This window comes from Stenotrophomonas lactitubi (assembly GCF_002803515.1).
Classification (GTDB): Bacteria; Pseudomonadota; Gammaproteobacteria; order Xanthomonadales; family Xanthomonadaceae; genus Stenotrophomonas; species Stenotrophomonas lactitubi.
The window spans coordinates 397535-452843 of sequence record NZ_PHQX01000001.1; the positions used below are offsets into that span (position 1 = coordinate 397535).

Annotated in this window: 55 protein-coding genes and 1 tRNA gene (2 of these 56 cut by a window edge); 38 read left to right on the plus strand and 18 right to left on the minus strand. The window is 66.5% G+C overall.

Annotated elements, in window-relative coordinates:
- The 10 genes from fabD to CR156_RS01875 all read left to right on the plus strand — a co-directional run.
- On the plus strand, window positions 1-476 hold the 3' portion of the coding sequence (gene fabD / locus CR156_RS01830; RefSeq protein ID WP_089239160.1) for an ACP S-malonyltransferase. Its footprint begins 469 nt before the window's first position; only the last 476 of its 945 coding nucleotides appear in the window; its start codon lies off the left edge, out of view; its stop codon occupies window positions 474-476.
- A gap of 82 nt (window positions 477-558) precedes the next feature.
- On the plus strand, window positions 559-1302 hold the full coding sequence (gene fabG / locus CR156_RS01835) for a 3-oxoacyl-ACP reductase FabG (protein ID WP_025874078.1): 744 nt from the start codon (window positions 559-561) through the stop codon (window positions 1300-1302).
- A gap of 153 nt (window positions 1303-1455) precedes the next feature.
- Window positions 1456-1695, plus strand: coding sequence for an acyl carrier protein (gene acpP / locus CR156_RS01840; protein WP_025874077.1), 240 nt, complete (start codon window positions 1456-1458; stop codon window positions 1693-1695).
- Between the two features lie 145 nt (window positions 1696-1840).
- A complete protein-coding gene (gene fabF / locus CR156_RS01845; RefSeq protein ID WP_100551697.1) occupies window positions 1841-3103 on the plus strand; it encodes a beta-ketoacyl-ACP synthase II in 1263 nt (420 codons plus the stop codon).
- 93 nt (window positions 3104-3196) lie between these two features.
- Window positions 3197-4561: an aminodeoxychorismate synthase component I gene (locus CR156_RS01850; RefSeq protein WP_100551698.1), complete on the plus strand. Its 1365-nt coding sequence runs from the start codon at window positions 3197-3199 to the stop codon at window positions 4559-4561.
- A gap of 224 nt (window positions 4562-4785) precedes the next feature.
- The gene (gene mltG / locus CR156_RS01855; RefSeq protein ID WP_100551699.1) at window positions 4786-5847 is read left to right on the plus strand and encodes an endolytic transglycosylase MltG; all 1062 of its coding nucleotides are present in this window, start codon (window positions 4786-4788) and stop codon (window positions 5845-5847) included.
- Window positions 5844-6509, plus strand: coding sequence for a dTMP kinase (tmk, locus tag CR156_RS01860; RefSeq protein WP_049467276.1), 666 nt, complete (start codon window positions 5844-5846; stop codon window positions 6507-6509). Before mltG ends, tmk begins: the two co-directional genes overlap by 4 nt.
- Window positions 6506-7462: a DNA polymerase III subunit delta' gene (locus CR156_RS01865; RefSeq protein WP_099819206.1), complete on the plus strand. Its 957-nt coding sequence runs from the start codon at window positions 6506-6508 to the stop codon at window positions 7460-7462. Before tmk ends, CR156_RS01865 begins: the two co-directional genes overlap by 4 nt.
- Window positions 7459-7812: a PilZ domain-containing protein gene (locus CR156_RS01870; protein ID WP_025874071.1), complete on the plus strand. Its 354-nt coding sequence runs from the start codon at window positions 7459-7461 to the stop codon at window positions 7810-7812. Before CR156_RS01865 ends, CR156_RS01870 begins: the two co-directional genes overlap by 4 nt.
- A gap of 133 nt (window positions 7813-7945) precedes the next feature.
- A tRNA-Val gene (locus CR156_RS01875) sits at window positions 7946-8020 on the plus strand.
- Window positions 8021-8074: 54 nt separating this feature from the next.
- Here CR156_RS01875 and CR156_RS01880 read toward each other — a convergent pair.
- A complete protein-coding gene (locus tag CR156_RS01880; protein ID WP_100551700.1) occupies window positions 8075-8503 on the minus strand; it encodes a hypothetical protein in 429 nt (142 codons plus the stop codon).
- Between the two features lie 566 nt (window positions 8504-9069).
- Between CR156_RS01880 and CR156_RS01885 the strand changes: the two genes are divergently transcribed.
- The 5 genes from CR156_RS01885 (at window position 9070) to CR156_RS01905 (ending at window position 15280) form a co-directional block, all read left to right on the plus strand.
- Window positions 9070-9450, plus strand: coding sequence for a tautomerase family protein (locus CR156_RS01885; RefSeq protein WP_100551701.1), 381 nt, complete (start codon window positions 9070-9072; stop codon window positions 9448-9450).
- A 207-nt stretch (window positions 9451-9657) separates the two neighbouring features.
- Window positions 9658-10044 carry a DUF2946 family protein gene (locus tag CR156_RS01890; RefSeq protein ID WP_100551702.1) on the plus strand — a complete coding sequence of 129 codons (387 nt, stop codon included), beginning with the start codon at window positions 9658-9660 and terminating at the stop codon, window positions 10042-10044.
- A 129-nt stretch (window positions 10045-10173) separates the two neighbouring features.
- Entirely contained in the window at window positions 10174-12312 is a 2139-nt protein-coding gene (locus CR156_RS01895) for a TonB-dependent receptor (protein WP_100551703.1), read from the plus strand.
- A gap of 11 nt (window positions 12313-12323) precedes the next feature.
- The gene (locus tag CR156_RS01900; protein ID WP_100551704.1) at window positions 12324-13829 is read left to right on the plus strand and encodes a PepSY-associated TM helix domain-containing protein; all 1506 of its coding nucleotides are present in this window, start codon (window positions 12324-12326) and stop codon (window positions 13827-13829) included.
- A gap of 170 nt (window positions 13830-13999) precedes the next feature.
- Window positions 14000-15280 carry an RICIN domain-containing protein gene (locus CR156_RS01905; protein ID WP_100551705.1) on the plus strand — a complete coding sequence of 427 codons (1281 nt, stop codon included), beginning with the start codon at window positions 14000-14002 and terminating at the stop codon, window positions 15278-15280.
- A gap of 85 nt (window positions 15281-15365) precedes the next feature.
- On the opposite strand, the gene CR156_RS01910 is transcribed toward CR156_RS01905, so the two are convergent.
- Together CR156_RS01910 and CR156_RS01915 are read right to left on the minus strand one after the other, a co-directional pair.
- Window positions 15366-16499, minus strand: coding sequence for an MFS transporter (locus CR156_RS01910; RefSeq protein WP_100551706.1), 1134 nt, complete (start codon window positions 16497-16499; stop codon window positions 15366-15368).
- 11 nt (window positions 16500-16510) lie between these two features.
- Window positions 16511-17284, minus strand: a complete 774-nt coding sequence (locus CR156_RS01915; RefSeq protein WP_100551707.1) for a DeoR/GlpR family DNA-binding transcription regulator — start codon at window positions 17282-17284, stop codon at window positions 16511-16513.
- Window positions 17285-17458: 174 nt separating this feature from the next.
- Between CR156_RS01915 and smqnr the strand changes: the two genes are divergently transcribed.
- Window positions 17459-18106 (plus strand): SmQnr family pentapeptide repeat protein, encoded by a 648-nt coding sequence (gene smqnr / locus CR156_RS01920; protein ID WP_100551708.1) that lies wholly within the window; start codon window positions 17459-17461, stop codon window positions 18104-18106.
- 15 nt (window positions 18107-18121) lie between these two features.
- Here smqnr and CR156_RS01925 read toward each other — a convergent pair whose 3' ends face one another.
- Window positions 18122-18808 (minus strand): class I SAM-dependent methyltransferase, encoded by a 687-nt coding sequence (locus CR156_RS01925; protein WP_100551709.1) that lies wholly within the window; start codon window positions 18806-18808, stop codon window positions 18122-18124.
- A gap of 137 nt (window positions 18809-18945) precedes the next feature.
- On the opposite strand from CR156_RS01925, the gene CR156_RS01930 reads away from it, so the two are divergent.
- Window positions 18946-19413: a macro domain-containing protein gene (locus CR156_RS01930; protein ID WP_100551710.1), complete on the plus strand. Its 468-nt coding sequence runs from the start codon at window positions 18946-18948 to the stop codon at window positions 19411-19413.
- A 23-nt stretch (window positions 19414-19436) separates the two neighbouring features.
- Here CR156_RS01930 and CR156_RS01935 read toward each other — a convergent pair whose 3' ends face one another.
- On the minus strand, window positions 19437-20816 hold the full coding sequence (locus tag CR156_RS01935; protein WP_100551711.1) for an aminotransferase-like domain-containing protein: 1380 nt from the start codon (window positions 20814-20816) through the stop codon (window positions 19437-19439).
- A gap of 133 nt (window positions 20817-20949) precedes the next feature.
- Here CR156_RS01935 and CR156_RS01940 point away from each other — a divergent pair, with 133 nt between their 5' ends.
- From CR156_RS01940 to CR156_RS01950, 3 genes are all read left to right on the plus strand, one after another.
- The gene (locus CR156_RS01940; protein ID WP_100551712.1) at window positions 20950-21813 is read left to right on the plus strand and encodes a DMT family transporter; all 864 of its coding nucleotides are present in this window, start codon (window positions 20950-20952) and stop codon (window positions 21811-21813) included.
- A gap of 96 nt (window positions 21814-21909) precedes the next feature.
- A complete protein-coding gene (locus tag CR156_RS01945; protein ID WP_100554055.1) occupies window positions 21910-22791 on the plus strand; it encodes an SDR family NAD(P)-dependent oxidoreductase in 882 nt (293 codons plus the stop codon).
- A gap of 39 nt (window positions 22792-22830) precedes the next feature.
- Window positions 22831-23718: a LysR family transcriptional regulator gene (locus tag CR156_RS01950; RefSeq protein ID WP_100551713.1), complete on the plus strand. Its 888-nt coding sequence runs from the start codon at window positions 22831-22833 to the stop codon at window positions 23716-23718.
- 464 nt (window positions 23719-24182) lie between these two features.
- Here the strand turns inward: CR156_RS01950 and CR156_RS01955 are convergent, their stop codons facing one another.
- Entirely contained in the window at window positions 24183-25079 is an 897-nt protein-coding gene (locus CR156_RS01955; RefSeq protein WP_100463469.1) for a LysR substrate-binding domain-containing protein, read from the minus strand.
- Window positions 25080-25184: 105 nt separating this feature from the next.
- Between CR156_RS01955 and CR156_RS01960 the strand changes: the two genes are divergently transcribed.
- On the plus strand, window positions 25185-26699 hold the full coding sequence (locus CR156_RS01960) for an MFS transporter (RefSeq protein WP_243381674.1): 1515 nt from the start codon (window positions 25185-25187) through the stop codon (window positions 26697-26699).
- Between the two features lie 17 nt (window positions 26700-26716).
- On the opposite strand, the gene CR156_RS01965 is transcribed toward CR156_RS01960, so the two are convergent.
- Entirely contained in the window at window positions 26717-28102 is a 1386-nt protein-coding gene (locus CR156_RS01965; RefSeq protein WP_100551714.1) for a sensor histidine kinase, read from the minus strand.
- A complete protein-coding gene (locus tag CR156_RS01970) occupies window positions 28080-28763 on the minus strand; it encodes a response regulator transcription factor (protein WP_100551715.1) in 684 nt (227 codons plus the stop codon). Before CR156_RS01970 ends, CR156_RS01965 begins: the two co-directional genes overlap by 23 nt.
- Window positions 28764-28916: 153 nt before the next feature.
- Here CR156_RS01970 and CR156_RS01975 point away from each other — a divergent pair, with 153 nt between their 5' ends.
- The 3 genes from CR156_RS01975 (at window position 28917) to CR156_RS22840 (ending at window position 33487) form a co-directional block, all read left to right on the plus strand.
- The gene (locus CR156_RS01975) at window positions 28917-30101 is read left to right on the plus strand and encodes an efflux RND transporter periplasmic adaptor subunit (RefSeq protein ID WP_100551716.1); all 1185 of its coding nucleotides are present in this window, start codon (window positions 28917-28919) and stop codon (window positions 30099-30101) included.
- 4 nt (window positions 30102-30105) lie between these two features.
- Window positions 30106-33207, plus strand: a complete 3102-nt coding sequence (locus CR156_RS01980; protein ID WP_100551717.1) for an efflux RND transporter permease subunit — start codon at window positions 30106-30108, stop codon at window positions 33205-33207.
- Window positions 33208-33310: 103 nt separating this feature from the next.
- The gene (locus CR156_RS22840; protein WP_165780954.1) at window positions 33311-33487 is read left to right on the plus strand and encodes a hypothetical protein; all 177 of its coding nucleotides are present in this window, start codon (window positions 33311-33313) and stop codon (window positions 33485-33487) included.
- Here CR156_RS22840 and CR156_RS01985 read toward each other — a convergent pair.
- Window positions 33484-33888: a GFA family protein gene (locus tag CR156_RS01985; protein ID WP_089239261.1), complete on the minus strand. Its 405-nt coding sequence runs from the start codon at window positions 33886-33888 to the stop codon at window positions 33484-33486. The two genes, CR156_RS22840 and CR156_RS01985, sit on opposite strands and share 4 nt — an antisense overlap.
- Window positions 33889-34054: 166 nt before the next feature.
- On the opposite strand from CR156_RS01985, the gene CR156_RS01990 reads away from it, so the two are divergent.
- Both CR156_RS01990 and CR156_RS01995 read left to right on the plus strand, forming a co-directional pair.
- Entirely contained in the window at window positions 34055-35032 is a 978-nt protein-coding gene (locus CR156_RS01990) for an Lnb N-terminal periplasmic domain-containing protein (RefSeq protein WP_100551718.1), read from the plus strand.
- Window positions 35033-35061: 29 nt separating this feature from the next.
- Entirely contained in the window at window positions 35062-37071 is a 2010-nt protein-coding gene (locus tag CR156_RS01995; RefSeq protein WP_409349562.1) for an esterase/lipase family protein, read from the plus strand.
- A 44-nt stretch (window positions 37072-37115) separates the two neighbouring features.
- On the opposite strand, the gene CR156_RS02000 is transcribed toward CR156_RS01995, so the two are convergent.
- Window positions 37116-38537, minus strand: a complete 1422-nt coding sequence (locus CR156_RS02000; RefSeq protein ID WP_100551720.1) for an MFS transporter — start codon at window positions 38535-38537, stop codon at window positions 37116-37118.
- Window positions 38538-38566: 29 nt separating this feature from the next.
- Here CR156_RS02000 and soxR point away from each other — a divergent pair, with 29 nt between their 5' ends.
- Entirely contained in the window at window positions 38567-39001 is a 435-nt protein-coding gene (gene soxR, locus CR156_RS02005; protein ID WP_032951587.1) for a redox-sensitive transcriptional activator SoxR, read from the plus strand.
- Window positions 39002-39038: 37 nt separating this feature from the next.
- On the opposite strand, the gene CR156_RS02010 is transcribed toward soxR, so the two are convergent.
- Entirely contained in the window at window positions 39039-39641 is a 603-nt protein-coding gene (locus CR156_RS02010) for a short chain dehydrogenase (protein ID WP_100551721.1), read from the minus strand.
- Window positions 39642-39739: 98 nt separating this feature from the next.
- Between CR156_RS02010 and CR156_RS02015 the strand changes: the two genes are divergently transcribed.
- Window positions 39740-40615, plus strand: a complete 876-nt coding sequence (locus CR156_RS02015) for a LysR family transcriptional regulator (RefSeq protein WP_100551722.1) — start codon at window positions 39740-39742, stop codon at window positions 40613-40615.
- A gap of 121 nt (window positions 40616-40736) precedes the next feature.
- Here CR156_RS02015 and proC read toward each other — a convergent pair whose 3' ends face one another.
- Both proC and CR156_RS02025 read right to left on the minus strand, forming a co-directional pair.
- The gene (gene proC / locus CR156_RS02020) at window positions 40737-41558 is read right to left on the minus strand and encodes a pyrroline-5-carboxylate reductase (RefSeq protein WP_100551723.1); all 822 of its coding nucleotides are present in this window, start codon (window positions 41556-41558) and stop codon (window positions 40737-40739) included.
- A gap of 16 nt (window positions 41559-41574) precedes the next feature.
- Window positions 41575-42252, minus strand: a complete 678-nt coding sequence (locus tag CR156_RS02025) for a YggS family pyridoxal phosphate-dependent enzyme (RefSeq protein ID WP_100551724.1) — start codon at window positions 42250-42252, stop codon at window positions 41575-41577.
- A gap of 87 nt (window positions 42253-42339) precedes the next feature.
- On the opposite strand from CR156_RS02025, the gene CR156_RS02030 reads away from it, so the two are divergent.
- The 4 genes from CR156_RS02030 (at window position 42340) to CR156_RS02045 (ending at window position 46460) form a co-directional block, all read left to right on the plus strand.
- Window positions 42340-43377 (plus strand): type IV pilus twitching motility protein PilT, encoded by a 1038-nt coding sequence (locus tag CR156_RS02030; RefSeq protein WP_004147099.1) that lies wholly within the window; start codon window positions 42340-42342, stop codon window positions 43375-43377.
- A gap of 79 nt (window positions 43378-43456) precedes the next feature.
- Window positions 43457-44620 carry a PilT/PilU family type 4a pilus ATPase gene (locus CR156_RS02035; RefSeq protein WP_049467229.1) on the plus strand — a complete coding sequence of 388 codons (1164 nt, stop codon included), beginning with the start codon at window positions 43457-43459 and terminating at the stop codon, window positions 44618-44620.
- 26 nt (window positions 44621-44646) lie between these two features.
- Window positions 44647-45336 carry a PIN domain-containing protein gene (locus tag CR156_RS02040; protein ID WP_100551725.1) on the plus strand — a complete coding sequence of 230 codons (690 nt, stop codon included), beginning with the start codon at window positions 44647-44649 and terminating at the stop codon, window positions 45334-45336.
- Between the two features lie 140 nt (window positions 45337-45476).
- Window positions 45477-46460: an aldo/keto reductase gene (locus CR156_RS02045; protein WP_100551726.1), complete on the plus strand. Its 984-nt coding sequence runs from the start codon at window positions 45477-45479 to the stop codon at window positions 46458-46460.
- Between the two features lie 73 nt (window positions 46461-46533).
- Here CR156_RS02045 and CR156_RS02050 read toward each other — a convergent pair whose 3' ends face one another.
- The gene (locus CR156_RS02050; RefSeq protein WP_100551727.1) at window positions 46534-47433 is read right to left on the minus strand and encodes a LysR family transcriptional regulator; all 900 of its coding nucleotides are present in this window, start codon (window positions 47431-47433) and stop codon (window positions 46534-46536) included.
- Between the two features lie 427 nt (window positions 47434-47860).
- Between CR156_RS02050 and CR156_RS02055 the strand changes: the two genes are divergently transcribed.
- Together CR156_RS02055 and CR156_RS02060 are read left to right on the plus strand one after the other, a co-directional pair.
- Entirely contained in the window at window positions 47861-48073 is a 213-nt protein-coding gene (locus tag CR156_RS02055; protein WP_025874036.1) for a DUF4287 domain-containing protein, read from the plus strand.
- Window positions 48074-48402: 329 nt separating this feature from the next.
- Entirely contained in the window at window positions 48403-49110 is a 708-nt protein-coding gene (locus CR156_RS02060; RefSeq protein WP_165780962.1) for a YitT family protein, read from the plus strand.
- Window positions 49111-49143: 33 nt separating this feature from the next.
- Here CR156_RS02060 and CR156_RS02065 read toward each other — a convergent pair whose 3' ends face one another.
- Together CR156_RS02065 and CR156_RS02070 are read right to left on the minus strand one after the other, a co-directional pair.
- Complete coding sequence (locus CR156_RS02065; RefSeq protein WP_100463504.1) at window positions 49144-49689, minus strand: DNA-3-methyladenine glycosylase I; 546 nt, start codon at window positions 49687-49689, stop codon at window positions 49144-49146.
- Window positions 49686-51497: a DUF4153 domain-containing protein gene (locus tag CR156_RS02070; protein WP_100551728.1), complete on the minus strand. Its 1812-nt coding sequence runs from the start codon at window positions 51495-51497 to the stop codon at window positions 49686-49688. The genes CR156_RS02065 and CR156_RS02070 overlap by 4 nt, the downstream gene beginning before the upstream one ends.
- Before the next feature lie 81 nt (window positions 51498-51578).
- Here CR156_RS02070 and CR156_RS02075 point away from each other — a divergent pair, with 81 nt between their 5' ends.
- From CR156_RS02075 to CR156_RS02090, 4 genes are all read left to right on the plus strand, one after another.
- Window positions 51579-52145, plus strand: coding sequence for a YqgE/AlgH family protein (locus CR156_RS02075; RefSeq protein ID WP_099819255.1), 567 nt, complete (start codon window positions 51579-51581; stop codon window positions 52143-52145).
- Complete coding sequence (gene ruvX, locus CR156_RS02080) at window positions 52138-52605, plus strand: Holliday junction resolvase RuvX (RefSeq protein WP_025874031.1); 468 nt, start codon at window positions 52138-52140, stop codon at window positions 52603-52605. Before CR156_RS02075 ends, ruvX begins: the two co-directional genes overlap by 8 nt.
- A gap of 16 nt (window positions 52606-52621) precedes the next feature.
- Window positions 52622-53572 carry an aspartate carbamoyltransferase catalytic subunit gene (locus CR156_RS02085; RefSeq protein WP_099819257.1) on the plus strand — a complete coding sequence of 317 codons (951 nt, stop codon included), beginning with the start codon at window positions 52622-52624 and terminating at the stop codon, window positions 53570-53572.
- A gap of 207 nt (window positions 53573-53779) precedes the next feature.
- Complete coding sequence (locus CR156_RS02090; RefSeq protein WP_100551729.1) at window positions 53780-54271, plus strand: REP-associated tyrosine transposase; 492 nt, start codon at window positions 53780-53782, stop codon at window positions 54269-54271.
- Between the two features lie 53 nt (window positions 54272-54324).
- Here the strand turns inward: CR156_RS02090 and CR156_RS02095 are convergent, their stop codons facing one another.
- Both CR156_RS02095 and CR156_RS02100 read right to left on the minus strand, forming a co-directional pair.
- Window positions 54325-55122 carry a carboxylesterase family protein gene (locus CR156_RS02095; protein ID WP_100554057.1) on the minus strand — a complete coding sequence of 266 codons (798 nt, stop codon included), beginning with the start codon at window positions 55120-55122 and terminating at the stop codon, window positions 54325-54327.
- A gap of 70 nt (window positions 55123-55192) precedes the next feature.
- Window positions 55193-55309, minus strand: the 3' end of a protein-coding gene (locus CR156_RS02100; RefSeq protein WP_100551730.1) for a hypothetical protein. 150 nt of this gene lie beyond the right edge of the window; only the last 117 of its 267 coding nucleotides appear in the window; its start codon lies beyond the right edge, outside the window; its stop codon occupies window positions 55193-55195.

The window sequence follows — 55309 nt, forward strand, 5'->3', positions numbered from 1 at the left end:
TGGTCGTTCCGGCCAACTTCAACTCGCCGGGCCAGATCGTGATCGGCGGCGACGCTGCCGCGGTCGACCGTGCGCTGGCGCTGCTGGCCGAGAAGGGCGTGCGCAAGGCGGTCAAGCTGGCCGTCAGCGTGCCCTCGCATACCCCGCTGATGCGCGAAGCCGCCAACCGTCTGGCCGAAGTGATGGCGGGCCTGTCCTGGCAGCTGCCGCAGCTGCCGGTGGTGCAGAACGTCGACGCCAAGGTGCACGACGGCGTGGACGCGATCCGCACCGCGCTGGTGCAGCAGCTGTACCAGCCCGTGCAGTGGACCGGCTGCGTGCAGGCGCTGGCCGCGCGTGGCGTCACCCAGATCGCCGAGTGCGGTCCGGGCAAGGTGCTGACCGGCCTGGTCAAGCGCATCGACAAGGCCATCGACGGCCGTTCCCTGGCCACCCCGGGCGACTTCGAAACCGCCCGCGAGACGTGGTCGGCCTGATTGCCCCTGTTCCTGCCGACCGTGCCGGTGGCCGCTGCAAGCGGCACGGGTGCGGCGGCCGCCCCAGCCTGAGGAAAACATCATGAGCAAGCCCCTGCAGGGTGAAATCGCACTGGTCACCGGTGCCAGCCGTGGCATTGGTGCCGCCATCGCCGATCTGCTGGCCGCCCAGGGCGCCACCGTCATCGGCACCGCCACCACCGATTCCGGCGCCGCCGCGATCGGCGAGCGCCTGGCCGCCCACGGCGGTCACGGCCGTGCGCTGAACGTCACCGACGCTGCCGCGCTCGACGCCGTGCTTGACGGTATCGCCAAGGAATTCGGCCCGATCTCGATCCTGGTCAACAACGCCGGCATCACCCGCGACAACCTGCTGATGCGCATGAAGGAAGACGATTGGGCGTCGATCATCGACACCAACCTGACCAGCGTGTTCCGCACCAGCAAGGCCGTCATGCGCGGGATGATGAAGGCGCGCAAGGGCCGCATCATCAACATCGCCTCGGTGGTGGGCGTGACCGGCAACGCCGGCCAGGCCAACTATGCCGCCGCCAAGGCCGGCATCATCGGTTTCTCCAAGTCGCTGGCCAAGGAAATCGGCTCGCGCGGCGTCACCGTCAACGTGGTCGCGCCGGGGTTCATCGACACCGACATGACCAAGGCGCTGCCGGAAGAAGCGCGTACCGCGCTGATCGGCGACATCGCCCTCGAACGCCTGGGTTCGCCGGAGGACATCGCCCATGCGGTGGCCTTCCTGGCCAGCCCGGCTGCCGGCTACATCACCGGCGAAACTCTCCATGTGAACGGCGGCATGTACATGCCGTAAGCAAGGGGCGCAGGGATCGCGCCGCAAGTGATTGATCTGCGAGGATTTTTGCTGCAATGCAAGGTCACGCCGGTTTCCACTACACTATCCCACGGCCATCGCCTTTGATGGCGACCACTTTTTGAACCACTACTCCATCTGGAGCGATATCCCATGAGCACCATCGAAGAACGCGTCAAGAAAATCGTCATCGAACAGCTTGGCGTCAAGGAAGAAGAAGTCACCAACAGCGCATCGTTCGTCGATGACCTGGGCGCTGACTCGCTGGACACCGTCGAGCTGGTGATGGCGCTGGAAGAAGAATTCGAGTGCGAGATCCCGGACGAAGAAGCCGAGAAGATCAGCACCGTGCAGGCTGCGATCACCTACATCACGGCCCACGTCAAGGCCTGATGCAGGACGTCAGTGCGCGCGCGGGCGTTGAGCTCGCCGCGCACGACACCCCATGGGGCCGCTGTTTGCGGCCCCGTGTGTTTGCGTACCACACCGAAGTAAACCGCGTTACCCGCAAAGAACGTTCGGGTCAGGAGAATCAGCAATGAAGCGTCGCGTCGTCGTAACCGGCCTGGGTATGGTCTCGCCGTTGGGCAATGATCTGGCCAGCAGCTGGGAAGGCATCACCCACGGTCGTTCGGGCATCGGTCCGCTGACCAACGTTTCTGATGCCTACCTGGAACGGTTCACCACCAAGATCGCAGGTGAGGTCAAAGGCTTTGACATCACCGCCGACAACGAACTGTTCGGCAAGTACCGGGTCAGCGGCAAGGATGCCAAGAAGATGGACCCGTTCATCCATTACGGCCTCGGTGCCGCCTTCATGGCCCTGCATGATTCGGGCCTGGAGATCACCGACGCCAACGCCGACCGCATTGGCGCCATCGTTGGCGCCGGCATCGGCGGCCTGCTCGGCATCGAAGAGCAGACCATCGAGTTCCACGAAGGGAAGAAGATCTCTCCCTTCTACGTGCCCAAGACCATCATCAACATGCTGCCGGGCCAGTTGAGCATCATCAGCGGCCTGAAGGGCCCGTCGTTCTCGGCGGTCTCGGCGTGCGCCACCTCCAACCATTCCATCGGCACCGCCATGCGCATGATCCAGTACGGCGATGCGGACGTGATGGTGGCCGGCGGTGCCGAACGCGGTTCCTCGCCGACGGCGCTGGGCGGCTTCTGCGCGATGAAGGCGATGAGCACCCGCAACGACGCTCCGGAACAGGCCTCGCGCCCGTGGGACAAGGACCGTGACGGCTTCGTGCTGGGCGATGGCGCCGGCATCCTGATCCTGGAAGAGTACGAGCACGCCAAGGCACGTGGCGCGAAGATCTACTGCGAGCTGGCCGGTTTCGGCGCCAGCTCCGACGCGTACCACATGACCGCGCCGAGCGAGAACGGCGAAGGCGCTGCGCGCTGCATGACCATGGCCCTGAAGGACGCGGGTGTCACCCCGGAACAGGTCGGCTACCTCAACGCACATGGCACCTCGACCCCGCTGGGCGACCTCGGTGAGACCATGGCGATGAAGACCGCCTTCGGCGACCACGCCTACAAGATGATGGTCAGCTCCACCAAGTCGATGACCGGCCACCTGCTCGGCGCTGCCGGCGGCGTGGAAGCGATCTTCTCGGTGCTGGCAATGCGCGACAACGTGATTCCGCCGACCATCAACCTGCAGCAGCCGGGCGAAGGCTGCGACCTGGACTACGTGCCCAACGAAGCACGCCAGGCCAAGGTCGACGTGGTGATGTCCAATGGCTTCGGCTTCGGCGGCACCAACGGCACGCTGATCTTCAAGCGCGTCTGATCGCACCGGTAGCGTCGAGCCGGGCTCGACTCCGCCAACCACGAGGCCGCCGCAAGGCGGCTTCCGTGTATCCGTCTCCCAGAACTGGCCGCCATGACCCACGCCCCGCTGATCCACCCGCTGCTGCACCCGATCGACCTGCTGGCCCTGCAGCAGCGCGACCCGGCGCGTTTCCCGCTGCTGATGGAGTCCACCGCCTCGGGTACCGCGCAGGGCCGCTGGAGCCTGCTGCTGGCCGCGCAGGGCGACACCCTGCAGCTGGACGCCGATGGCCAGGTGCGCGACCAGCACGGTGCGGTGCAGCCCGGCAGTTTCCTGCAGGCGCTGGACCGCGCATGGCACGCGCAGCGCCTGCCGCACGACGGCGGCCACGCGCTGCCGTTCCGCGGTGGCTGGGCGCTGATGCTGGACTACGAAGTGGCCAGCCAGGTCGAGCCGGTGCTGCCGGCGCGCGCGCGCGATGACGGTCACCCGACCGCACTCGCCCTGCGTTGCCCGGCCGCCGTGCTGCATGACCACCAGGCCGACACCAGCTTCCTCATTGCCGAGGCGGGCGAGCAGGCGCTGCTGGACACGCTGGTCGCCTTGCTGGCCGGCGAACTGCCGCAGGCCGGGCAGGGCTGGCAACCGCCGCAGTCGGTCAGCGAAGACGAGCCGCAGCGCTTCACTGATGGCGTGCGCCGTGTGATCGAGTACCTGCGTGCCGGTGATGTGTTCCAGGTGAACCTGTCACGGCGCTGGAGCGCGCAGTTCGCAGCACCGGTCAGTCCGCAGGCGCTGTACGCGCAGCTGCGGCGCGCCAATCCGGCGCCGTTTGCCGGCCTGTTCAGTGCGCACGGCCGGCATGTGGTCAGCTCGTCGCCGGAACGGCTGGTATCGGTGCATGGCGGCCACGCGCAGACGCGCCCGATCGCCGGCACCCGCCCGCGCTTCGAGGGCGACGACGATGCCGCGCGCATCCAGGAGCTGGTCGGCCATCCCAAGGAGCGCGCCGAGCACGTGATGCTGATCGACCTGGAGCGCAACGATCTGGGCCGCATCTGCCTGCCCGGCACGGTCGTCGTGGACGAACTGATGACCGTGGAAAGCTACGCCCACGTGCACCACATCGTCAGCAATGTCAGTGGCCACCTGCGTGCGGACGTGACCCCGGGCGAGGTGATCGCCGCCACCTTCCCCGGCGGCACCATCACCGGCTGTCCAAAGGTGCGCTGCATGCAGATCATCAGCGAGCTGGAGCAGGTGCCGCGCGGCGCGTACACCGGTGCATTCGGTTGGCTGAACCGCGATGGCGACCTGGACCTGAACATCCTGATCCGCACCGCCGAAGTGGATGGCAACGAGGTCAGCTTCCGTACCGGTGCCGGCATCGTGGTCGACTCGGACCCGGACAAGGAACTGGACGAAACCCGGGCCAAGGCCCGCGGCCTGCTGCGGGCGCTGGGGCAGCAGGGTTGATCGATTGCCGCCGCCGGGCATGGCCCGGCGCTGCCGGTCCTGGTGGGTGCCGACCGTTGGTCGGCACGGATGCTTCCATGGTCGTTCATCCACGCATGGCGTGGATCTACTGGAGATGGTGGGTGGGTGCCGACCGTTGGTCGGCACGGACGCGTGGCTTCGGTCATGACCCTACACCGGCGGCACGGTATCCTGCACGACGGAATCGAGTTCAGAGGTAGTCCATGGCGGGAGCCAAGCGCGGGTGTCTGTGGGTGGTAACACTGCTGCTGGTGCTGGCCGCCATCGTGGCCGGCGCGGGCGCGTGGTTCTTCTACAAGCAGACCCAGTTTGCCGACGTGCCGCTGACCCCCAGTGCGGACAGCGTGGTCATCGCCAGCGGCGATGGCATGAACAGCGTGCTGCGCAAGCTGCGCGAGGCCGGCGTGGACGAGGGCCAGGACACCCAGTGGCAGCTGCTGGCGCGCCAGCTCGATGCCGCCGGCAAGCTGAAGGTGGGCGAGTACGCACTGAGCAGGGATCTGACCCCGCGCGAACTGCTGCTGCGCATGCGCGCCGGCAAGGTGCTGCAGCACCGCGTCACCATCATCGAAGGCTGGAACATCCGCCAGCTGCGCGCCGCGCTCAAGCGTGCCGATCCGCTGCTGCACACCACCGACACCCTCGATGACGCAGCGCTGATGGACCGCCTCGGTTTCGCCGGCCAGCATCCGGAAGGCCGCTTCCTGCCGGAGACCTACGTCTACCAGCGCGGCGACAGCGACCTGGACGTGCTCAAGCGTGCCCACGGCGCGATGGAGAAGGCGCTGGACGAAGCCTGGGAAAGCCGCGCGCCGGATCTGCCGATCAATACGCCGTACGAGCTGCTGACGATGGCGTCGATCATCGAAAAGGAAACCGCGCTGGCCAGCGAGCGACCGCAGATTGCGGGCGTGTTCATGCGCCGCCTGAAGATCGGCATGCGCCTGCAGACCGACCCGACCGTGATCTACGGCATCGGTGCGGCGTATGACGGCAACATCCGCCGCCGCGACCTGACCACCGATACGCCCTACAACACCTACACCCGGTCTGGCCTGACCCCGACCCCGATCGCCATGCCCAGCCGCGATGCGCTGATGGCCGCTGCGCAACCGGCACCGGGCGATGCGCTGTACTTCGTCGCCGTGGGCGATGGCAGCGGCGCACACGTGTTCTCGCCCAGCCTGGACAAACACAACGCCGCCGTAGCCCGCTACCTGCAGCAGCTGCGCCAGCAACGCACCAAGGAGACCCCGGCGCAATGAGTTCCGCGCTGCTTCGCCATCCCCGTTTCGTCAGCCTGGAAGGCGGCGAAGGCGCGGGCAAGACCACGGCCATCAACGCCATCCGTGAGTGCCTGCGCCGCCACGGCCATGAGGTCGTACTGACCCGCGAACCCGGTGGTACGCCGCTGGCCGAGCGCATCCGCGGGCTGGTGCTGAAGCCCGATGCCGAGATCGCTGCCGAGCCGCTCAGTGCCGAGGCCGAACTGCTGCTGGTGTTCGCCGCACGTGCGCAGCATGTGCGCCAGGTGATCCAGCCGGCGCTGCAGCGCGGCGCCTACGTGCTCAGCGATCGCTTCACCGATTCCAGCTACGCCTACCAGGGCGGTGGCCGCGGCCTGGACCCGCAGTGGATTGCCGACCTGGAGCGCCGCGCCGTTGGCCTGCTGCCCGGTTTGACCCTGCTGCTGGACGTGGACGTGGCCGTTGGCCGCGCGCGTGCCAATGGCCGCGATCTGTGGCCGGACCGCATCGAAAGCGAGCAGGACGATTTCTTCCAGCGCGTGCGCGAGGTGTTCCGCAGCCGCGCACAGCAGGACCCGCAGCGCTTCGCGCTGGTCGATGCCGGCCAGGTGCAGGAGCGCGTGGCTGCTGATGTGGTCGCGCGTGTCGAACGCTGGCTGCAGCAAGGGGAGGGCGCATGAGTACGTTCTCGCCCTGGCAGCAGCGCGCGTTCGACCAGACCGTGGCCGCGTTGGATGCTGATCGGCTGGGCCACGGCCTGCTGATCTGCGGCCCGGCCGGGCTGGGCAAGCGTGAAGTGGCGCTCGCGCTGGCCGACCATGTGCTGGCACGCGGCGATGCTGCGCACGCCACCCGCACCCGGCAGCTGATTGCCGCCGGCACGCATCCCGACCTGCAGCTGATCAGCTTCATTCCGAACAAGAGCGGCGACAAGCTGCGCACCGAGATCGTGATCGAGCAGGTGCGCGAGATCACCAACAAGCTGGCGCTGACCCCGCAGTACGGCGTGGCGCAGGTGGTGATCGTCGACCCGGCTGATGCCATCAACCGTTCGGCCGCCAATGCGTTGCTGAAGACTCTGGAAGAACCGCAGCCCGGACGCTACCTGTGGTTGATCAGCAGTGACCCGGCGCGCCTGCCGCAGACCGTGCGCAGCCGCTGCCAGCGCCTGGAATTCAAGCTGCCGCCGCGCGAGGAAGCGCTGGCCTGGCTGCAGCAGCAGGGCCACAGCGAGGCGGCCGCGCGCGAGGCGCTGGATGCAGCACGCGGCCATCCTGGGCAGGCCGATAACTGGCTGCGCGAAGATGGCTTGAGCCTGCGTCGCGACGTCGGCCGCGAGCTGGAACAGTTGGCCGCTGGCAAGACCGGTGCGGTGGAACTGGCGCAGAAGTGGTGCGCCGATGACAACGCGGCGCTGCGCCTGCGCTTCGCCGCCGACCTGGCGCTGGCGCAGGCCAGCACCGATGCCTTGACCACGCCGGAGCGATTGCACAAGCTTGCAGCCTGGTTCGATGCGGCCAACCGCACCCGCGACCTGCTGCGCACCACCGTGCGCGCAGACCTTGCGGTGGTCGAGTTGCTGCTGGCCTGGAACAAGGTGAACGAGCGGCCTGCCGCAAGGGGAAATCGATGAGTGCCAGCAACGCCCGCCAGGGCATCCTGTCCCTGGCCGTGAAGGACAAGGCCGCGCTGTACAGCGCGTACATGCCGTTCGTGAAGAATGGCGGCATCTTCGTGCCCACGCCCAAGCGTTACTTCCTGGGCGATGAGGTGTTCCTGCTGCTGACCCTGCCTGATTCCAGCGAGCGCCTGCCGGTGGCCGGCAAGGTGATCTGGGTGACCCCGGCCGGCGCGCAGGGCAACCGCACGGCCGGCATCGGCGTGCAGCTGGCGGACGGCCAGGAAGGCGAGACGGTGCGGCACAAGATCGAGACGATCCTGGCCGGCCTGACCGGTTCGGACAAGCCGACGCATACGATGTGATGTGGGCGGATCGCGCTTCCCAGTAGAGCCAGGCCATGCCTGGCTGATGGGGGAAATGGGCCGGCAAACACGATGTGAAAAGGTGTTGACGCCCTGAAAAACCGCCCTATAATGAGCGGCTCAGCAACACACCGGGCGGTTAGCTCAGCGGTAGAGCATTGCCTTCACACGGCAAGGGTCACAGGTTCGATCCCTGTACCGCCCACCATGTTGCAGAACGAAAAAAGCCTCCAGCAATGGGGGCTTTTTTGTTGCCCGTGATTCAACCGGGCTCCTTTCCCCCGGCTGTGATCGCATCGCCGAGGCCGGTCTGCGCGGCACGCGCGATCTGGCGTGCGGCCAGCAGCAGACCGTTTCGATGGAAGTCGCCGATCTGCTCGTCGGTGCCGCCGACCACGCGCGTGTGCTCTGCCGCGTGCAGAAGATCGAGCATGGTGTTCAGTGCGGACAGTGAACGGCCGAGGGAGGCAATGGTCTGCGCGTTGAGTGTCTGCGTGGTGCACGGCTGGCCGTCTTCGCCATCTCCCTTGCGTACCGCATCAAGGAAGGTGAAGAACATCGGCTGCGATGACGGGATCTGCTGCTCCTTCAGTGCGCACTCGATCTCGCGCGCGAGGTCTTCAGGCACGTCGCTGGCGATGTCGCCGATCAAGGCAAGCAGGCGAGGATGGAGGACGGTTTTGTTGGTCATGGCGGAACCCTCACTGGCGTAGGACCACCTTCCGTAGTGAAGGTGGCGGACGGTGCGGGTTGGCGTACCGGGGCAAACACAACGGAGTGAGAAAACACCCGGCGGATCGAGTGATCCCCACGCACCGCCCGCCATTGAGGGCCGTCGGTGCATTCTTGCGGCTACGCACTGCTGCGCAACCAATCCGTCAGGTTTGCTTTTTCGAGACGCCAATCCCGGCCAAGGCAACTTGCCTCGGCCCGGCGATCATCAAGTCGAACAATCACGTCGGTCTGCAAGGAAAGTTCTCAACTACCCCTAAGCAGGCCAAGCGTTTTCTGTTCTGTGCCGTCGAGCACCAGCCCGCTGTGCAGCCCGTCACTGATGGCACAAATCGCCGCCCCTGCCGGGCGTGCATATGACGACTCCGCAGGAACGCCACCATGGCGATCGCGTCACCTCGCGCGGTGCTTGCGGGAACATGTCACGGATGGAGGCAGAGGGTTCCATCCATGCGCTGTTCCGGCGCCCTTGGCGGGCGTAATCTCGGCCCATTGTTGTGCCCCTCCCATCCTTGGAATGCCACCATGCCGCTCGCCCGCATCGATCTTCGCAAAGGTAAAACCGTGGAGTACCGCCAGCGTGTCGGCGAGGCGATCTACCAGGCCATGCGCGCGGTCGGCGTGCCGGAAAACGATCGCTTCCAGATCTTCCAGGAGCACGACGGCGGCACGCTCGTGTTCGACCCGGGTTACCTCGGCATCGCCCGCAGCGATGACTTCATCTGCATCCAGATCACCTGGAACGAAGGGCGCACGCTGGAGCAGAAAAAGGCGTTGTACCTGGGCATTGCCGATGGCCTGCATGCGGCAGTGGGTATCCGCCGCGAGGATGTGTTCATCAATCTGGTGGAAGTGAAGAAGGAGAACTGGTCGTTCGGTAACGGCCAGGCGCAGTACGTGAGTTGATGCGCGAAGCGCATCCACGCATGGCGTGGATCTACTGGATCCGTCGCGAAGACGTGTTCATCGATGTTGTCGGTGCCAGAGCCCTGCGTCACAGTGTCGCAGCAGGTAAACCCTGAACGCGGTCCAGGGTTGGCCCTGGGCCCGTAGAATGGCCGCGTGCGCCGCTCTGCTCTCCACCGCCGGTTCCAGACCCTGGCATGGCTTGCCATGCTGCTGGTGCTGCTTGCCCCGCTGGTGAGCCGCTGGCTGGCAGATGCGCACGTTGCTGTTGCTGCACCGGTGGCGGTCATGGACCACACCCTGCACGCACAGCACGCGATGGAAGGGCACCACGACCACCACGCGATGGCAATGCAGCATGGCGAAGCCGCACCGAAGCCGCCGGCCGATCCACACGCCGACCACGAGATGGGCGTGGACTGCGACTACTGCCTGATTGCCGCACGACTGATCACCCTGCTGGTGGCGGCGCTGCTGTTGATGATGCCGCTGGCACCGGTGTGCCGCGCGCTGCGTGGTGCGGTGCAGACGTTGCCGCAGCGGATCAGCGGCACGTTGGGAGCGCGTGGGCCACCGGTACTGCTGGCCGCTTGAGCCCTGCGCGTGCGCCCTTGGATTGATTCTCCCGAGCTGCCAGGCATGGCCTGGCACTACTGCGTGCGCGTTTCCCGAACTCCTTGAGCTTCCCTGCGACTGCGGGGTGGCCTTGCATGCCGTGAAACAATGAAAACAAACCCCAACTCCGTGCGCCTGCGTCGGGCGGCGCTGTCTGTCGCTTGTGCGCTGCTGCTGCACTCCGCTTCTGCCCTTGCTGCCGACGCGGCACCACCGACCACCCTGGATACCGTCCGCGTGGTGGATACCCGCAGCGGTGCGCTGTCCTCCACCGCCAGCACCGGCTCGGCCCTCGGCCTGAGCGTGCTGCAGACCCCGGCCAGCCTGACCGTGATTTCGCGCGAGCAGTTGGAGCAGCGCGGTGATTCCAATCTCAACGACGCGATCACCCGCGCCGGCGCGATCAGCGCACTTCCCCATCCGGGCAACGGCCTGAGTGCGCTGTCCAGCCGTGGCTTTACCGATGGCGCCTCGGTGATGCGCCTGTACGACGGCCTGCGCCAGTACGGCGGTGTGGGCATCACCTTCCCGTTCGATACCTGGTCGATCGAGCGCATCGAAGTGCTGCGTGGGCCGGCCTCGGTCATCCATGGTGATGGCGCCATCGGCGGCGTGGTCAACATCGTGCCGAAGAAGCCTTCGCGCGGTGCCATCGAGAACGAGGTAAGCGTCACCCTGGGCAGCGAAGACACCGCGCGACTCGGATTCGGCAGTGGCGGTGCGCTCACGCCGGCGCTGGCTTACCGCGTGGACGTCAGCGGCAACTACAGCAGCGGGTGGGTCGACCGCGGCCACAACGGCGATGCCACGTTTTCCGGTGCGTTGCTGTGGCAGCCACGGGCGGATCTGCAGTTCACGCTGACCCATGCGCAGGGCTACCAGAAGCCGATGCGCTACTTCGGTACGCCGTTGATCGATGGGCGGCAGCTGGATGCACTGCGCCACGAGAACTACAACGTGGCCGACAGCGTGATTCGTTTCCGCGACCGCTGGACCCAGCTTGATGCGCTGTGGACGCCGAACGAGAACGTGGAGTGGCGCACGCGCGTCTACCAGATCGACAGCCAGCGCGATTGGCGCAACGCCGAGGCCTATGTCTCCAACGAGCGCACCGGCCTGATCGACCGCTCCGGCAACACCCAGATCACCCACAACCAGGACCAGACAGGGCTGACCTCCACGCTGCGCCTGCTGGGGAATGCGGGCGGACTGCCCAACAGTTTCGCCGTTGGCTTCGATGCCAACCGTGCGCATTTCAAGCACACCAACAACACCTATGCGGGCAGCTCGGGACCGGTGGATCCCTTCAACCCGGTGCCCGGCGGGTTCGTCAGCGATGCACCCAACCTGCCGCGCTACCGCAACAGCGCCGAGCAGGTCGCGCTGTTCGTGGAAGACCGGCTGGAACTGAGCGAGCGTTGGTCGGTGCTTGCTGGCGTGCGTCACGATCGCGCCACGATCGATCGCAACGACCTGGTCAGCGGCCAGCGGGCGTTCTCGAAGACCTACAACAGCACCGGCTGGCGCGCGGGCACGGTGTTCGCGGTACAACCGTCGATGACCCTCTATGCGCAGTACTCGCAGGCGGCGGACCCGGTCAGTGGGCTGTTGATGATCAGTCCGGCCAACGGCGTGTTCGATCTGGCCAAGGGCAAGCAGATCGAGATCGGCATGAAGCAGGCCTTCGATGGGGGCGAGTGGACGCTGGCAGCCTATCGCATCCGCAAGACCGGGCTGCTCAGCCGTGACCCGCTGCAACCGGACCGTCGCGTGCAGGTGGGTGCACAGACCTCAAAGGGAATCGAAGCCTCGTTGAACTGGGCCTTCGCGCCGCAGTGGTCGCTGGATGCCAACGCGACCGTGCTCAAGGCCGAGTTCGAGGATTTCCTGGAAGCCACCGGCACGCCGGCGGTGATCGTCTCGCGTGATGGCAACGTGCCGCCGAACGTGGCTGAGCGCCTGGCCAACGCCTGGTTGAGCTGGCAGTTCCTGCCCGACTGGAGCGTGGCCAGTGGCGTGCGCTACGTGGGCAAGCGCTATGCCGACAACGCCAACACGCTGCAGCTGCCGGGTTACACCACCACCGATCTGGCCCTGACCTGGCAGGCAGCCCCACGTACACGGGTGACCGCGCGCGTGTTCAACGTGTTCGACAAGGCGTACTACGCCACGGCGTACTACACCAGCACGCAGTGGCTGCTGGGCGCCGACCGGCGCGTCGAATTCACCTTCGACCAGCGCTTCTGAGGACGGCTGCCATGTCGCTGCGATCCACTGCCAAGCGCTGGACCTACCTGGTGCACCGTTGGCTGGGCATTGGTGGGTGCCTGCTGATGTTGCTGTGGTTCGTCAGCGGCATGGTGATGCTGTTCATCGGTTACCCGAAGCTGACGCCGGGAGAACGCTTGGCCGCGCTGCCCGCACTGGCAGATGCGCGCGGCTGGCAGGCACTTTCCGTGCTGCCGGACGCCGTGCGACAGGAGCCTGAGCGGGTCGTGTTGACGACGCTGCGTGGCGAGCCCGCCTACGTGGTGCGCTCCGGGACGCACATGGGCGCGTGGTCGGCGCTTACCGGACAGGCATTGCCGCCTGTATCGGCGCAGCTGGCCGAAGTCTCCGCCGCGCAGTTCGCCGGTGGGCCGGCTTTCGTTGGCGCGATGCCGCTGGACGAGGATCGCTGGACGCATTCGCGCGGCCTTGATCCGCACCGGCCGCTGTACCGCGTCGGCGTGGGTGGCGCAGAGCCTGGTGATGTCTACGTGTCCTCGCGCACCGGCGAAGTGGTGCTGGATGCACCGCGCCTGCAGCAGCGGTGGAACTATGTGGGGGCGTGGCTGCACTGGCTGTACTTCCTGCGTATGCAGTCGGTGGACCCGGTGTGGACGTGGACGGTGATTGTGCTTTCAGCGCTGTGTACGGTGGCCGCGATCAGCGGGGTCGTGGTCGGCATCTGGCGCTGGCGGTTTCGCGGGCAGTACCGCTCAGGGTCGAAGACGCCGTACCAGGAACCGTGGATGCGCTGGCATCACCTGATCGGGTTGATGGCGAGCGCATTCGTGTTCACCTGGATCTTCAGTGGCCTGATGTCGATGAATCCGCTGGGTGTTTTCAGCAGCTCACGCGCCTCGCTCAACGCTGCGCGCTATCAGGGTGAGGTTCGGGCGGATGCAGGCGTCATCGCACAGCCGGCTGCGGTACTGGCTGCAGTGCACACGCCGCAGTTCGTGCCGGTCGAGATCCAGTGGCGACGCATCGGCGGTGAACTGTTCGCTGTGGCGCTGGACGGCAACGCCGATTCACGGGTGGTCACGGAGCGTGGCGGCGCACTGCAGGTATCCACTGCATTCGGTGCAGACTGGCTGCAGGGCAGGGTAGCGGCGATGTCCGATGCGCGCCTGCGTGAGTTCACCATTCTGCAGACGCCCGATGCTTACTTCTATCCGCGCGCTGCAGAGGCGATGAATGGCGCCGCGGTACGTCGCTTTCCGGTGGCGATGGCTGACTTCGATGATGCTGAGGCAACCCGCGTCTATGTGGACCTGGCCACCGGCGATCCGCTGTTGACGATGGGCAAGCGCGAGCGCGCAGGTCGCTGGCTGTTTTCCTTCCTGCACAGCTGGGATCTACCCGCGCTGCTGCGACAGCCGAACAGCCGCTTGGTCGTGCTGCTGTTGCTCAGCCTGGCAGGTACCGCGCTGTGCGCGACGGCCACGGTGATCGGCTATCGGCGGTTGCGGATGACATTCTCGCGGCGGAAACGGTAACGCCAATACCTCTGGGTGGAAGGCTGTGAGACTATCCGGAGTTCCTGGGCAACGAGGGGCTGCGGTCCGTAGCCGATGTCTGCGGCCAGGAAAGTGCAGGGGCTCAATGCTTGCAGTGCTTCGATGGTAGTCCCTGGATAGGATTTCCACACAACGTAGATGGAGCAAGGATGAATTACGTTTCGATGGGTGTTCTCGCAATTGGAATTGCAGCTGCGTCTTCAGGCGCACAGGCCAAATCGTTGCCGCGTCTGTACAACTTCCCGACCACCACAACTGCCTCTGTTTCCAACGCACTTCCGGCGCCGGGACAGGTTATCCAGCTTTCCGCGCAGGTCGATGGCCAGGCGCTGGGGCTGTATCACATTCCGGGCAACGATCAGATCGGTGGGACGGTCGAGTTCAAGGTCAATGGCCAGGCGGTGGGCAAGGTGCAGGTCAGTACGGTCAACACGCCGTTCCTCGGTACGGTTTCCGACCTGGACAAGGGGTGCTGGGCTGCCATCCGTGACGTCCAGGTCTGTACGCACAAGTACGCCTACGGCCGTCCGGCCAAGGTCGCGATCAACTACACCGTTCCGGCAGGTTTCACTACCGCATCGATCACCGCGACGTTCAGTGGCGATGGTCAGTTCTCGCAAGGGTCTGTGTCGGCGCCAGTCAACCTGCGCAACATTCCCACCTTTGGTGAGATCCGCGGCATGGGCAACAAGTGCCTGGATGCCGAGGGCGCCAACACCGCGCCGGGCACCGCCATCCAGGTGTGGGATTGCACGCCGGGCACCGCACAGCAGCTTTGGACGGTGAAGCCCAATACCTCGACCATCACGGGGGTGCCCAGCAATCGCGTGCTCGATATCGTGGGCTATGGCACCAGCAACGGAAGCCGGATCCAGCTCTACGACGCGCATGGTGACTGGAACCAATCGTGGAAGTTCACCAACACGTCCATCGTCGGTGTGGCCAACAAGGTGCTGGATGCTACCGGTGCGTCAAGCGCCAACGGCACCAAGATCCAGCTGTACAGCAATGCGCTGACCAGCAACCAGAAGTGGGAGTTCAATCCCGCCAACGGCTCGATTGTCGGTGTCGGTGGCAAGTGCCTGGATGTTGAGGGTGCGAATTCCGCGGATGGCACCCGCGTGCAGTTGTGGGATTGCACGGGCGTGCCGCAGCAGCGCTTCGAACTGGGCGCGGACGGGTCTATCCGTGGGCTGGGCGGCAAATGCCTGGAAGCGGCTGACGGTGCGAGCCATGACGGGAATCCGATCCGCATGTGGTCCTGCAATGGTGGCGCGCACCAGTCCTGGCGGCTGGTAGGCGAGATCCGCAACCCGCAGACCAACATGTGCCTGGATGACCCGGGCATGGGTAACACCAATGGCTCGAAGGTGCACATGTGGATGTGCCAGGGCACAGAGAATCAGCGCTGGGAATTCTCCTCCTACTGACTTTTCGGCCCGATGCAGTGTGGAACCGTGCGCCTTCGCGCGCACGGTTCTTTGCAGGGACAGGTCAACCGCCTGCCATGCAGGTTTACATCCGCAGCCACCGCGTCGACACCGCCACCAGCAGCAGCGCCATCGCCACGCCGACGAAGGCGGCGATGAGGCCGAAGTGATTGGCGGCGAAGCCGATCAGCGCCGGGCCGGCAAGAATGCCGGCAAATCCAAGCGTGGAGACCGCAGTGATGGCGATCGCCTGCGGCATCCGGTTCTGGCTGCCAGCCAGCGAGAACAGCGCCGGTGCGATGTTGGCGCAGCCCAGCCCGACCAGCACGTAGCCGCCCAGTGACGCCTGCCACGGCGTGACCAGGGTGAGCACCAGCACGCCGGCGCAGGCCAGCAGCGCACCGGCCACGATGGCCTTCTGCCGGCCGATGCGCTCCACCAGGCGGTCGCCGAACAGGCGCGCCACGGTCATGGTCAGGGTGAAGGTGACGTAGCCGATGCCGGCATGGCTGGCATCGACCTGGCGGATGTCGGTGAGGAACACCGCACTCCAGTCCAGCATCGCGCCTTCCGCCAGGAACGCGATGAAGGCAAGCACGCCGATGAACATGACGATGCCGCGCGGCCACGCCAGCAGCAGTGTATCGTGTGCGACGCGCTCGCCACGCCAGTAGCGCGCCGACAGCAGTGCGACCACACCCATCATCAATACGCCGAGCAGCACCGCCGAGATCGGCGCCATGCGCGCGCTCAGCAACAGGGTCATCGTCGCCGCGCCGAGGAATCCACCGATGCTGAAGAACGCGTGGAAGCCGGACATCATCACCCGCTGTGCTTCGCGTTCCACCACCACGGCCTGTACGTTCATGGTGCAGTCCATCGCACCCACGCCGGCACCGAAGACGAACAGCACCAGGCCCAGCATCCACACCGACTCGGCCAGCGCCAGGCCGGGTACCGTTGCGCAGATGATCAGCGTGGTGGCGACCATCACCCGGCGGCAGCCCAGCCGTGCGGCGAACAGGCCCGACAACGGCATGGCCAGCAGCGAGCCGGCGCCCAGGCAGAGCAGCACCAGACCCAGCGTGGCGTCGTTGATGTCGGTGCGCGCCTTGGCGAAGGGCACCAGCGTGGCCCACAGCGCAGTAGCGAAGCCGGGAATGAAGAATGCAGCGCGGGTCGCGTGCTGTTCGGCACGCGGTCGGTTGGCGAGGGACATGGGCGGTACGGTCAGGGAGGTGTCGGATGTACGGCGATACCGGCGGCACGGAAACGGGCGGCCAGCGCAGGTGGTGCCGAGGTGGTCAGTACCAGATCGTCGATGTCGTCCAGGCCGGCGATCTGCCAGTTGCCGCGTGCGCCCAGTTTTTCGGTGGTGGCGGCGACGATGATGCGGCTGCTGCAGGCGACCATCGCGCGCTTGAGCGTGGCTTCCTCGGCGTCCATCGCCCACACGCCGGTATCGACGTCGACGGCGCAGGGGCCGGGCAGAAAGACATCCGCCCGCAGGTGCTGCACCTGGGCCAGCGCCTCGGCACCGACCGCGCCGCCGCCTGCGGCCAGGCGCCCACCGATCAGCTGCACGGTGGTGCCGTCCTGCCACGCCGCGGCGGTGGCGATCTGTGGCGCGTTGGTGATCACCGTCAGCCCCAGCGCACCCGGCAGCTGCTGGGCGATGGCCAGGTTGGTCGAGCCGGCATCGATCAGCAGGACCTGGCCGGGCTGCAGCAACGTGCAGACACGGGCGGCCAGCTCATCCTTGCCGGTGCGGTCCTGGGTCATCCGTTCGCGCAGCGGTACCGCCTTCGGGGCCGGCAGCACCGCGCCACCATAGACGCGCTGGCACAGGCCCTGGGCGGCCAGTTCACGCAGATCGCGGCGGATCGAATCTTCGGATATGCCATAGCGGCGGGCCAGTTCGGCGGCCACTACGCGCCCCTGCTGGCGCAGCTCCTGCAGGATCAGCTGGGTACGTTCGGCGGGGAGGGCGGGGTCGGAGTTCATGCTTCAATTGTGCATAAACGTGCATGAACGTGCAACATCGAGTGCCCGGCCAGAAGTTGGCGAGACGGGCTGTACACACTCCAACTGCAGCGATGGTGAATCGCGCGGGCGCTGGCGCTGCTCATTCCCTTTCCCGCGCGGCATCATGGCGAGGCACCCGGCACGGAACCCTGCATGTCCTCCACCGTTCATCACAAGCTGCGCATCGGCGCTGATCAATTCACCGGCCAGAAGGTGGTCGACCAGCAGTTCCACGAGTGCGATTTCTCCGGCGCGGACCTCACCGCCACCGAGTTCGTGAACTGCGGTTTCTACGACGCCGACACGCGCACCGGGTGCCGTTTCAGTGGTGCCACGTTGAAAGAAGCCAGCTTCCGCCAGTGCGACATCAGCATGTGCAACTTCAACTTCATCAAGGCGCTGGGGCTGGAAATCAGCGAGTGCCGCGCGCAGGGCGCCGATTTCAGCAACGCCAGTTTCATGAACCAGATCACCACGCGCAGCTGGTTCTGCAGCGCCTTCATCAAGAAGACCAACCTGCGCTATGCCAACTTCTCGCGGGTGACGCTGGAGAAGTGCGAGCTGTGGGAAAACCGCTGGGAAGGGGCCAACGTCAGCGGTGCCAGTTTTGCAGGGTCGGACCTGTCCGGTGGCCAGTTCGATGGCATCGACTGGAACACGGCCAACTTCACCGATTGCGACCTGACCAACTCCGAACTGGGTGAGCTGGACGTGCGCAGCACCAACCTGCGTGGCGCCACGCTGGATGTGCAGCAGGTGGCGCTGCTGATGCAGCGGATCGGCATCACCGTGGTGCCTTGAGCGTGCGTGGCGGCGCTATGCCGGCGCGGTCGGCGCATGGGCCACCCAGCCCTTGAAGCTGAAGCCGGCGTAGAACAGTTCCACGTTGTCGAAGCCAGCCTCCTGCAGCAGCGCCACTTCCTGCTCGGGCGACAACAGCGGTAGACGCTCGGCGATCGCGGCGGCTGCGCGCTGCGCATCGGCACGTGGAATGCCGGAGGCCTCGCCGAACGCAGCATAGCGCTGCAGCCAGCGATGCTTGCCGGCCGCGTCCTGCGGCACGCTGTGGTGGGCGACCACCAGCGGCGCACCCGGACGCAGTCGTTGCCGCAGTTCGCGCAGGGTGTGCAGTCGTTGCTCAACGGTGAGGAAATGCAGGGTGAGCAGGCAGGTGGCGCCGTCGAAGACGGTGGGCGGGGCATCGTCGACGTAGCCTTCCAGCAGCGTGACCTGCGCCATCAATGGCCCCAGGGTCTGTTCGGCCAGCGCGAGCATTGGCGCGGCCGGATCGATACCGAGCATCTGCCACTGCGGGTGCGCTTCGGTGAAGGCCTTGAGCTCCAGGCCGCCACCTGCGCCGAGCACCAGCACCTGGCCATCGTCGGGCACATGTTCGGCCAGCAGCAGGTGGGTCATCTGCTGCAGTCCTAGGAAACCCGGCACCTGCCGCAGCGGGCCGTCGGCGTAGCGGGCGACGGCGTGGGGATCGGAGAAGGAAGGCATGCTCATTCCTGGCGGGTAGATTCCGAGGTCATGGTGCTTGCGGCGCGGCGTATCAAGTGCTTCGCATACCATTCTGGTCTCAGGAGTTGAGACACCTGGGCTGGACACTATTGCATCCGCAGCAGAGGATCACACGCATGCCCGTCAGTTTCGAAACCGGCGACATCTTCGCTACACCGGGGTTGAGCAGCTACGCCCACGGATGCAACTGCGCAGGGGCAATGGGCAAGGGCATCGCGGTGGCGTTCCGTCAGCACTGGCCGGCGATGTATGAAGCCTACCGACGCCTTTGCATGGCTGGTGAATTCGCCCCGGGAGATGTCTTTGTATGGGAGGAGGGGGCTGTCACTGTGTTCAATCTGGGCACACAGCTCAGCTGGCGCACGAAGGCTGAGTTCAGTGCGGTAGAGCGAGCGCTGTCGGAGATGCTGCGCGAAGCCGAGGTACGCGAGGTACCCGAGATTGCGCTGCCGAGTATCGGTGCCGGGTTGGGGGGGCTCGAGTGGCCGCGGGTTCGCGCGCTCCTCGAGGCGTTCGGTGCTGCGACGCCGATTCGCCTGCGAGTTTGCGAGACGTTTGTCGAAGGTGTGCCGCTGGCGGCGTGACTGCGGATGCCCCGGTTGAGGCGCTAGTCCAACGCCTTCCCAAGCACCTGCCAGATCTTCGGGTCCCGGCACTGCGACACATTGAAGCGCACGTAGTCGGCAGCCCGCTGCGACTGGCTGAAGGCATTGCCGGGCGCCACCACCACGCCTTCGCGCAGGCACTGCCGTGCCACGGCCGATGCATCGCGGCCATCGGGCAGCTGGCACCACAGGAACAGCCCTGCTTCCGGTTGCAGCCATGGCGTGATGCCCAGCTTCTGCACCTGCCGCAGGGTGTGCTTGCGCGCATCGGCCAGGCGCGTGCGCACCGCCTGCATGTGCCGGCGGTAGCCGCTGTCGGTCAGCGCGATCTGCATCAGGTGTGCGGCCAGGTGCCCGCCGCCGAAGCTGGTGGCCAGCTTCAGATCGGTCAGTGCCTCGATCCAGTCCGGGCGCGCGGCGATGTAGCCGCAGCGCGATGCCGCGGAGATGGTCTTGGAGAAACTGCCGACATGGATTACCCGCGACAATCCATCCAGCGCTGCCAGCCGCGGCGCCGGACGCAGCTCGAAGTCGGCGAAGATGTCATCCTCGATGATGATCAGTTCGCTGCGTTCGGCCAGGCCCAGCAGGCGATGGGCCGTGGTCGCCGACAGCACCGCGCCGGTCGGGTTGTGCAGTCCGGAATTGGTGATGTACAGGCGCGGCGCATGTTCCTGCAATGCGCTGGCGAACACTTCCAGATCCGGGCCGGTGTGCGTGTAGGGCACGCCGATGGCCTGCACCTGATGCGCCTTCAACAGTGCGTGGTAGTTGAAGTAGCTCGGATCATCGACCAGCACGCAGTCGCCGGGCTTCAGCAGGAAGCGGCAGATCAGGTCGACCGCATGCGTTCCCGATTCGGCCAGCAGCAGCTGCTCCATCGACGCTTCGATGCCCAGCGTGGCCGCGCGTCGCTGCAGCGTCTGCCGCAGTGCCGGCAGGCCGAGTGGCCCGGCGTAGTCAACCAGGTGTGCGGCGTCGGCGCGGGCCATGCGGCGCAGGCCACGGCGCAGGCCATCGTGGTACAGCCAGTCGCTGGGCATCCAGCCGCAGCCGGGCTTGAGGTGGCCGGGTGGGGTTTCCAGTGATTGCCGCGATACCCACAGCGGGTCCACCGCGCGATCAAGGCGCGGTTCCATCTCGGCCAGCGCCAGCGGTGCTGCCGGGCCAGTCACATAGAAGCCGGAGCCGGCGCGCGCGGCGATCACGCCCTCGGCCGCCAATCGTTCGTAGGCCTCGACCACGGTGGACACGGAAACGGCCATCGCCACCGCCTGCGCGCGCACCGAGGGCAGGCGGCTGCCCGGGCCATCCAGGCGCGAGCTGATGCGTGAGCGGACGGCGTGGATGACGCTGTCGATGCGGCTGGGTGGTCGGGTCATGAGGGCGACTGTAGGGGAATTGTGAGCAGTACAGTTACTTGTGACTGTACTGGATTGTAGCTGTGTATCGCCGGCGCCCGGTGGCTCAATGACGGGCACAGCCGGCTGTCGCCCGGTACTTCTGGAGCAGGGTGTGGAACGGTCGGCAAGCGGGTGGATCAATGGCTTCATCGGTGTAGTGATCTTCGCCGGCTCCTTGCCGGCCACCCGTCTGGCGGTAATGGAACTGGACGCCAGCTTCGTTACTGCCGCGCGCGCCAGCATTGCCGCGTTGCTGGGGCTGGTACTGCTGCTGGCATTGCGGCAGCCGCGCCCGCTCAGAAGCGATCTGCCCGGCCTGGTGCTGGTCAGCTTGGGCGTGGTGGTGGGCTTTCCCCTGCTGACCGCGTTGGCCCTGCGCCATGCAACGTCAGCCCACACCATCGTGTTCCTGGGACTGCTGCCACTGAGCACAGCAGTATTCGGCGTCCTGCGCGGCGGTGACCGGCCACGCCCGGCATTCTGGGTGTTCTCGCTGCTGGGCAGCGCCTGCGTGGTCGGCTACGCCGCACGCAACGGCATCGAGGCCTCGCTGCAGGCCGACCTGCTGATGCTGGCGGCGATCGTGGTCTGCGGGCTCGGCTACGCCGAGGGCGGCCGCCTGGCCCGGCATCTGGGCGGTTGGCAGGTGATCAGCTGGGCACTGCTGTTGGCACTGCCGGTGATGCTGCCGCTGATGGTGGCGATGCGCCCGGTCTCGTTCACGGCGGTCGCTGCCTCGGCCTGGTGGGCGCTGGGGTATGTGGCGGTGTTCAGCATGCTGATCGGGTTCCTGTTCTGGTATCGCGGTCTGGCCCAGGGTGGCATCGCCGCGGTTGGCCAGCTGCAGCTGCTGCAGCCGTTCTTCGGCCTGGCGCTGGCGGCGATGCTGCTGCACGAGACCGTCAGCGCGGGCATGCTGCTGGTGACCGTAGCGGCGGTGATCTGCGTAGCCGGTGCCCGTCGCTTCAGCCGCTGACAGCCCAGCCCCATCGTCTCGCGATACCGTTGGTGTATCGCGCGGTCGTGCAAACAGTATTGGCCGAGGAGGATGGCGCTCGCCGATGCTGGCCGGATGAAACCCAATTCCAGTATCTCGTTCGAAGGCCAGGTGGGCCTGGTGACCGGTGCCGCCGGTGGCCTGGGTCTGGCCTACAGCCGCCTGCTGGCGCAACGTGGCGCGCATGTGGTGATGCATGACGTGGGCGCCGCAACGGACGGCACGGGCGCCGATCCGCAGCGCATCGCCACGGCGGTGGCGGCGCTGGGCAGCCAGGGCCTGCCGGTCGAGGCCGCCAGCGGCCCCATCAACGAGCGCAGTGGTTGCCATGCGCTGGTGCAGGACATCCTGCAGCGCCACGGTCGCCTGGACTTCATCATCCACAACGCCGGCTGGGTGGCCTATGCCGGTATCGAAGCGGTGGAGGACGATGCGCTGGAGCAGATGTTGTGCCTGGCCGCGAAGACACCGCTGTGGCTGGCGCAGGCGGCATGGCCCGCGATGCGCGCTGCCGGCGGCGGACGCATCGTGCTGACCACCTCCGATCGCGCGCTGTACCCGCAGTATGCGCAGCGCGGCCTGTGCGGCTACGCGATGGCCAAGCTGGCCGCGCAGGGGCTGGTCAATGTGCTGGCCCTGGAAGGCGCCGAACATGGCATCGTGGTCAACGCGGTATCGCCGGTGGCCAAGACCCGCATGTGGGGCATCGACGGAGAGCCGGATGAACTGCATCCCGATGCCGTGGCCACCGGGGTGGCGTTCCTGGTTTCCACGCGCTGCCGGCAGGGTGGCTGGATTCTGCGTGCCAGCAACGGCCAGTTCCATGCACTGCGGTTGCAGGAAGCAGAGCACGTGGACTATCCACGCGACCTGCGCGCGGTGGCCGCCGACAGCATCGAATCGGTGGCCCTGCAGTGGCCGGTCATTGCACGGCCGAGTGTCGACGCGCGCGGCTGAGCGCGTACCCTAGGCGGGTCTCCACCTGCCTGCGATGAAATGATCGATCTGCGCCTGCTCCGTCAGTTCGTGGCGGTGGCCGAAGAACTGCACTTCCATCGCGCCGCTGCACGCCTGCACATGTCGCAGCCGCCGTTGACGGCGGCGATGCGGCGCCTGGAAGACGAAGTGGGCACGGGATTGATCGTGCGCGGCAACCGTACGCTGGGCCTGACCGCAGCGGGGCAGACGCTGCTGGTGGAAGCGCGCGCGACGCTGCAACAGGCCGAACAGGCGTTGCAGCGCACGCGCGAATCGGCGGCAGGGCAGACCGGCAGTCTGCGCGTAGGCTACGTCGGCAGCGCACTCTATGGGCGCCTGCCGGCGCTGATCCGCCAGTTCCGCCACGCGTTTGCGCAGGTGCAGCTGCATCTGCACGAAGCCACCTCGCGGCAGCAGCAACAGTGGCTGCGCGAAGGGCGCATCGACCTGGGTATCCTGATTCCGCCGATCATTTCCGCAGAATTGCATCTACGGGCGTTCGACCATGATCGACTGGCCATTGCCCTGCCGCGCGCGCATCGGCTGGTGGCACAGCAACGGCTGGATGTTGCAGACCTGATGGACGAGCCCTTCGTTTCATGGCCATCTGCCGAAGGTGTCGGCTTCCATGCACAGGTACTGGGCCTGTGTACCGCTGCCGGCTTCACGCCACGGGTCGTGCAGGAAGCGCAGGGCATGCACGCGGTGCTGTCGCTGGTGGCCGTGGAAGCAGGTGTGGCGATCGTGCCGGCAAGCATGAGCGGGTTCCGTCCCGAAGAAATCGTCTACCGGCCACTGGGCGGTGGCAATGCTGCGTTCGAGCTGCAATTCTGCATGCGCCCGGAATCGCCGACGCCGGTGCTGCAGAATTTCCTGGCGATGGCAGCGCAACCGGTAGTGTCGTGATTGCCCGTTGAGCTTCCGTGCTGCATGCACGGGTAGAGCAGTTGTCTGCGTCGTGCATGCCTCTGGAATGTGATCCGGCCTGCAGTTCTGACCCTGGGAATCGCGCCTGCCGCAAGCCTGATGCACAGGCGCGGGCAACTCCTACATACCGTCCCGGCGACAACGACCAGCATGTGCCCGTCGGCCATCATCGGCCGGCTGGGATTGGCGTCCCACAATCAACTCTGGCACGTGATCGGCAGGCGCACGGATGGCGCCTTCCGGTCACGTGACCCGCTGTCCGTGGTGGGCGATGTGTGGGGATCACCATGATCCGCCGGTCAGTCCCAGAGTTGTCCGGTACGCCAACCCGCATCGCCCGCCGCCTGTTCGTGGTCAGCCACGAATGCGTTGATCGCGCTTGCCTCGGGGGTGGCAATGCGCGTCGTGCATGGGGAGCGGCGGCGGGCGGTGCATCTGTCTGCTCAACAAGGACGGGCGAACAGATGGTCGGCCATGTAATCGATGAACACCCGCAGGCGCGCGCTGGGATGACGATTGCCGGGCCAGAGCAGTGAGAATTGCCCGCGCTGCGGCTCCATCATCGGCAACACCTGCTGCAACCGGCCATCGGCCAGTGCTTCGGCCGCCAGGAAGTCGGGCATCCAGGCGACGCCCATGGCGCCGATTGCAGCGGCCAGCAGCGCTTCCATGTTGTTGCAGGTCATTGCTGTAGTCAGAGCGGCGCCGGCGTCGCCATCGACGCCGGGCAGGCTCCAGGGTTGCAGCATGCCGGTGGTCGGGAAGCGGAAACGCACCGCCTGCAGCGTACGCAGTTCCGGCAGCGACTGTGGCCAGCCGTGTGTTCGCAGGTAGACCGGCGCTGCGCACAGCACGAAGTGGAAGCTGCCGAGGCGCCGCGACATCAGGCTGGAGTCGGCCAGTTCACCGCTGCGTATCACTGCATCCAGTCCTTCGCTGACGACATCGACCAGGCGGTCATTGAAATCAAGTTCCAACTGCACCTGCGGGTAGCGCTGCTGGAAGCCGGGCAGCACCGGCAGCAGAAAACGGTAGCCGATGGTGGGCAGGCCAATCCGCAGCAGCCCGCGGGGAGCGAGTTGACGCTGCGCAAGGTCGGCCTGGGCCTCGGACAGTTCATCCAATGCACGGCGGCAGCGCTGCAGCAGCAGGTCGCCTTCGTCGGTGAGGTGCATGCGGCGCGTGGTGCGGTGGAACAGTCGCGTACCCAGGTCCTGTTCCAGGCGGGCGATCCGCTTGCCCACCGCCGAAGCGGACAGGCCCAGTACGCGCGCGGCGCCGACAATGCTGCCGGCCTCGGCGGTGCGGACGAAAGCCAGTAGTGCGGAAATGGAATCCATGGCGGGATGATTGCGGAACACCTGGCCGTAATCAAACGCCTGTGAGCCTGTTTTTACCCGATCGCGGCCTGTTCATCATCAATGCCCCGATTGCAGGAGGCCCCGATGGCCCGTTTCTTGATGGATTCCCAGCCCGTGCAAGGGCGTTGGGCCCTGGTGTCGGTGTGCCTGGCGGCGCTCGCGTTGCCGTTGTCGTTCTCGGCCGGCGCGGTAGCGGTGCCGGTGCTGGCCATCCAGTTGGCCAGCTCGCCCGCTTCGTTGGCCTGGGTGACCAACGCCTTCATGCTCAGCTTCGGCAGCCTGCTGCTGGCGGCAGGGGGACTGGCGGACCGCTATGGGCGACGCCGGCTGTTCCTGCTGGGCAGCGGCGGTTTCGCGTTGGCGACGTTCTTCGTCTGCATGGCGCCGGATCTGTTCTGGCTGGACCTGGCGCGCGGTCTGCAAGGCGTGGGCGCTGCCGCAGCATTGGCATCGGGTAGCGCGGCGCTGGCGCAGGCGTGGCACGGCCAGGCCCGTATGCGTGTCTTTGCCCTGCTGGGCACCACCTTTGGCGCCGGCCTGGCGCTGGGGCCGCTGCTTGCGGGCGCGCTGCTTGAGGCGATGGGTTGGCGAAGCGTGTTTGCCGCCGGTGGTGTGCTGGCTCTGCTGGCATGCATGCTGGCAGTGCGCGTGCTGCCAGAGAGCCGCGGGCAGGCCGGGCGGCTGGACGTGCCGGGCATGCTGGCTTTCAGCCTGATGCTGAGCATGCTGACCCTGGCGCTGTTGTGGCTGGGCGAATTCGGCCTGCCCGCAGCGCGGGTACGGTGGGCATCGCTGGCGGCCGCGCTGCTGGCGGCTTCGTTCGTACTGATCGAGCGCAGGCAGCTGGCGCCGTTGCTGGATCTTTCGCTGTTCGCGCAGCGGGCATTCGTCGGTGTGCAGCTGCTGCCGGTGGCAACCTGCTTCGGCTACGTGGTGCTGCTGGTGGTGCTGCCGCTGCAGTTGCTGGGCGTGCATTGCCAGGGCGTCGCCACCGTCGGCGTGCAGATGCTGGCGCTGTCCGCGCCGATGCTGGTGCTGCCACTGCTGGCCGCGCGCTGGGCCGGCCGGATGGGAAGCACGCGCCTGTGCGTGGCTGGGTTGCTGCTCTGCGCGTTGGGGCTGTATCTGCTGTCGCGGCAGGCGGTACATCCGCTGCCTGCGCAATGGATCCCGCCGCTGCTGCTGATCGGTGCAGGCACCGCATTGCCCTGGGGGTTGATGGACGGGTTGTCGGTCAGTGTGGTGCCGGTGCAACGCGCGGGCATGGCGGCGGGGATCTTCGGCACGGTGCGAGTAGCGGGCGAGGGCATCGCACTGGCGGCGGTGACCGCATTGCTGGCGACGCTCATCAGCCACCGCCTGCAGGGCGCATCTGCTCCGGCACTGGGCAGGGCGGCGGCCTATCTGGCAACCGGAGCATTGCATTCGGCCCAGCCGCTGCTGCCCGGAGCAACGGCCCTGCAGTTGCAGCGCGCCAGCGGCGAGGCGCTGGCGCAACTGCTGCACATGCTGTCAGCGCTGACCGCCGGCAGTGCCTTGCTGCTGCATGTGCTGCTGCGGAGCTCAACGGCCGTTGCCGTGCCCAGAGCCGGTAACTGATGGTGGCGGTGACCGCCTCAGGGAAGCCCGTCTGCGGCACCGCGGATGCTCATCCAGGCGCCGCCGTCCGGGCCGCTGCCGGCGCGGACGCGGAAGCCGTGCAGTCCCGCAATGGCGGCCACGATCGACAGCCCCAGGCCAAATCCTGGAGCTTGCCCGGCACTGCTGCTGCCGCGGAAGAAGCGCTGGTAGATCAAGGTGCGGTCCTGCGGCGGGATGCCCGGCCCGTTGTCGATCACATCGATGCGGGGCGCGCCGTGGTCGTCCACCGCGCGCAGCAGGATGCGCCCGTGCGCGGGCGTGAACTGCAGGGCGTTGGACAGCAGGTTGGCCACCGCTTCGAACAGCAGCTCGCGATCGCCGCGCAGCACGCCGATCTGCGGCGCGACCTGCAGCTGCAGCTCCTGTTGTTTCTCCTCGGCCAACGGCAGGTAGAACTGGTGCAGCTCCTGCAGCAGGTCGGCGATGTCGACCTTGTCGAAGGCGGAGCGGCGCTGGTGGCTTTCCAGCTCGGACACGCGCAGCAGCGCAGCGAAGCGCGCCATCAGCATGTCAGTCTCCGCCAGCGCCTTGTCCAGCGGGTCCGCATGCGGGTCGTGCTCGTCCAGGCCCACGCGCATGCGGTAGAGGTGCGCACGCAGCCGGGTGAGTGGCGTGCGCAGGTCATGCGCGATGCTGTCGCACACGCCTTTGACCTCGGTCATCAGCTGTTCGATGCGTTCCAGCATGGCGTTGACGATGCTCGACAGCCGATCGATTTCATCGCGCCGGTTGGACACCGGCAGCCGTCGCCCGAGGTCGCCGGCGATGATCCGGTTGGTGGCCGCTTCGATCTGCTGGATCCGCTTCAACGGGCGCCGGCGCAGCAGATGCCAGCCCACCAGCCCGGGAATGACGGTCAGTGACACGCCCCACAGCAGCGCATCGAGGATGATGCTGTTGACCGCCATCAGCTTGCCGTTCTGGCGCACGAACACCAGTGTGCGGCCATCGCGGGTCACCACGCCGAGCGCGCTGCCACCGCTCTCATGCGGGCCATCGACCAGTGTCCAACCCGCCACAGGATGCGAGTTGCCATCCAACGGCAGTCCCTCGGGAATGGCCGTCAGCGGCCCCGCCATCGGCATGCCGGCGTTGTCGAACAGCCCGTACGTATACACCTGGTGCAGGTCGAAGCGCTGGCTGTCGCGCAGCGCGTCATCCAGGGCAGGGCCGTCGAAGCTCATGAACAGATGAGCGCGCTGCTGCAGACCCGATTCGGTCAGGTCGTTCAGGTAGTCCGAGATACGCCAGTACATCACTCCCAGCAGCATGCTCGACCAGGCCACGAACAGGATGCAGTACAGGCCAAGAAGGCGGCTGCTGGACGAGCGCCACTGATCAGGGTTGCGCGTCGAAGACATAGCCGGTTCCCCTTACGGTCTTGATCGGCTGCGTGCGGCCGGGCTGCTCGATGCGTTTGCGCACACGGCCGATATGCACGTCGATCAGGTTGGTGCCCGGATCGAAGTGGTAGCCCCAGACCTCCTGGAACAACATGGTGCGGGTGACCACCTGGCCGGCATTGCGGACCAGGAATTCGAGCAGCTTGAATTCGGTCGGCAGCAGGCTGATCTCCTGGCCGCCGCGGCGCACCGAGCGGCTCATCAGGTCCAGTTCGAGATCACCGGCGCGCAGTACGCTGTCGGCAGTGCCCGTCTGCCCATGGCGGCGGATCAGCACCTCCACCCGCGCAGCCATTTCATCCGAAGCGAACGGCTTGGTCAGGTAGTCGTCGCCGCCGGCGCGCAGCCCGCGCACGCGCTCATCCACGTCCGACAATGCGCTGATCATCAGCACCGGCGTGGTCACGCCTTCGCGGCGCAGCGTGGTGACCAGGGTCAGCCCGTCCACGCCCGGCAGCATGCGATCCAGGGTGATCACGGCGTAGTCGCCGGCGCGTGCCAGTGCCAGGCCATTGCTGCCATCGGCCGCCAGGTCGACCTCGAAGCCGTGGCTGCGCAGCTCGGTGGCGATTTCCTCCGCGGTGACAAGGTCGTCCTCGATGGTGAGTACGCGCGGCATGGGCCACTTTGCAGATTGGGACCAGCGCATCCTCGCAACCACGGGCGTGCACTGCAAATGAAAAATGTTTCATGCGTTTTTCGCTGGATCGCAGCGCGGGGTCTTCTATATTCGGCGCCGAGCGCTCCCCCCGGCGCGTGGAACCTGCTGCCGATGACCCTTCCGTATTTCGTCCTGCCGGCTGCGGCCAGGCGCCTGCCCCGAACCTGGCGCCTGCCGCTGCTGTTGCTGGCCCTGGCGACCCTGCTGGCCGGCTGTGGCAAGGACGCGCCCAAACCAGGCGCCGCGACGCCGGAAGTGACCGTGCTGACGCTGCAGAACCAGTCGCTGGCGCTGGAGCAGGAGCTGCCGGGACGCACCATCGCCTCGCAGGAATCGGATGTACGCCCGCAGGTGGACGGGGTGCTGGTGAAGCGGCTGTTCGAGCAGGGGCAGCTGGTGAAGGCCGGGCAGCCCCTGTTCCAGATCGAGCCGGCGCTGTACCAGGCCGCCCTGAACGAGGCGCAGGCCAACCTGAAGACCGCCGAAGCGGCGGCCGTGACCGCGCGTCTGCGGGCGCAGCGGATGCAGGCGCTGGGCAAGGACCAGCTGGCCGCACGCCAGGACGTGGACGATGCCATCGCCAGTGGCCAGCAGGCCGCTGCGGCAGTGCAGGCTGCGCAGGCGGCGCGCGATACCGCCAGCACGCGGCTGGGTTTTGCCACAGTCACCGCACCGATCGCCGGTCGCATCGGGCGCGCGCTGTTCACCCCCGGTGCGCTGGTGACGTCGGCGCAGGCCGACCCGCTGGCGCGGATCCAGCAGGTGGATCCGATGAACGTGGATATCACCCAGTCCAGCAACGAGTACCTGGCGCTGCGTCGTGCCATTGCCGAGGGTGGGGTGCAGGCCAACAGCGCGCCGGTGCGGCTGCGCTTGTCCGATGGCACCGACTACCCGCTGCCGGGCACGCTGGAGTTCGCCGACATCGATGTGCAGCAGGAGACCGGCAGCATCACCCTGCGTGCGCAGTTCCCCAACCCCGAAGGACAACTGCTGCCGGGCATGTACGTGCGCGCGCAGGTGGGCCAGGGCACGCAGCAGCAGGCGCTGCTGGTGCCGCAGTCGGCGGTGGACCGCAGTGCCAAGGGCGAGGCGCAGGCGTGGCTGGTGGACAAGGAGGGCAAGGCGCGGCTGCGTATCTTCCGCACCGCACGCGCGGTCGGCAACCAGTGGCTGGTGCTTGATGGCATCAGCGCCGGCGAGCAGGTGGTGGTGGCGGGGGCGCAGGGCCTTGCCGACGGCATGCCGGTGCGGGTGAAGCCCGCGCCCGTGGCCGCGCCGGCCGGAAAGGACTGAGCGCATGCTGCCGCGCTTCTTCATCCACCGCCCCGTATTCGCTTGGGTACTGGCGATCTGCATCATGGCGTTCGGCACGATTGCGGTGACCCAGCTGCCGGTCGAACAGTATCCGGACATCGCACCGCCGCAGGTCAACATCACCGCCAACTACACCGGCGCGTCTGCGCAGACGGTGGAAGACAGCGTCACCCAGGTGATCGAACAGCAGATCAAGGGCATCGACCACCTGCTGTATTTCTCTTCCACCAGCTCGTCTTCGGGGCAGGCGCGGATCACGGTCACCTTCGACCAGAGCGCCAACCCCGATATCGCCCAGGTGCAGGTGCAGAACAGCGTCAACCAGGCCATCAACCGCCTGCCGCAGGAAGTGCAGCAGCAGGGCGTGACCGTGGCCAAGTCGCAGGGCGACTCGCTGATGGTGGTGTCGCTGTACGACACCAGCCGGCGCATGGAGCGGGTGGACGTTTCCGACTTCCTGGTCAGCAACGTGCAGGATCCGATCAGCCGCATTGCCGGCGTCGGCGAGATCAATGTGTTCGGTTCGGCCTATGCGATGCGGGTGTGGCTGGATCCGCACAAGCTGCGTGCCTACGACCTGATGCCGTCGGATGTGCGCAGTGCGATCCAGGCGCAGAACACCCAGGTCACGGCCGGTGAACTGGGGGCGCTGCCGTCCAGTGCGACGCAGAGCCTCAATGCCACCGTCACCGCGCAGTCGCGCCTGCAGACCCCGGAACAGTTCCGCGCGATCATCCTGCGCACGCTGCCCAGTGGCGCGGCAGTGCACCTGGGCGATGTGGCGCGGGTCGAGATCGGCGCGGAGAATTACCAGACCAGCAGCTACCTCAACGGCTATCCGGCCGCAGGTTTCTCGGTGACCCTGGCCTCCGGCGCCAACGCGCTGGCCACCGCCGATGCAGTGCGCGCGGAGCTTGAGCGGCTGCGGCCTACGTTCCCGCCCGGGCTGCAGGTCGCCTATCCACGCGACAGCACGCCGTTCGTAAGGGTCTCCATCGAAGGGGTCATCCACACCCTGATCGAGGCGATCGTGCTGGTAGTGGTGGTGATGTTCCTGTTCCTGCAGAACGTGCGTGCCACCCTGATCCCGGCGATCACGGTGCCGGTGGTGCTGCTGGGTACTTTCGGCGTCCTCGCGGTGGCCGGCTTCACCATCAACACGCTGACCCTGTTTGCGATGGTGCTGGCCATCGGCCTGCTGGTCGATGATGCGATCGTGGTGGTGGAGAACGTGGAGCGCATCATCCACGAAGAGCATCTGCCGCCACGCGAGGCGACCGAGAAGTCGATGGGCGAGATCACCGGTGCGCTGATCGGCATCACCGTGGTGCTCGGCGCGGTGTTCCTGCCGATGGCGCTGTTCGGTGGTTCCACCGGCATCATCTACCGGCAGTTCTCGATCACCATTGCATCTGCCATGGCGCTGTCGGCGCTGGTCGCGCTGACCCTGACCCCGGCGCTGTGCGCGACCCTGCTCAAGCCTTCGTCGGCACAGAAGCCACCGGGGCGCTTCTTTGCTGCGTTCAATCGCGGCGTCGAACGCAGCCAGTCGGCCTACCAGAGCAGGCTGGGGGGCGTGGTGGCCCATCCGCGGCGCTGGATGGCGTTCTACCTGCTGCTGGTGATCGCCATGATTGCCTTGTATGCGCGCATGCCGACCGGCTTCCTGCCGGTGGAGGACCAGGGCCAGGTGACCTTCCAGTTCTCCACGCCGGAAGGCACGCCGATGGCGCGCACGGAGGCGCTGGGTGAGCAGATCAGCCGCTACTTCATGGAGCATGAAAAGCAGAACCTGGACGTGGTGTTCGTGGTGGTCGGTCGCAACAATGCGGGTACCGGCCAGAATGCGGGGCAGGGCTTCCTGGCTCTCAAACCCTGGGACGAGCGCAACGGCGACAACACTGCGGCGGCGATCATCGCGCGCGCCAATGCCTATTTCCGCAAGCTGCCCGATGCCAAGGTCAATGTACTCGCTCCGCCGGCCGTGCGTGGCCTGGGCCAGTCCAGCGGTTTCGAACTGTGGCTGCAGGACACCAGCGCGGCCGGTCGCGTGGCCTTGCAGGCGGCGCAGGAACAGGTGGTGCGCGCGGCCGGCGAAGATGATGGGCTCACGTCGGTGCGCTTGAACGGGCTGGGTGACAAGGCCGAGCTGCGGCTGGACATCGACCACGCCCAGGCCAGTGCGCTGGGTCTGGCCCAGGCCGACATCAATTCCACGCTGTCTGCCGCCTGGGGCGGCAGCTACATCAATGATTTCCTGGACCGCGGTCGGGTCAAGCGTGTCTACATGCAGGGCGACCAGCCCTACCGCAGCGTGCCCGACGACATCGGTCAGTGGTATGTGCGCGGCGGCAACGGTCAGATGGCCTCGTTCGCCAGCTTCGCCAGCAGCCACTGGGCGCGTGGGCCGCAGCTGCAGCAGCGCTTCAACGGCCTGCCTGCGATGCAGATCCAGGGCAGTGCGGCCGAAGGGCGCAGCTCGGGTGAAGCGATGCAGCGCATGCAGGCGCTGGTGGCCGATCAGCCTGGGTTCGATCTGCAATGGAGCGGGCTGTCCTACCAGGAACAACTGGCCAGCAACCAGACCCTGTACCTCTATGCCGCGTCGATCGCCTTCATCTTCCTGTGCCTGGCCGCGCTCTACGAGAGCTGGACGGTTCCGGTGGCGGTGGTGCTGGTGATCCCGCTGGGCGTGATCGGCACGGTGCTGGCGACCACGGCTGCGGGCTTCGTCAATGACATCTACTTCCAGGTGGGGTTGCTGACCACGATTGGACTATCGGCAAAGAACGCGATCCTGATCGTGGAGTTCGCCGAAGCGCGCTACCGCGCAGGTAGTTCGGCGGTGGAGGCGGCACTGCAGGGCGCGCGCCTGCGCCTGCGGCCGATCGTGATGACCTCGCTGGCCTTCGTGGCAGGCGTCATTCCGCTGGCATTGGCCACCGGCGCCGGCGCGGTCAGCCGCCGTGAGATCGGCATGAGCGTGATCGGCGGCATGCTCTCGGGAACGGTGCTGGCGGTGGTGCTGGTGCCGCTGTTCTTCGTGCTGGTACGGCGGCTGGGCAGGGCGCGGCCGGTGCACTGAGGGCAGGGCCGCCAGCTGTCATCGGTATGCCGCAGCGCCATCACCCGGTCTTGGCCTGGGCATCGGTACGGTAGATCGTCCCCGCCCCCAACGGAGACCTGCCATGTGGTTGCTCGACCGACTCTGGCCCCCGCGCCCTGTGCTGCCCGCCGAGACGCTGCCGCCTGCAGCGGACATGCCCTCGCGTCGAGCGCCGTTGAAGCGCCCGTTGCGCGTCGGCCGGGCCAGCATGGCGCCGTGGCAGAAGATCGCGCCGCCGCTGCGGCGCAGCCGGCACTAACCGGTACGGTCGGCGGGGTGGTTCACCCCGTCATTGACCGGAATCGTTCCCAGCGCGAACGGATCGATGCCTTCCAGGCAGGCCACGTTGTAGCCGTACTGGTCCGGGTTCGAGCGGCGGCGGTGGTGCGTGTAGATGCCACAGACGCCGCAGAAATAGTGCTCGGCCACGTGGGTGTTGAACTGGTACAGGCGCAGATGAGCCTGGCCGCGCACGATCTGCAGCCCGTCCCGTGCCACGCTGGCGGCGATGGCGCCGCGGCGCCGGCACATCGAACAATCGCAGCGGCGCGGGTCGACGATGCCCTCGGGCAGGTCCAGCAGCAGCTCGACCGTGCCGCAATGACAACTGGCCCGGTGCTGCGCCTGCACGGCTACGCCGGCCACGGTGGTGATGCCCATCTCTGCTCCCTGCGCGCCCTTGGTGGGTGCCAGTATGCCCCCCGGCCACGCCAGCCTGAACCGGTTGTAGATGTCGCCGTGAGGCGGCTTGTGGCTAACTATGCCGCCCCGGGACCTCGACAGGACGCCAGTGAAAGCCGCAGGACGATGGATGACAGGATGTGTGATGGTGCTGCTGGCGCTGTGGGTGGCCGGTCTGTTGACCTACCAGATGCCCGGGCCGGGCTGGCTGGGCGCCACCGCGGCGTTGCTGTGGCTGCTGGCCGCCGCCTGGGCGGCCTGGCAGGTGGCGCGCGGCCGTGGCACGCGCAGGCTGTGGGCGGCCTTTGCCGGCGCTCTGGCGCTTGCGGGGCTGTGGTGGCTGCTGCTGACCCCACGCCAGGACCGCGACTGGGCCGATGACGTGGCGCAGCGCCTGCACGTGGAATCCTTCGATGGCCGCCACGTGGTGCTGGACAACGTGCGCGATTTCACCTGGCGTACCGAGACCGACTACGACGCGCGCTGGGTGCGCCGCAGTTACGACCTCGACCAGCTGCGTTCGGCCGATCTGGTGCTGTCGTACTGGATGGGCCCGGCAATCGCCCACACCCTGATCTCGTTCGGATTCGAGGACGGGCGCCACCTGGTGTTCTCACTGGAAATCCGCAAGGAGCGCGGTGAATCGTTCTCGGCGCTGGGCGGCTTCTTCCGCAAGTTCGAGATGACCCTGGTCGCCTCCGAGGAAACCGACATCATCCGCACCCGCACCAACGCGCGCGGCGAGGATGTCTACCTGTACCGCCTGCACGGCATGGACCGCAACCAGCTCAAGACCCTGTTCGCTGCCTACATCGACCAGGCACGCCAGCTTGATGCTGCGCCCGGCTTCTACAACACCCTGACCAGCAACTGCACCACGATCGTCTTCGATCTGGCGCGGCATATCGCCCCGCGCCTGCCGCTGGACTACCGGTTGCTGGCCTCGGGCTACCTGGCCGAGTACGCGCAGGAGGTGGGCGCGCTCACCCCCGGCGTGCCGTACGCCGAACTGCACGCCAAGGGCCGCATCACCGAGCGCGCGCTGAAGATGGCCCCCGACGATGATTTCTCCACCGTGATCCGCCAGGGCATCCCCGGCACCGAGCAGGACCCGCAGCAATGACCCCGATGATCCCGTTCCGCTGGCAGCGCGTGCTGCCGGCGCTGTTGGCTGCCTTCCTGCTGCTGGGTGGCAGCGGCTGCGCGATGGTCACCGTCAAGCAGGTGGCGTCCAGCGATTACCTGGTCAACAAGCGTGCCGACGTGCTCAACACCGGCAAGCTCAGCCCCGCCTCGCGCGAGACGCTGAGTGCGGCCGGGCTGGACGAATCGCAGTGCGAGAAGGACTTCCTGGTCTGCCGCAGCACGCTGTTGATGACCGATGACCTCAACGTCGAGCAGCGCTTGTCGACGCTGTCCGAGTTGTGGGTGAAGGCCGCTCTGGCACTGACGCCGAAGAAGCAGGCGGCCAACGAGCCGCCGATGAGCGATGCGGCGCTGGATGCGTGGCTGGAGGCGGCGCGCTATGGCTACGCCTATCTGTTCTACAGCGGACGCTCGCCCTCCGATCGTGCGTTCGAGGACCGGCAGACGCAGGTGCGCGATTACTACAACTACGCTGCCGAGAAGGCCGCCGTGGTGTTGTTCGCGCGCGCCCGCGCCGCCGCATTGGCCGGCGAGGACTACACCAAGCCGGTGTCGGCAGGCAGCTGGACGCTGGCTTCCGATTTCCAGCGGCTGTCGCTGAAGAGCATTCCCAAGCAGCTGGTGCCGGCAGGCACCGTCAGCTTCGTCGGCATGCGCAGCACCTATCGCCGCGATGGTTTCGGCGCCGAACTGGTGATGGTGATGGACCCGCCGAAGCTGGTGGTGCCGGTGGTCGCCGCGGAAGGGCCGAAGGCCGAAACGGCACAGGCGCAGGCCACGAAGGACGAGCAGGAGGAGGGCGTCCGTCGCGGACGCCGCCACCAGCACGACGATTCGGTGCCCGAGTACAGCGAGATGTCCTCGATCAACGTTACCGCATTGCTGCGTTTTGAAGGCAACACGCTGGAGGACGTGATGCGCACCCGCCAGGTGCTGCTGGATGGCTATTCGCCGGAGGCGACCGAGCGCATCACCCTGCATGGCGAAGAGGTGCCGCTGGCGGGCAACTTCACCGCCGCCTACGGCCTGTGGCTGGCGCAGAGCGGGTTCGCCACGCAGTCGCTGCGTACCCTGTTCGGCATGAGCGAGGGCATCGGCGAGCCGCACATCTACCTGATGCAGCCATGGGATCCGAACCGCCGCATCATCTTCATGCTGCATGGCCTGGGCAGCAGCCCGGAAGCCTGGGTGAACCTGGCCAACGAGATCATGGGTGACCCTGAACTGCGCCGCGAGTTCCAGGTGTGGCAGGTGTACTACCCGACCAATGCGCCGATCGCGCTGAACCGCTATGAGATCGCCAACGCATTCAACGACACGCTGAAGCACTTCGACCCCAACAACAGCACGCGTGCGTCCAAGGACATGGTCTACATCGGCCACAGCATGGGCGGCGTACTGGCGCGGCTGCTGGTCAGCGACTCTGGCGACGTGCTGTGGAACGATCTACTGGCCAACTATGACCTGAAGGGCGAACGCCTGAAGCGGGTGCAGTCCAAGCTGGGGCCGCTGCTGCACTTCAAGGCCGAACCGAACGTGGAGCGTGCGATCTTCATCGCAGCCCCGCACCAGGGCACGGACATCGCCGGCAACAAGGTCGGTCGCCTGATCGGCCGCCTCGTTCGCCTGCCGCTGACCATCCTCGGCAAGTTCGAGGATGTGTTCCTGGCCTTGGCGCAGGCCGAGCAGCAGGTGGATGGCACGGCCAAGCCGAAGATCCCCAACAGCATCGACAACCTCAAGGCCAGCGACCCGTTCGTGAAAGCCGCTGCGCAGCTTCCGATCACGCCGGGCCTGAAGTACCACTCGATCATCGCCCAGCGCAAGCCGGAACTGCCGGTGGAGAAGTCCGATGATGGGCTGGTGCCGTACTGGAGTTCGCACCTGCCCGGCGCGCTGTCGGAGAAGGTGATCATTTCCGGTCACAGCGTGCAGGAAACCCCGCAGGCGGTGCTGGAAGTGCGCCGCATCCTGCACCAGGACATCGATGAAGTGGGCACGGTGGCGAAGCCCTGATCGCGGCGTCCGCCGGGCGTGCCCCGGCGGAACCCGCGGCGTGTCTACACCCGCCTGGCGATCACGGTGGCGAACGCGGCCAGGCCGAGGGTGATGGCCAGGCACATGATGTAACCGGTATGCGGGGCGCTTTCCACGAACAACGCGAACAGCGCGCCGGATACCGCCAGTGCGGTGGTCACCGACAGCGCTTCGCTCAACTGCAGGGCCGAGGTATTCGCGCCCTGTTCGTGCGGCGGTGACAACGACAACGTCAGCACCGACAGGCTGGCGTAGATCATGCCCATGCCGAAACCGGTCAGCGTCCAGCCGACCAGGGCGACCGGCAGTGGCACCGCGGTGAACAGTACCGCCAGCGTTGCGGCGATGCCCACGGTCATCAGCGGCGTGCCGACGCGCAGCAGTTGCTGGCGCGACCAGCCGCGCTGCTGGTGACCCTGCAGCCACGAGCCGGTGAACCAGCCCAGTGCGCCCAGGCTCAGCACCGCACCGGCCCAGCTGGGCGACAGCCCGCGCTCGCGCTGCAGCAGCAGGGGCAGGTAGGCCTCGCAGGCGAAGAACGCGGCAGCGGCCACACCACGCAGTGCGATCACGCTGGGCAGGCCGCGGCGCAGGCGCAGGGTGCCGGCCGGCAACAGGCGATGCACGCAGAACAGCAGCGCCAGCATCGCCACGCCGATGCACACCAGCGCCGGCACGCCCTGTTGCTGCCCACCCAGGTACAGCAGCAGGGCAGCAAGGGACGCGCCGGTGGCCCAGCGCACGATGCTGCCGCGGCCATCATCGGCAGCACCGGTCGCTGCAGCCTGCATGCGCGCCAGCGCCGGTCGCAGCAGCAGGCCGGCCGGTATCGCCAGCAGCGGCACCGCCAGGAACACCCAGCGCCAGCCCAGATGCTGCACGATCACCCCGCTCAGTGCCGGGCCGATCATTGAGGGCACCACCCAACCGGCAGAGAACGCGGCGAATACCTTCGGCCGCAGATGCTCGGGATAGGTACGGCCGACCATCACATACAGCGAGACCGAGATGGCACCGGCGCCGAGGCCCTGCAGCAGACGGCCGGCCACCAGCATGCCCATGCGCATCGCGAAGCCGGCCAGCAGCAGGCCCAGCACGAAGCAGGCCAGGCCCCACCACAGCGGCCGTGCCGGCCCGTGGCGGTCGGCCCAGCGGCCGGCCAGGGTCATGCCGATCACGCTGGTGGCCAAGGTGCCACCGAAGGCCAGCGCATACAGGCGCAGGCCGTCCAGGGCCTCGGCCACGGTCGGCATCGCGGCGGCTACCGCCAGCGCCTCGAAGGCATGCAGGGAGACCAGGGCGACCATGCCCACGGTGGTGGCGCGATAGCGCGCGGACAGGATGGAGGAATCGGCCGGATCGGCCGTGGCAGCGGGGGAGGGCATCGGGTTCCTGCGGGTGGCGGACGGGCCGCGCTTGTCATCTGGCGGCGATGGTAGCAGCATGCCACCTCAACCAAAGTTGAGGTCAATCGATGCTTGCACAGGACATGAGCGTCGGCGATGTCGCCCGCCGCAGTGGCGTGGCGGTCTCTGCGCTGCATTTCTACGAGCGCAAGGGGTTGATCAGCAGCCTGCGCACGTCGGGCAACCAGCGCCGCTACGCCCGCGACGTGCTGCGGCGGCTGGCGGTGATCCGCGTGGCGCAACGCGTGGGCATGCCGCTGGAAGCGGTGGCGCGTGCGTTCGAGAGCCTGCCGCAGGGACGGGCGCCGACCAAGGCCGACTGGGCCAAGCTGTCGGCACGTTGGCAGGTGGAACTGGAGGAACGCATCCACATGCTGCAGCTGCTGCGCGACGAGCTGACCGGCTGCATCGGCTGCGGCTGCCTGTCACTGAAGCGTTGCCGCCTGGCCAACCCGGATGACGTGCTCGGCGAGCGTGGCGACGGCCCGATGCGCTGGGGCTGAGCGCGCTGGTGGGTGCCGACCTTGGTCGGCACGCTCGTTACCAGACAGTGATCGTTTCGCCGCTCTGGATCCCTTCCACCGCGCGCTGGAAGGCCAGCGCCGCGCGCTGTGCGGTGACTGCTTCAAAGCCGGGGAAGTACGGACCGTAGGCTTCCATCGATTCCACCAGCACATTCGGGCTGACCACGTTGATGCGCAGCCCGCGTGGCAGCAGTTCCAGCGCCGCCGCGCGCACGAAACCTTCCAGCGCATGGTTGACGGCGGTGGCGTTGGCACCATCGCGGATCGGCTGCGCGCTGACGATGCCACTGGTCAGTGTGATCGAGCCGCCCGCGTTGAGGTGGTGCTGCGCCGCCAGCGCAAGACGCACCTGCCCGAGCAGTTTGTCCTGCAGGCCGACGTTGAACTGTTCGGGTGTCATCTGCTGCAGGGGGCCGAAATGCAGTTTGCCGGTGGTGGAAATCACTGCATCGACCGGGCCGGTCTGCGCGAACAGCTCGCGCACGCTGGCGTCGTCGGTGAGATCCACGCGCAGGCTGCCGCTGCGGCGGCCGGCTGCGAGGATCTCGTGCTGCTGGCCCAGGTGGCGGGCAACGGCCTGGCCGAGGGTGCCGCTGGCACCGACGAGAAGAATCTTCATGACAGCTCCTTGCGAGAGGGGATGGACGCAGTCTGCGCCGTCACTGGGTGGTTTGGTAAGGAGCGTATGATTCGCATATTCCTAACCATGGGTTTGCAATGGACACCTTGCGCTGCATGCAGGCTTTCATCGCCGTGGCCGAGCACGGCAGTTTTTCCGCTGCGGCCAGCCAGTTGCAGGTCTCGGCGGTGATGGTCGGCAAGTACATCCAGCAGCTGGAAGCGCACTTGGGCACCGCGCTGCTGCAGCGGAACACCCGGCGCCAACGCCTGACCGAGGCAGGCAACGCCTATCTGGCCGGCTGCCGGCAGGTGCTGGAACAGGTACAGCAGGCCGAGGCAGACGTGGCCGGGCTGCAGGTGCAGCCACGCGGACTGTTGCGGGTCAGTGCGCCGACCACCTGGGGCAGTTGTGTCTTGGCGCCATTGCTGGCCGAATTGCTGCGGGCACAGCCGCTGTTGAACATCGAACTGGACCTGAGCAATCGCCGCATCGACCTGATCGAGGATGGCTTCGATGCAGCGATCCGCGTTGGCCCGCTGCCATCGCAGGAACTGGTCGCACGGCCGCTGCCGCCGTATGCGATGAGCCTGTGCGCATCACCGTCGTACCTGCGCCGCCGCGGTACGCCGCGCACGCCTGCCGATCTCGAAGGACATGATTGCCTGAGCCACCTGGCCTGGCGCGGTGGTCACGGTTGGCAGTTGGCCAACGGCGAACAGGTGGACTGGGAAGCGCGGTTGACCAGCAATGACGGTTACGCGCTGCGTGAAGCAGCCGTGGCGGGTGCGGGCCTGGTGCTGCAGCCGACCGCGCTGCTTGCTGGTGAAATCGCGGCAGGACGATTGAAACCACTATTGCGCGAGCATCTGCCTGAGCCACGGCCGATGCACCTGATCTACCTGCCCGATCGTCGCCCTCGACCGCGGCTGCAGTGTTTCGTCGATTTCGTCATGGCCACATTGGGGCAATGAGCATCCACGCATGGCGTGGATCTACTGAAGAGCACCATGCATTCCAGCGGCGACAGGTGTCAGTAGATCCACGCCATGCGTGGATGACGGTGGGTGCCGACCGTTGGTCGGCACACCTGTTTCAATCATTGGCCGCTGATAATTCCTGCCCACGCACCTGCGCCGCACGTAGTGCTTTTCCCACCAGCGCTTCAAACCCGCCGGCCTGGAAGCTCTCGATCGCCGCCTGCGTGGTGCCGTTGGGTGAGGTCACCCGGCGACGCAGTTCGGCCGGGCTTTCACCGGCTTCGTCCAGCATGCGCGAGGCGCCCAGCAGTGTCTGCACCACCAGCGCGCGCGCCGCCTCTGCAGGCAGGCCCTGTGCGATCCCCGCCGCTTCCATCGCTTCGGCCAGCAGGAACACATAGGCTGGGCCACTGCCGGATACGGCAGTGACCGAATCCATCTGTGCTTCATCGTCGATCCACACCGTGCGTCCCGCGCTGGCCAACACACGTTCGGCCTGCGCATGCTGCTGCGCATCCACCGACGGCGTTGCATACAGACCGGTAACCCCGGCACCGAGCAGCGCCGGAGTGTTTGGCATCGCGCGCACCACCGGCAGCGAGCCACCCAGCCAGCGCTGCAGCTGCGCGCTGGTGATGCCGGCGGCGATCGAGATCAGCAAGGGTTTCTTCGCCTGCGCCAGCCCCTGCAGTGACTGGCAGACATCGCGCAGCACCTGCGGTTTCACTGCCAGCAGCCAGGTGTCACCCTGAGCAGCCGCGTCGGCCGCGTTGTCATGGGTCTGTACGCCGAAATCCGCAGCGAGTGCTTCCCGCAGTCCGGCCACCGGTTCGGCCACGTGGATGTGCGCGGCCGGCACGCCCTGCCGGATCAGGCCGGCGATCAGGCTGCGGGCCATGTTGCCGCCGCCGATGAAAGTGATGGAATCAGCTGCCATGGGAATCTCCTTGGAATCAGGCCGGGCGCGGACGCGCGCCGAACAGGGCGGTGCCGATGCGCACCAGGGTGGCACCTTCGGCAATGGCTTCAGCGTAGTCGCTGCTCATGCCCATCGACAGGGTGTCCACGTGGGGATGACGGGCCGCCAGTGCCTCGAAAAGTGTGCGCATGCGCACGAACGCATCGCGTCGGCGCTCGGCCTCGGGCCACGGCGCAGGAATCGCCATCAGGCCGCGCAACCGCAGGTTGGGTTCGGCGAGGATGGCCGCGGCCAGCGCCTCGACGTCCTCCGGCACACAACCGTGCTTGCTCGATTCGTCATCGATGTTGATCTGGATGAGCACGTTCAGCGGGCCGCGTTCAGCGGGGCGGTAGCGGGCCAGGGCGGTGACCAGCTTGGGCCGGTCCACGCTCTGCACCCAGTCGAAGTGCATGGCGACCGGCTCGGCCTTGTTCGACTGCAGGTGGCCGATCAGGTGCCATTCCAGCCCCAGACGCTGCAGCTCCTGCATCTTGGCCAGCGCTTCCTGCACGTAGTTCTCGCCGAAGGCGGTCTGGCCCTGCGCGGCAAGGGCCGCGACGGCTTCGGCCGGCTGGGTCTTGGACACCGCCAGCAGGCGCGGCGGTGGCCGCCCGGCGGCATCGGCGGCGTTGTGCAGGTTGCTCAGGATCTGGGGCAGGGGAGTGGCCACGTAACGCGTTCCGTTCAATCAGGAGGCTATACTGCCGCCCGGGGAAAGATCCTTCCAGTCGAAGCCGTTATTGGGGAGTAGCCGCTCATGGATATCGCCGAGCTGTTGGCGTTTTCCGTAAAGAACAAAGCGTCCGACCTGCATCTGTCCGCAGGCCTGCCGCCGATGATCCGCGTGGACGGCGACGTTCGCCGGATCAACATTCCAGCCCTGGACCACAAGCAGGTCCACGCGCTGGTGTACGACATCATGTCCGACAAGCAGCGCCGCGATTACGAGGAATTCCTCGAAGTCGACTTCTCCTTCGAGATCCCGTCGCTGGCGCGCTTCCGTGTCAATGCGTTCAACCAGAACCGTGGCGCCGGTGCGGTGTTCCGTACCATTCCGTCCGAAGTGCTGACCCTGGAAGACCTGGCCTGCCCGCCGCTGTTCCGCGAGGTGATCCAGCAGCCGCAGGGTCTGATCCTGGTGACCGGCCCGACCGGTTCGGGCAAGTCGACCACGCTGGCGGCGATGATCGACTACATCAACAAGAACGAATACGGCCACATCCTCACTGTCGAGGATCCGATCGAATTCGTGCACACCTCGCAGAAGTGCCTGATCAACCAGCGCGAAGTGCATCGCGATACGCATGGCTTCAACGAGGCGCTGCGTTCGGCATTGCGTGAGGACCCGGACATCATCCTGGTCGGCGAACTGCGTGACCTGGAAACCATCCGCCTGGCGCTGACCGCCGCGGAAACCGGCCACCTGGTGTTCGGCACTCTGCACACCAGTTCGGCGGCCAAGACCATCGACCGCATCATCGACGTGTTCCCGGCCGGCGAAAAGCCGATGGTGCGCTCGATGTTGTCCGAATCGCTGCGCGCGGTCATTTCGCAGGCGCTGCTGAAGAAGGTCGGTGGCGGTCGTACCGCTGCGTGGGAAATCATGGTCGGCACCCCGGCCATCCGCAACCTGATCCGCGAAGACAAGGTGGCGCAGATGTATTCGGCCATCCAGACCGGTCAGCAGTACGGCATGATGACCCTGGACCAGCACCTGCAGGACCTGGTCAAGCGCAGCCTGATCACCCGCAACCAGGCCCGCGAATACGCCAAGGACAAGCGTCTGTTCGAGTAAGGCGAGGCAATGGCGGGGCAGGGCGTACCACTATGCCGCCGGCCCCGCGCTGTTTCCTCCACCGACCGATTCCTGGTACATGCCCCATTGGGAGCCCGCCGTGAACACCACCGCGACCACCATCGATTTCACCTCGTTCCTCAAGCTGATGGCGCACCAGCGCGCCTCGGACCTGTTCATCACCGCTGGCATGCCGCCAGCGATCAAGGTCAACGGCAAGATCTCGCCGATCACCCAGACTCCGCTGACGCCGCAGCAGAGCCGCGACCTGGTGCTGAACGTGATGACGCCGGCGCAGCGCGAGGAATTCGAAAAGACCCACGAATGCAACTTCGCCATCGGCCTGTCCGGTGTCGGCCGCTTCCGTGTGAGCTGCTTCTACCAGCGCAACCAGGTCGGCATGGTGCTGCGTCGCATCGAGACGCGCATCCCGACCGTGGAAGAGCTGAGCCTGCCGCCGATCATCAAGACGCTGGCGATGACCAAGCGCGGCATCATCCTGTTCGTCGGCGCTACCGGTACCGGTAAATCCACGTCGCTGGCAGCGATGATCGGTTACCGCAACCAGAATTCGACCGGGCACATCATCACCATCGAAGACCCGATCGAATTCGTGCACAAGCACGAGGGCTGCATCATCACCCAGCGCGAAGTCGGCATCGATACCGACAGCTGGGAAGCCGCGCTGAAGAACACCCTGCGCCAGGCGCCGGACGTGATCATGATCGGCGAGGTGCGTACCCGCGAGGGCATGGACCACGCCATCGCCTTCGCTGAAACCGGCCATCTGGTGCTGTGCACGCTGCACGCCAACAACGCCAACCAGGCGATGGACCGCATCGTCAACTTCTTCCCGGAAGATCGCCGCAACCAGCTGCTGATGGATCTGTCGCTGAACCTCAAGGGCGTGGTCGCGCAGCAGTTGATTCCGTCGCCGGACGGCCGCTCGCGCAAGGTCGCGATGGAGATCCTGCTGGGCACGCCGCTGGTGCAGGACTACATCCGCGACGGCGAGATCCACAAGCTGAAGGAGCTGATGAAGGAATCGGTCCAGTTGGGCATGAAGACCTTCGACCAGAGCCTGTTCGAGCTGTACCAGGCCGGTGAGATCAGCTACGAGGACGCACTGCGCTACGCCGATTCGCAGAACGAAGTGCGCCTGCGCATCAAGCTCAGCCAGGGCGGCGATGCCCGCACCCTGTCGCAGGGGCTGGATGGGGTGGAGATTTCAGAGGTTCGTTGATCGCCATGTCATGACAGGAGATGCATATGGATATGCCGCTGGCTCGCAATGTCATCCTGATCGACTATGAGAACGTGCAGCCTCCTTCATTGAAGGAGCTGCTCGCGCCGGGGTTCAGTGTCCTGGTGTTTGTTGGCGCATCGCAGGCCAAAATCAGCATGGATGTGGTCGAGGCGATGCATGCGCTCGGTACACAGGGCCGGTACGTGCGCTGCAATGGTCATGGTTCCAACGCACTCGATTTCCATATCGCGTTCTACATCGGTGAGATGGCTGCCACCGATCCCGGCACGTGTTTCCACATCGTATCCAAGGACACCGGTTTCGATCCCTTACTCGCGCACCTGCGCTCGCGTGGCCTGACGGTCGGCCGAAGCACGTCGGTGGCGGAATTGCCGATGCTTCGTGCCGCGACGAAGCACCCAGCGGCGGTGCCACCGCCGCCAAAGAAGCCACCGCCGCCGACGCCGCCAAAGCCGAAGCCCGCGCAGTTGAGCGAGGCGTTGCGGTTGCAGCATGTGTGTGCGCAGCTTCTCAAGCAAGGAAAGGCCAGACCAACCAGACTCAAGTCACTTGGGAGCGCTGTTCATACCATGTTCCAGAAGACCTTGCCGGACAGTGACGTCACCGCGCTAATCCACGCGCTGCAGCAGAAGAAGTGGATCGTGCTGGAAGGCCAAGCGGTGCGATACCAGCTTCCAGCCAAAGCGACCTAGGCCTCCTGCGTGGGGCCCGGCGGCATTGAGGTCTCAGCCAGTGCATTCATGAAATCCAGTCATGACCGACTGCCATCCAGGTCGTTCAATCCGCCGGCCCTGCAGGCGTATCGTCATCGCTCCCCTACTGGAGCACGACGATGCAGACACGTGAACTCGGCCGCAGCGGCCTGAAAGTCTCCGCCCTGGGCCTGGGCTGCATGGGCCTGAGCCACGGCTACGGTCCCGCCGTCGAGCAGAGCCAGGGCATCGCCCTGCTGCATGCGGCGGTCGAACGCGGCGTGACCTTCTTCGACACAGCCGAAGTCTATGGGCCGTATACCAACGAAGATCTGCTCGGCAAAGCGCTGGCACCGCACCGCGACAAGCTGGTGATCGCCACCAAGTTCGGCTTCAAGGACGCACAGGTCGACACCGGCCTGGACAGTCGCCCGGAGAACATCCGCGCGGTGGCCGAAGCCAGCCTCAAGCGTCTGCGCACGGACCATATCGACCTGTTTTACCAGCACCGTGTGGATCCGAACGTGCCGATCGAGGATGTGGCCGGTACCGTGCGTGACCTGATCGCCGAGGGCAAGGTGCGTCACTTCGGTTTGTCCGAAGCCAGTGCCGCCACGGTGCGTCGCGCCCATGCCGTGCAACCGGTGGCTGCAGTGCAGAGCGAGTACTCGCTGTGGTGGCGCGAGCCGGAGCGTGAACTGCTGCCGGCGCTGCAGGAACTGGGCATCGGCTTCGTCCCGTTCAGTCCGCTGGGTCGTGGCTTCCTGACCGGCGCGATCAATGCCGACACCACCTTCGCAGCCAACGATTTCCGCAACACTGTGCCGCGCTTCGAAGTGGAAGCACGTCGGGCCAATCAAGCGCTGGTTGATCGCATCACCACGATCGCGGCGGCGCGCGGCGCCACTCCGGCACAGGTTGCGTTGGCCTGGCTGCTGGCGCAGGCACCGTGGATCGTGCCGATTCCGGGTACGACCAAGATCCATCGCCTGGAAGAGAACCTGGCCGCCGCCGACCTGCAGCTGTCGCCGGCCGAGCTGGAGCGTATCGCGCAGACGCTGCAGGAGATCGCCATCGTCGGCGAGCGCTACAACGCACAGCGTGCGGCACAGGCCAAGGGCTGATCGCAGTGGGTGCGTTCCGTGGTGGGTGCGGGCTCTCGCCCTGTGGTGGGTGCGGACCGTTGGTCCGCACGCCTCACCCCATCATCGGCCCGCGCAGCGCATCAAGCACGGTGCGCATCGCCACGGTGACATGCCGGCGCGACGGGTAGTACGCGTAGTAGCCGTCGAAGTGCGGGCACCAGTCATCCAGTGTTGATTGCAGCCGGCCCTCCTGCAGGGCCGCCTGCACCTGGTCCTCAGGCAGCCAGGCCAGGCCACTGCCGGCCAGTGCTGCCGCCCGCGTCATGCCCATGGTGTTGAAGGTCCACTGACCAGAGACGCGGATGCTCAGCTCATTGCCGTCCTGGCCGAAATCCCATGGCATCAGGCCGCCATGGGTGGGCAGGCGCAGGGTGATGCAGTTGTGCCCGGCCAGATCGTGCGGATGCACCGGCGCCACGTGCTGGCGGAAATACGACGGCGCGCCCACCACACGCATGCGCAGCGGCGGGCTGATCGGCAGCGCCACCATGTCGCGTGCCAGGCGCTCACCGAGACGGATGCCGATGTCGTAGCGCTCGGCGACGATGTCGGCCAGGCCGTAATCGGTGGTCAGCTCGACCTTCAGGTCCGGGTACTGCTGCAGCAGCGGCGCCAGCCTTGGCCAGGCCAGGTATTCGGCGGCGTGGCCGGTGGCATTGATGCGGATGGTACCTGCGGGCCGCTCGCGATATTCGGCCAGCGCGGCCAGTTCGTCTTCGATCTCGGCCAGGCGCGGGGCCAGGGTTTCCAGCAGGTGGGCACCGGCCTCGGTAGTGGCGACGCTGCGGGTGGTGCGGGTCAGCAGGCGCACGCCCAGTCGTTCTTCCAGCCCGCGCATGGCGTGGCTGAGGGCGGACTGGGAGACGCCCAGCTGGGCGGCGGCCTTGGTGAAGCTGCCTTCGCGGGCGACGTGGACGAAGGCTTGCAGGTCGTTGAGGTTTTCACGCGGCATGAGGGGATGATACGGCCGGGCTGCGCCCGGCGCCCGCGGTAGTGCCGGCCGCTGGCCGGCAACCTCAACAGCAACAGCAACAGCCGAAGCAACAGCAACATCGGTTTCCAGGGTTTGGCGGGGTGGGTCCGGTTGCGGGGGACGCCGTAAACCCGTCCTTGGGGGCTTGGCCGCGGCATCCATGCCGCGGACACCCCCGCAACCGGACCCACCCCGCCTTCGACAGGGCTCCGCGATCTGTCGGAATGGCATGCTGTCGGAATGGCCTGGCCTGCTCTTGGTGGGTGTCGACCTTGGTCGACACGTGGGTTCACGCCGTGCGTGGATGCGTGCCCGGTGTTACCGGCGCTGGTCGGTAAATGCCGATGTCGATTTGTGGTTCCGTGGTTCGTCGAATGGGTACTTTCCAAACAACAGGGAGCAGCACATGAGCACCGACAGCAAACCCAAGGGCCCGGCGTCCTACTTTCCGTCCATCGAGAAGACCTACGGGCAGCCGGTGACGCATTGGCTGGGGCTGCTGGCCAAACGGCCGGGGCTGAAGCACATGGAGCTGGTCAGCTTCCTGAAATCCGAGCACGGGCTGGGCCATGGCCACGCAAACGCCCTGGTCGCCCACCACCTGGCCACCCAGCGCTGATACAACCGCTCCACCGAGCGCAGCGACCCGCTTTTGCTCTTATTTTCTCTTTACGTGGCTGGACGCGCACGGAAATTGTCCAAGGCCGGGCGGGTGGGCTGTGCAGGGGCGTGAGCCGCATGGATGCGGCGACCGAGCTTACATGGACGTACTTGCAGCGCCCCCTGCACAGCCCACCCGCCCGGCCCACTGCCAGATTTGGAGGCAGTATGCCGCCCAGCCACGAGGGGCTGCGCCGTTCGCCGGAACTCCCAACTGAACGATTTCATCTGCAACTGTCATGCAGATCGTGTCTAATACCGCTCCCCACCCGTAGTGCCCCCACCTGTATGTCCCTCCAATCCCATGGCCCGGCGCCGTGCGACGACGCTGACGGCCACCTGGTCACCGCTGGCCCGCTGACCCCGCCGCCCGATGTTGCCGGTACCCCCGCCGATGAGAAGGCACTGCGCCACTCGGTCGCCGAGGACGCGCAGGGCATGGTGCTGGCGATGCTGGTGGCCTCGCTGGGCCTGGCGATCTTCGCCAAGAGCGGGCTGATGATCGGTGGCATGGCCGGCATGGCGTTCCTGCTGCATTACACGATGGGCTGGAACTTCGGCCTGGTGTTCGTGCTGGTCAACCTGCCGTTCTACTGGGTGGCGGTGCGCCGCATGGGCTGGGAATTCACCCTGAAGACATTTGCGGCGGTCACCGCCTGCGGCCTGCTGACCGACATCCTGCCGCGCTGGGCCGACTTCTCGCATATCGCGCCGTTGTACTCGGCGCTGGTTGGTGGCGCGCTGTCCGGCCTGGGCATCCTGTTCTTCATCCGCCATCGCGCCAGCCTCGGCGGCATCGGCATCCTGGCGGTGTACCTGCAGCGCACCCGTGGCTGGAGCGCCGGCAAGGTGCAGATGTCCTTCGATGCGTGCCTGATGGTGGCCGCGTTCTTCGTGCTGTCGCCGTCGAAGGTGATGTACTCGGCCATCGGTGCGGTGGTGCTCAGCCTGGTGCTGATGTTCAACCACCGCCCGGGCCGCTACATGGGCGTCTGACGGCTCACCGGCAATGCCGGCCAGCGGCCGGCTCTACGGGGTGGACGCCTGCACCCACGGTGGCGCCAGCTTCAGCAGCTTGGCGTGCACCGGGCAGTCCTCGGCATGCGCGCCAGGCAGGTAGCCCAGGCTCATCAGGAACTCGCCGGTGATCTCGCCGCCGGTGAAGCGGAACGTCTTCTTGAACAGCTTCACCCAGTCGGCCTTGCTGCGCGGGTGGTGAGCGTCCAGCCACGCAGCGAAGCTGCCGTGGCTCTGGCGCAGCTGCTGGATCACCTGCGCGTTGTGGATCGCCGCCAGCACCTTCAAGCGGTTGCGGATGATGCCGGGGTCCGACAGCAGGCGCTCGATGTCCTGCTCGGCATAGGCGGCGACACGATCGACGTCGAAGGCGTCATAGGCCGCGCGGAATCCCTCGCGCTTCTTCAGGATGGTTTCCCAGCTCAGGCCGGCCTGGTTGATTTCCAGCAGCAGGCGCTCGAACAGCTCGCGCTCATCGCGCTGCGGGAAACCATATTCGTTGGCGTGGTAGTACTCGTGCACCGGGTGGCCCGGGGCGATGCGGCAGTATCCGCTCATGGTGTTGCCGCCTCCGCGCGGTCTTTGCTGCGATCAATCTCCAGCTGGCCCGCCGCGCCGTCAAGCAGCAGCGTGGGCCAGCGCGGCGGTTGCACGGTCAGGCGGCCATCGCGCAGGGCCTGTGGGGCCTCGTCCGAAGTGCGCTGGTCAACGTCCTGGAAGGAAACATCACCCTCCTTTCTCCAGCCAGCGGGTTCACGCACGTGCAGCTGGCAGCGCGGACCGCTGTACAGACTGGTCATGCACAGCAGCACTTCATCTTCGCCATCGCCGTCCAGGTCACGACGCAGGGCGACGCAGCGCTTGTCGCCGATCTTGTCGTCGTCCAGGCAATCGCCCGCGCTCAAGCGCCGATCCAGTACTGCCTGCCACCAGTCATCGGCTGGCGATGCGGTGCCCTTGGCCAGCACGATCCGTGCCTTCAGGCCGGCCAGGTCGCGCACGCCATCGTCGATGTCGTTGTCCCAGCGCGACTCGCGCTTCTGCCGGGCCAGTGCCTGCACGATGATGCTGGAGGCGCGGGTATCGGCCGCCAACGACGGTGCCTTCTGCAGCGTGCGCAGCGCCTGCACACCACGGCGGCCCAGCTCGAAACGCAGCTGGTTTGCCGCGTCTGCGGTCATCAATGCCGGATCGGCGCGCAGGCGCTTCATCTGGCTGGCCAAGGTGATGCGCACCGGGTCGATCACCGGGGATATGGCCAGCAGTGCCGTGGCCAGCACGGTCCAGCACATCCAGCGGTTGACCGGCTCAAGCCGATGCAGCCAACGCCCCTGCCGGCGCAGTGCGGCGAAGGCGTAGCCGATGGCATAGCCGGCGATCAGCACCGCAACCGCGAAGCCCCAGAAGCGCGAGAGGGTCCAGCCATATTGGCTGACCCGCAGGGTCATCGCGTACAACGCCAGGCCGGCGTAGACCGGCAATGCCAGCAGGCTGGCCTCGACCAGCCGGCGCAGCCATGCCGGGTAGGGCGGGGTGCCGTCGTCGTGCTGGTAGACCGCGTTGGCCAGGCTGATCAGCAGCACCGCCAGCACCAGCAGCAGGCTGGCGGCCGAGCGCGTGGCCCACAACGGCGCCAGCCCGGTGAACGGCAGTGACAGCACGAACAACACTGCGATGAACGACAGCAACGGCAGCAGGCCGCGGCAGATGGCGAACAGCACCTGGCGGGTGATCTGCATCGCGCGATGCTGGGTGCGCCCGATCAGCACGCCGAAGCCCGCCAGCATGCCGGTGGCCAAGGCGATGAAGGCGTCACTGCCGAACAGCTCGTGGAAGAAGTCGACCTTGACCATCCGGAACAGCGCTGCCCACAACCACAGCAGCAGCCAGGTCAAGCCGGTGAACACCGCCGCCAGCACCAGCGTGAGACCGTTCTGCCACGCACGTTCGAACAGTGCGCCGTAGTCGGCCCGCCAATGACCCGCGTGCAGGCGGAACTGCCACCAGGGCAGGGCAATGAACGTGGCAACCGCCAGGCAGACCGAGAGCGGAACCTGCAGCACGGCCGCATACAGCGCGGTTTCTCCGCTCAGGTTCCAGGCGGCCCAGGCGGCCAGCGCGAGGACGAGCACCGAGGCCAGCCCGGCGTGCAGCCACAGGCGCCACGCCTTCAGATCAACCAGCGTCAAGGCCACCGCGGTGGGCACGGTCAATACCCAGGCATACCAGCAGTAGCGCCAGCCGATGTCCCGGAACGGCCATTGATCGGCCAGTTCCTGGGCGGCGAAAAGCATCAGCCCCTGCAGCAATGCGATCAACACGATCATGCTGCGGGTGGGCCATGACAGCGTTGCGTCCTGCTGCATCGGGTCGTCCTCCTTGCAAGAGCGCCATCCTAGCCCATCCCTTCGCGCCCGCATCCTGCCGCAGCGGTTAGAATGACGCCCATGCCAGTAACGCCGACTTCCCTCGCCAATCACCTGCTCGTGGCGCTGCCGTCGCTGATCGACGCCACCTTCGCCCGCACCGTTGCGCTGATCTGCCAGCACGACGAGAACGGGGCAATGGGGGTGCTGGTCAACCAGCCTTCCGAGTACACCCTGGGCGAAGTGCTGGCGCAGATGGACATCGCCACCGTCGATGGTGGTCTGCAGGCGCGTCCGGTGCTCAATGGCGGGCCGGTGCATCCCGAACGTGGTTTCGTCATCCATGACGATGCGCGCGCGTGGGATTCCAGCCTGGTCGTCGGTGACGGCCTGTACCTGACCACCTCGCGTGACATCCTCGAGGCGATGGCGCGCGGCGAAGGCCCGGCCAATGCCGTGGTCACCCTGGGCTGCGCGGGCTGGAGTGCCGGTCAGCTGGAAAGCGAACTGTCCGAAAACAGCTGGCTGACCGTGCCGGCCGACGCCGAGCTGGTGTTCCAGCTGCCGCTGGAACAGCGCTGGCAGGGTGCCGCCTCGCGCATTGGCGTCGATCTGTTCCGGCTGACCGATTACAGCGGCCATGTCTGAGCCGGCCCTCATCCGTCGCGATGGCACCGTGCTCGGCTTCGATGTCGGCTCGCGCCGGATCGGTGTGGCGATCGGCAGTGCGTTCGCCGCGCATGCGCGCGCGGTGGCCGTGGTCGATGTGCACGGCAATGGTCCCGACTGGGCGGCGATCGAACGCCTGCTCAAGGAATGGAAGCCCGATGGCCTGGTGGTTGGCGATCCGCTGACCCTGGACGGCCAGGACCAGCCCAACCGCAAGCGCGCGCAGGGCTTTGCCCGCCAGCTGCGGGAACGTTTCAAACTGCCGGTGGTGATGATCGACGAGCGTTCCAGCTCGGTCGAGGCCGCCCGCCGCTTCGCCGTCGAACGTGCCGAAGGGCGCAAGCGTCGCCGCGATGCGGCCGCCCTCGATGCCGTGGCTGCGGCGGTGATCATCGACCGCTGGTTGTCGTCGCCGGACGACGCCATTCCCATTCCCTGACGATACGAACCCCGCCATGACCGCCCAGCAACTCGATGACTCCGGCCGCCTGCGCCACCTGTTGACGCTTGAAGGTCTTCCCCGCGACACCCTGGTGCAGCTGCTCGACCGCGCCGGCCAGATCCGCGATGCCGCGGTCGGCCGTGTCGGCAACAAGCGCCACGTGCTGGGCGGATCGGCGGTGTGCACCTTGTTCTTCGAACCCTCCACCCGTACCCGCAGTTCGTTCCATCTGGCGGCGCAGCGGTTGGGTGCGGACGTGCTGAACTTCGACGCCTCCACTTCGTCAACGCGCAAGGGCGAAACCGCCTGCGACACGCTGAAGAACCTGGAAGCGATGGGCGTGCGTGGTTTCGTCGTACGCCACCCGGATGACGGCGCCGTGGCCGCGCTGGCCGCCGTGGCGGGCGAGGGCACCGCGCTGATCAATGCCGGCGACGGCCGCAGCTCGCACCCGACCCAGGGCCTGCTGGACATGCTGACCCTGCGCCAGGCCAAGGGCCCGGACTTCTCGAAGATGAAGGTGGTGATCGTCGGTGACGTCAAGCACTCGCGCGTGGCCCGCACCGACCTGCACGCGCTGCGCACGCTGGGCGTCGGCGAGATCCGCGTGTGCGGCCCGCAGTCGCTGCTGCCGGACGACGACACCCTGAAGGGCTGTGTGGTGGGTGATGATTTCGACGCGATGCTGGAAGGCGTCGACGCGCTGATGATGCTGCGTCTGCAGCGCGAGCGCATGGAAGAAGGGCTGGTGCCGTCGCTGGAGCAGTATCACGCGCAGTACGGGCTGAACACCGAACGCCTGGCCCGCGCCGGCAAGGACGCAGCCGTGCTGCACCCGGGCCCGATCAACCGCGGCGTGGAAGTGACCGACGACGTGGCCGATGGCCCGCAGTCGTGGGTGCTGCGCCAGGTCGCCAACGGCGTTGCCGTACGCATGGCTGTGCTGGAAACCCTGCTGGGTTGAGACCGCGCGTCCCGATTGGGTGGGGGCCGATCGCTGGTCAGCACAAAGGAATTCACCCTGAATAGCCTAGGTGGGTGCCGACCGTTGGTCGGCACAGAGCAATCAGTCCCGTGGTGCTGCGCGCAACCATTGATTGGCTACAGGCCTACCTGCATCGGAGTGGTTGCCCGATAGAAGGGGACTGCCCGTAGGTACACGCTTGGGCCCATGAACCGTGCACGCCTATGCCTTGGCCGCCATTCCCGGATCGGGCAACCCTACATCCTGACCACCGTCACTCAGGGGCGTCGACGCCACTTCGACGATGCCATTGCGGCGCAGGTGGTGATGGACGTGGTCCGCCGCATTGATACTGAAGGCCTGACGCACTCACTTGCCTATGTGGTCATGCCGGACCACATTCATTGGCTTGTGGAGCTCCGCGCGTTCTCGCTGGACTACATCATGCAACGCTTCAAATCGAGCAGTGCATTGCGGATCAACCGCATGCTCGGCCGATCGGGACGATTCTGGCAATCGAGCTATCACGATCACGCGATCCGCTCCGATGAATCACTGTTCCGTCATGCGATGTACGTGTTGGGGAATCCGATCAGGGCAGGGCTGACCGCGCAGCTTGGTGAATATCCCCATGCGTGGTGTCGATGGGAAGTTGAAGGGAGATTCCAGTCAATTGAACATATGGGATCGGAGAGATAGTGCCGACCAACGGTCGGCACCCACCGCGGAGGTTTTCCAGCAGGAGCTGTAGTTCAGCGCTTCTGCTTGAACAACCACGCCCACATCGCCGCGTCGGCGTAGGTGGCATCCCAGGCATTGTGGTTGCCTTCCGCGTACTCGGTATAGCGCACGTCACGCGCGCCGGCGGTCTGGAAGGCGGCATGCAGCCGGCGGTCGTCATCCGGCGGCACCACATCATCCAGCGCGCCGTGGAAGATCCAGATCGGGGTGCGCTGCAACCGTTCCGCGATCACTGCATAGGGATCCGCTTCGTTCGTCACCTGCTCCACGAACAGGGTGGGGCGTATCGCACGCGGCGCCAGTACCGCACCGCAGACCGGCACGATCGCGGCAAAGCGCTGCGGGTCGTCCAGGGCGATGTTCCAGCTGCCGTAGCCACCCATCGACATCCCGGTCAGGTACTGCCTTGCCGGGTCGGCGCCGAATTCGGCGATTGTTGCATCGAGCGCGGCCACGGCCACACGGTTGTTGCGTCCGCTCCATTCTTCACGGCCGGGTACCTGCGGAAACACCGCCAGCGCGGGGAAGTCGGCGGCGTGCCGACGCAGGTACGGGCCCAGGCCCGCGTGGGTCTGCTTCACGCCATCGCCGCCGCGCTCACCGGATCCGTGCAGGAACAGCACCACCGGCAGCGGCCCAGACGCGCGCGCGGCTTCGGCTGGAATGAACACCTGGTAGTAGGCGGTTTCGCCGTCCACCTTCACCGCGCGCGCCTCGAAGTGGCCGCGCGCACCGGGCGGCGTACTGGCGCACCCGGTCATCATCAGCAGGGCCAGCAGCGGCAGCCAGCGCGAGAACGATCGAAGCATGGCGATTCCCATGAGGGCAAGGTCGCTTCGATGGTAGTGCGCTGCGGCCGGCCCGGCATCGTGCGCCGCATCACTGCGGGCGCGGGAAGCTGGCGATGATGTCCAACTGCTCCTGTGCCTCGGGGTTGCCTTCCACCGCGGCCGCCTGCACCTGCGCCATGTCCGGATGCAGCACCACCAGCAACGG

Coding starts and splice junctions, on each gene's coding strand:
- fabG (WP_025874078.1), top strand. CDS start 559: ATGAGCAAGCCCCTGCAGGGTGAAATCGCACTGGTCACCGGTGCCAGC.
- acpP (WP_025874077.1), top strand. CDS start 1,456: ATGAGCACCATCGAAGAACGCGTCAAGAAAATCGTCATCGAACAGCTT.
- fabF (WP_100551697.1), top strand. CDS start 1,841: ATGAAGCGTCGCGTCGTCGTAACCGGCCTGGGTATGGTCTCGCCGTTG.
- CR156_RS01850 (WP_100551698.1), top strand. CDS start 3,197: ATGACCCACGCCCCGCTGATCCACCCGCTGCTGCACCCGATCGACCTG.
- mltG (WP_100551699.1), top strand. CDS start 4,786: ATGGCGGGAGCCAAGCGCGGGTGTCTGTGGGTGGTAACACTGCTGCTG.
- tmk (WP_049467276.1), top strand. CDS start 5,844: ATGAGTTCCGCGCTGCTTCGCCATCCCCGTTTCGTCAGCCTGGAAGGC.
- CR156_RS01865 (WP_099819206.1), top strand. CDS start 6,506: ATGAGTACGTTCTCGCCCTGGCAGCAGCGCGCGTTCGACCAGACCGTG.
- CR156_RS01870 (WP_025874071.1), top strand. CDS start 7,459: ATGAGTGCCAGCAACGCCCGCCAGGGCATCCTGTCCCTGGCCGTGAAG.
- CR156_RS01880 (WP_100551700.1), bottom strand. CDS start 8,503: ATGACCAACAAAACCGTCCTCCATCCTCGCCTGCTTGCCTTGATCGGC.
- CR156_RS01885 (WP_100551701.1), top strand. CDS start 9,070: ATGCCGCTCGCCCGCATCGATCTTCGCAAAGGTAAAACCGTGGAGTAC.
- CR156_RS01890 (WP_100551702.1), top strand. CDS start 9,658: ATGCTGCTGGTGCTGCTTGCCCCGCTGGTGAGCCGCTGGCTGGCAGAT.
- CR156_RS01895 (WP_100551703.1), top strand. CDS start 10,174: ATGAAAACAAACCCCAACTCCGTGCGCCTGCGTCGGGCGGCGCTGTCT.
- CR156_RS01900 (WP_100551704.1), top strand. CDS start 12,324: ATGTCGCTGCGATCCACTGCCAAGCGCTGGACCTACCTGGTGCACCGT.
- CR156_RS01905 (WP_100551705.1), top strand. CDS start 14,000: ATGAATTACGTTTCGATGGGTGTTCTCGCAATTGGAATTGCAGCTGCG.
- CR156_RS01910 (WP_100551706.1), bottom strand. CDS start 16,499: ATGTCCCTCGCCAACCGACCGCGTGCCGAACAGCACGCGACCCGCGCT.
- CR156_RS01915 (WP_100551707.1), bottom strand. CDS start 17,284: ATGAACTCCGACCCCGCCCTCCCCGCCGAACGTACCCAGCTGATCCTG.
- smqnr (WP_100551708.1), top strand. CDS start 17,459: ATGTCCTCCACCGTTCATCACAAGCTGCGCATCGGCGCTGATCAATTC.
- CR156_RS01925 (WP_100551709.1), bottom strand. CDS start 18,808: ATGCCTTCCTTCTCCGATCCCCACGCCGTCGCCCGCTACGCCGACGGC.
- CR156_RS01930 (WP_100551710.1), top strand. CDS start 18,946: ATGCCCGTCAGTTTCGAAACCGGCGACATCTTCGCTACACCGGGGTTG.
- CR156_RS01935 (WP_100551711.1), bottom strand. CDS start 20,816: ATGACCCGACCACCCAGCCGCATCGACAGCGTCATCCACGCCGTCCGC.
- CR156_RS01945 (WP_100554055.1), top strand. CDS start 21,910: ATGAAACCCAATTCCAGTATCTCGTTCGAAGGCCAGGTGGGCCTGGTG.
- CR156_RS01950 (WP_100551713.1), top strand. CDS start 22,831: ATGATCGATCTGCGCCTGCTCCGTCAGTTCGTGGCGGTGGCCGAAGAA.
- CR156_RS01955 (WP_100463469.1), bottom strand. CDS start 25,079: ATGGATTCCATTTCCGCACTACTGGCTTTCGTCCGCACCGCCGAGGCC.
- CR156_RS01960 (WP_243381674.1), top strand. CDS start 25,185: ATGGCCCGTTTCTTGATGGATTCCCAGCCCGTGCAAGGGCGTTGGGCC.
- CR156_RS01965 (WP_100551714.1), bottom strand. CDS start 28,102: ATGTCTTCGACGCGCAACCCTGATCAGTGGCGCTCGTCCAGCAGCCGC.
- CR156_RS01970 (WP_100551715.1), bottom strand. CDS start 28,763: ATGCCGCGCGTACTCACCATCGAGGACGACCTTGTCACCGCGGAGGAA.
- CR156_RS01975 (WP_100551716.1), top strand. CDS start 28,917: ATGACCCTTCCGTATTTCGTCCTGCCGGCTGCGGCCAGGCGCCTGCCC.
- CR156_RS01980 (WP_100551717.1), top strand. CDS start 30,106: ATGCTGCCGCGCTTCTTCATCCACCGCCCCGTATTCGCTTGGGTACTG.
- CR156_RS22840 (WP_165780954.1), top strand. CDS start 33,311: ATGTGGTTGCTCGACCGACTCTGGCCCCCGCGCCCTGTGCTGCCCGCC.
- CR156_RS01985 (WP_089239261.1), bottom strand. CDS start 33,888: ATGGGCATCACCACCGTGGCCGGCGTAGCCGTGCAGGCGCAGCACCGG.
- CR156_RS01990 (WP_100551718.1), top strand. CDS start 34,055: ATGGTGCTGCTGGCGCTGTGGGTGGCCGGTCTGTTGACCTACCAGATG.
- CR156_RS02000 (WP_100551720.1), bottom strand. CDS start 38,537: ATGCTGCTACCATCGCCGCCAGATGACAAGCGCGGCCCGTCCGCCACC.
- soxR (WP_032951587.1), top strand. CDS start 38,567: ATGCTTGCACAGGACATGAGCGTCGGCGATGTCGCCCGCCGCAGTGGC.
- CR156_RS02010 (WP_100551721.1), bottom strand. CDS start 39,641: ATGAAGATTCTTCTCGTCGGTGCCAGCGGCACCCTCGGCCAGGCCGTT.
- CR156_RS02015 (WP_100551722.1), top strand. CDS start 39,740: ATGGACACCTTGCGCTGCATGCAGGCTTTCATCGCCGTGGCCGAGCAC.
- proC (WP_100551723.1), bottom strand. CDS start 41,558: ATGGCAGCTGATTCCATCACTTTCATCGGCGGCGGCAACATGGCCCGC.
- CR156_RS02030 (WP_004147099.1), top strand. CDS start 42,340: ATGGATATCGCCGAGCTGTTGGCGTTTTCCGTAAAGAACAAAGCGTCC.
- CR156_RS02035 (WP_049467229.1), top strand. CDS start 43,457: ATGCCCCATTGGGAGCCCGCCGTGAACACCACCGCGACCACCATCGAT.
- CR156_RS02040 (WP_100551725.1), top strand. CDS start 44,647: ATGGATATGCCGCTGGCTCGCAATGTCATCCTGATCGACTATGAGAAC.
- CR156_RS02045 (WP_100551726.1), top strand. CDS start 45,477: ATGCAGACACGTGAACTCGGCCGCAGCGGCCTGAAAGTCTCCGCCCTG.
- CR156_RS02050 (WP_100551727.1), bottom strand. CDS start 47,433: ATGCCGCGTGAAAACCTCAACGACCTGCAAGCCTTCGTCCACGTCGCC.
- CR156_RS02055 (WP_025874036.1), top strand. CDS start 47,861: ATGAGCACCGACAGCAAACCCAAGGGCCCGGCGTCCTACTTTCCGTCC.
- CR156_RS02060 (WP_165780962.1), top strand. CDS start 48,403: ATGTCCCTCCAATCCCATGGCCCGGCGCCGTGCGACGACGCTGACGGC.
- CR156_RS02065 (WP_100463504.1), bottom strand. CDS start 49,689: ATGAGCGGATACTGCCGCATCGCCCCGGGCCACCCGGTGCACGAGTAC.
- CR156_RS02070 (WP_100551728.1), bottom strand. CDS start 51,497: ATGCAGCAGGACGCAACGCTGTCATGGCCCACCCGCAGCATGATCGTG.
- CR156_RS02075 (WP_099819255.1), top strand. CDS start 51,579: ATGCCAGTAACGCCGACTTCCCTCGCCAATCACCTGCTCGTGGCGCTG.
- ruvX (WP_025874031.1), top strand. CDS start 52,138: ATGTCTGAGCCGGCCCTCATCCGTCGCGATGGCACCGTGCTCGGCTTC.
- CR156_RS02085 (WP_099819257.1), top strand. CDS start 52,622: ATGACCGCCCAGCAACTCGATGACTCCGGCCGCCTGCGCCACCTGTTG.
- CR156_RS02090 (WP_100551729.1), top strand. CDS start 53,780: ATGAACCGTGCACGCCTATGCCTTGGCCGCCATTCCCGGATCGGGCAA.
- CR156_RS02095 (WP_100554057.1), bottom strand. CDS start 55,122: ATGCTTCGATCGTTCTCGCGCTGGCTGCCGCTGCTGGCCCTGCTGATG.